At 68.4% G+C, this 55880-nt stretch carries 54 protein-coding genes (1 of these 54 running past the window's edge); 39 read left to right on the top strand and 15 right to left on the bottom strand.

What is annotated here, in order from left to right; all coding sequences use genetic code 11:
• From F3H32_RS07105 to ggt, 5 genes are all read left to right on the top strand, one after another.
• A protein-coding gene (locus F3H32_RS07105) for a phosphoadenylyl-sulfate reductase (protein WP_149765233.1) crosses the window boundary here: on the top strand, positions 1 to 359 show its end. The gene continues 373 nt to the left of window position 1, outside the view; only the last 359 of its 732 coding nucleotides appear in the window; the start codon falls outside the window, past its left edge; the stop codon is at positions 357 to 359.
• The gene (locus F3H32_RS07100; RefSeq protein WP_149765232.1) at positions 356 to 727 is read left to right on the top strand and encodes a DUF934 domain-containing protein; all 372 of its coding nucleotides are present in this window, start codon (positions 356 to 358) and stop codon (positions 725 to 727) included. The genes F3H32_RS07105 and F3H32_RS07100 overlap by 4 nt, the downstream gene beginning before the upstream one ends.
• Before the next feature lie 55 nt (positions 728 to 782).
• Positions 783 to 1619 (top strand): ferredoxin--NADP reductase, encoded by an 837-nt coding sequence (locus F3H32_RS07095; RefSeq protein WP_149765231.1) that lies wholly within the window; start codon positions 783 to 785, stop codon positions 1617 to 1619.
• Between the two features lie 122 nt (positions 1620 to 1741).
• Positions 1742 to 4411, top strand: a complete 2670-nt coding sequence (topA, locus tag F3H32_RS07090) for a type I DNA topoisomerase (RefSeq protein ID WP_149765230.1) — start codon at positions 1742 to 1744, stop codon at positions 4409 to 4411.
• Between the two features lie 207 nt (positions 4412 to 4618).
• Positions 4619 to 6355 (top strand): gamma-glutamyltransferase, encoded by a 1737-nt coding sequence (gene ggt / locus F3H32_RS07085; RefSeq protein ID WP_223191365.1) that lies wholly within the window; start codon positions 4619 to 4621, stop codon positions 6353 to 6355.
• Here the strand turns inward: ggt and F3H32_RS07080 are convergent.
• Positions 6349 to 6696, bottom strand: coding sequence for a DUF488 domain-containing protein (locus F3H32_RS07080; protein ID WP_149765229.1), 348 nt, complete (start codon positions 6694 to 6696; stop codon positions 6349 to 6351). The genes ggt and F3H32_RS07080 overlap by 7 nt on opposite strands.
• Before the next feature lie 177 nt (positions 6697 to 6873).
• On the opposite strand from F3H32_RS07080, the gene F3H32_RS07075 reads away from it, so the two are divergent.
• From F3H32_RS07075 to F3H32_RS07025, 11 genes are all read left to right on the top strand, one after another.
• A complete protein-coding gene (locus tag F3H32_RS07075; RefSeq protein WP_149765328.1) occupies positions 6874 to 7449 on the top strand; it encodes a hypothetical protein in 576 nt (191 codons plus the stop codon).
• Between the two features lie 98 nt (positions 7450 to 7547).
• Positions 7548 to 7952, top strand: a complete 405-nt coding sequence (gene ybgC, locus F3H32_RS07070; protein WP_149765228.1) for a tol-pal system-associated acyl-CoA thioesterase — start codon at positions 7548 to 7550, stop codon at positions 7950 to 7952.
• A 101-nt stretch (positions 7953 to 8053) separates the two neighbouring features.
• Complete coding sequence (gene tolQ / locus F3H32_RS07065; RefSeq protein ID WP_115754772.1) at positions 8054 to 8749, top strand: protein TolQ; 696 nt, start codon at positions 8054 to 8056, stop codon at positions 8747 to 8749.
• Position 8750: 1 nt separating this feature from the next.
• A complete protein-coding gene (locus F3H32_RS07060; protein WP_115754773.1) occupies positions 8751 to 9215 on the top strand; it encodes an ExbD/TolR family protein in 465 nt (154 codons plus the stop codon).
• A 3-nt stretch (positions 9216 to 9218) separates the two neighbouring features.
• Positions 9219 to 10562 carry a cell envelope integrity protein TolA gene (gene tolA, locus F3H32_RS07055; protein WP_149765227.1) on the top strand — a complete coding sequence of 448 codons (1344 nt, stop codon included), beginning with the start codon at positions 9219 to 9221 and terminating at the stop codon, positions 10560 to 10562.
• 88 nt (positions 10563 to 10650) lie between these two features.
• On the top strand, positions 10651 to 11961 hold the full coding sequence (gene tolB, locus F3H32_RS07050; RefSeq protein WP_394349612.1) for a Tol-Pal system beta propeller repeat protein TolB: 1311 nt from the start codon (positions 10651 to 10653) through the stop codon (positions 11959 to 11961).
• Between the two features lie 22 nt (positions 11962 to 11983).
• Positions 11984 to 12493 (top strand): peptidoglycan-associated lipoprotein Pal, encoded by a 510-nt coding sequence (gene pal, locus F3H32_RS07045; protein WP_188128612.1) that lies wholly within the window; start codon positions 11984 to 11986, stop codon positions 12491 to 12493.
• Positions 12493 to 13407 (top strand): tetratricopeptide repeat protein, encoded by a 915-nt coding sequence (locus F3H32_RS07040; RefSeq protein WP_149765224.1) that lies wholly within the window; start codon positions 12493 to 12495, stop codon positions 13405 to 13407. Before pal ends, F3H32_RS07040 begins: the two co-directional genes overlap by 1 nt.
• The gene (tilS, locus tag F3H32_RS07035; protein WP_149765223.1) at positions 13400 to 14626 is read left to right on the top strand and encodes a tRNA lysidine(34) synthetase TilS; all 1227 of its coding nucleotides are present in this window, start codon (positions 13400 to 13402) and stop codon (positions 14624 to 14626) included. Before F3H32_RS07040 ends, tilS begins: the two co-directional genes overlap by 8 nt.
• A 60-nt stretch (positions 14627 to 14686) precedes the next feature.
• Positions 14687 to 16585 (top strand): ATP-dependent zinc metalloprotease FtsH, encoded by a 1899-nt coding sequence (gene ftsH, locus F3H32_RS07030; RefSeq protein WP_115756064.1) that lies wholly within the window; start codon positions 14687 to 14689, stop codon positions 16583 to 16585.
• Between the two features lie 317 nt (positions 16586 to 16902).
• The gene (locus F3H32_RS07025; RefSeq protein WP_149765222.1) at positions 16903 to 17220 is read left to right on the top strand and encodes a chorismate mutase; all 318 of its coding nucleotides are present in this window, start codon (positions 16903 to 16905) and stop codon (positions 17218 to 17220) included.
• A gap of 176 nt (positions 17221 to 17396) precedes the next feature.
• Here the strand turns inward: F3H32_RS07025 and F3H32_RS07020 are convergent, their stop codons facing one another.
• From F3H32_RS07020 to ruvC, 5 genes are read right to left on the bottom strand one after another with little or no spacing between them, the layout of a single operon-like run.
• Positions 17397 to 17807, bottom strand: a complete 411-nt coding sequence (locus F3H32_RS07020; RefSeq protein ID WP_149765221.1) for a PaaI family thioesterase — start codon at positions 17805 to 17807, stop codon at positions 17397 to 17399.
• Positions 17800 to 18825, bottom strand: coding sequence for a Holliday junction branch migration DNA helicase RuvB (gene ruvB / locus F3H32_RS07015; protein WP_149765220.1), 1026 nt, complete (start codon positions 18823 to 18825; stop codon positions 17800 to 17802). The genes F3H32_RS07020 and ruvB overlap by 8 nt, the downstream gene beginning before the upstream one ends.
• Positions 18822 to 19697: a zinc metalloprotease HtpX gene (gene htpX, locus F3H32_RS07010; protein WP_149765219.1), complete on the bottom strand. Its 876-nt coding sequence runs from the start codon at positions 19695 to 19697 to the stop codon at positions 18822 to 18824. Before htpX ends, ruvB begins: the two co-directional genes overlap by 4 nt.
• A 5-nt stretch (positions 19698 to 19702) precedes the next feature.
• The gene (gene ruvA, locus F3H32_RS07005) at positions 19703 to 20374 is read right to left on the bottom strand and encodes a Holliday junction branch migration protein RuvA (RefSeq protein WP_149765218.1); all 672 of its coding nucleotides are present in this window, start codon (positions 20372 to 20374) and stop codon (positions 19703 to 19705) included.
• A gap of 10 nt (positions 20375 to 20384) precedes the next feature.
• Positions 20385 to 20879, bottom strand: coding sequence for a crossover junction endodeoxyribonuclease RuvC (ruvC, locus tag F3H32_RS07000; protein ID WP_149765217.1), 495 nt, complete (start codon positions 20877 to 20879; stop codon positions 20385 to 20387).
• A gap of 124 nt (positions 20880 to 21003) precedes the next feature.
• Here ruvC and F3H32_RS06995 point away from each other — a divergent pair, with 124 nt between their 5' ends.
• Genes F3H32_RS06995 through F3H32_RS06970 form a run of 6 tightly spaced genes read left to right on the top strand, consistent with a single transcriptional unit; the run spans position 21004 to position 26945 of the window.
• Complete coding sequence (locus F3H32_RS06995) at positions 21004 to 23844, top strand: monovalent cation/H+ antiporter subunit A (RefSeq protein WP_149765216.1); 2841 nt, start codon at positions 21004 to 21006, stop codon at positions 23842 to 23844.
• On the top strand, positions 23844 to 24227 hold the full coding sequence (locus F3H32_RS06990; RefSeq protein ID WP_149765215.1) for a Na+/H+ antiporter subunit C: 384 nt from the start codon (positions 23844 to 23846) through the stop codon (positions 24225 to 24227). The genes F3H32_RS06995 and F3H32_RS06990 overlap by 1 nt, the downstream gene beginning before the upstream one ends.
• Complete coding sequence (locus F3H32_RS06985) at positions 24224 to 25798, top strand: monovalent cation/H+ antiporter subunit D (RefSeq protein ID WP_149765214.1); 1575 nt, start codon at positions 24224 to 24226, stop codon at positions 25796 to 25798. The genes F3H32_RS06990 and F3H32_RS06985 overlap by 4 nt, the downstream gene beginning before the upstream one ends.
• Complete coding sequence (locus F3H32_RS06980) at positions 25795 to 26286, top strand: Na+/H+ antiporter subunit E (RefSeq protein ID WP_149765213.1); 492 nt, start codon at positions 25795 to 25797, stop codon at positions 26284 to 26286. Before F3H32_RS06985 ends, F3H32_RS06980 begins: the two co-directional genes overlap by 4 nt.
• Positions 26283 to 26552, top strand: coding sequence for a K+/H+ antiporter subunit F (locus tag F3H32_RS06975; RefSeq protein ID WP_147427671.1), 270 nt, complete (start codon positions 26283 to 26285; stop codon positions 26550 to 26552). The genes F3H32_RS06980 and F3H32_RS06975 overlap by 4 nt, the downstream gene beginning before the upstream one ends.
• A 9-nt stretch (positions 26553 to 26561) precedes the next feature.
• A complete protein-coding gene (locus tag F3H32_RS06970; RefSeq protein ID WP_115756062.1) occupies positions 26562 to 26945 on the top strand; it encodes a Na+/H+ antiporter subunit G in 384 nt (127 codons plus the stop codon).
• Between the two features lie 233 nt (positions 26946 to 27178).
• On the opposite strand, the gene dapA is transcribed toward F3H32_RS06970, so the two are convergent.
• Positions 27179 to 28054, bottom strand: coding sequence for a 4-hydroxy-tetrahydrodipicolinate synthase (gene dapA / locus F3H32_RS06965; RefSeq protein WP_149765212.1), 876 nt, complete (start codon positions 28052 to 28054; stop codon positions 27179 to 27181).
• A 102-nt stretch (positions 28055 to 28156) separates the two neighbouring features.
• Here dapA and F3H32_RS06960 point away from each other — a divergent pair, with 102 nt between their 5' ends.
• A complete protein-coding gene (locus tag F3H32_RS06960; RefSeq protein ID WP_223191363.1) occupies positions 28157 to 30310 on the top strand; it encodes a lytic transglycosylase domain-containing protein in 2154 nt (717 codons plus the stop codon).
• Here the strand turns inward: F3H32_RS06960 and F3H32_RS06955 are convergent.
• The 4 genes from F3H32_RS06955 to F3H32_RS06940 all read right to left on the bottom strand — a co-directional run bounded on the left by F3H32_RS06955 (position 30264) and on the right by F3H32_RS06940 (position 34202).
• On the bottom strand, positions 30264 to 31223 hold the full coding sequence (locus tag F3H32_RS06955; protein ID WP_149765211.1) for a DMT family transporter: 960 nt from the start codon (positions 31221 to 31223) through the stop codon (positions 30264 to 30266). The two genes, F3H32_RS06960 and F3H32_RS06955, sit on opposite strands and share 47 nt — an antisense overlap.
• A gap of 62 nt (positions 31224 to 31285) precedes the next feature.
• Positions 31286 to 32074 carry an inositol monophosphatase family protein gene (locus F3H32_RS06950; RefSeq protein WP_149765210.1) on the bottom strand — a complete coding sequence of 263 codons (789 nt, stop codon included), beginning with the start codon at positions 32072 to 32074 and terminating at the stop codon, positions 31286 to 31288.
• A 68-nt stretch (positions 32075 to 32142) separates the two neighbouring features.
• Complete coding sequence (locus F3H32_RS06945) at positions 32143 to 32844, bottom strand: GntR family transcriptional regulator (RefSeq protein ID WP_149765209.1); 702 nt, start codon at positions 32842 to 32844, stop codon at positions 32143 to 32145.
• Entirely contained in the window at positions 32841 to 34202 is a 1362-nt protein-coding gene (locus F3H32_RS06940; protein WP_149765208.1) for a formimidoylglutamate deiminase, read from the bottom strand. The genes F3H32_RS06945 and F3H32_RS06940 overlap by 4 nt, the downstream gene beginning before the upstream one ends.
• Positions 34203 to 34298: 96 nt before the next feature.
• Between F3H32_RS06940 and hutI the strand changes: the two genes are divergently transcribed.
• The 12 genes from hutI to F3H32_RS06880 all read left to right on the top strand — a co-directional run bounded on the left by hutI (position 34299) and on the right by F3H32_RS06880 (position 47592).
• Complete coding sequence (gene hutI, locus F3H32_RS06935) at positions 34299 to 35501, top strand: imidazolonepropionase (RefSeq protein WP_149765207.1); 1203 nt, start codon at positions 34299 to 34301, stop codon at positions 35499 to 35501.
• 7 nt (positions 35502 to 35508) lie between these two features.
• On the top strand, positions 35509 to 37050 hold the full coding sequence (gene hutH, locus F3H32_RS06930; protein ID WP_149765326.1) for a histidine ammonia-lyase: 1542 nt from the start codon (positions 35509 to 35511) through the stop codon (positions 37048 to 37050).
• The gene (hutG, locus tag F3H32_RS06925; RefSeq protein ID WP_149765206.1) at positions 37047 to 37838 is read left to right on the top strand and encodes an N-formylglutamate deformylase; all 792 of its coding nucleotides are present in this window, start codon (positions 37047 to 37049) and stop codon (positions 37836 to 37838) included. The genes hutH and hutG overlap by 4 nt, the downstream gene beginning before the upstream one ends.
• A complete protein-coding gene (locus F3H32_RS06920; RefSeq protein WP_149765205.1) occupies positions 37835 to 38983 on the top strand; it encodes a CaiB/BaiF CoA transferase family protein in 1149 nt (382 codons plus the stop codon). Before hutG ends, F3H32_RS06920 begins: the two co-directional genes overlap by 4 nt.
• The gene (locus F3H32_RS06915) at positions 38980 to 40134 is read left to right on the top strand and encodes an acyl-CoA dehydrogenase family protein (protein WP_149765204.1); all 1155 of its coding nucleotides are present in this window, start codon (positions 38980 to 38982) and stop codon (positions 40132 to 40134) included. The genes F3H32_RS06920 and F3H32_RS06915 overlap by 4 nt, the downstream gene beginning before the upstream one ends.
• A 12-nt stretch (positions 40135 to 40146) precedes the next feature.
• Positions 40147 to 41811 (top strand): urocanate hydratase, encoded by a 1665-nt coding sequence (gene hutU / locus F3H32_RS06910; protein ID WP_149765203.1) that lies wholly within the window; start codon positions 40147 to 40149, stop codon positions 41809 to 41811.
• Positions 41812 to 41901: 90 nt separating this feature from the next.
• The gene (locus F3H32_RS06905) at positions 41902 to 42717 is read left to right on the top strand and encodes a transporter substrate-binding domain-containing protein (RefSeq protein ID WP_115756237.1); all 816 of its coding nucleotides are present in this window, start codon (positions 41902 to 41904) and stop codon (positions 42715 to 42717) included.
• A gap of 66 nt (positions 42718 to 42783) precedes the next feature.
• On the top strand, positions 42784 to 43431 hold the full coding sequence (locus tag F3H32_RS06900) for an amino acid ABC transporter permease (RefSeq protein WP_149765202.1): 648 nt from the start codon (positions 42784 to 42786) through the stop codon (positions 43429 to 43431).
• Positions 43431 to 44093, top strand: coding sequence for an amino acid ABC transporter permease (locus tag F3H32_RS06895; RefSeq protein WP_149765201.1), 663 nt, complete (start codon positions 43431 to 43433; stop codon positions 44091 to 44093). The genes F3H32_RS06900 and F3H32_RS06895 overlap by 1 nt, the downstream gene beginning before the upstream one ends.
• Before the next feature lies 1 nt (position 44094).
• On the top strand, positions 44095 to 44868 hold the full coding sequence (locus tag F3H32_RS06890; protein ID WP_149765200.1) for an amino acid ABC transporter ATP-binding protein: 774 nt from the start codon (positions 44095 to 44097) through the stop codon (positions 44866 to 44868).
• Positions 44869 to 45260: 392 nt separating this feature from the next.
• The gene (locus F3H32_RS06885) at positions 45261 to 46538 is read left to right on the top strand and encodes a hemolysin family protein (RefSeq protein WP_149765199.1); all 1278 of its coding nucleotides are present in this window, start codon (positions 45261 to 45263) and stop codon (positions 46536 to 46538) included.
• 70 nt (positions 46539 to 46608) lie between these two features.
• Entirely contained in the window at positions 46609 to 47592 is a 984-nt protein-coding gene (locus F3H32_RS06880) for a hydrogen peroxide-inducible genes activator (RefSeq protein ID WP_149765198.1), read from the top strand.
• Here F3H32_RS06880 and F3H32_RS06875 read toward each other — a convergent pair.
• Genes F3H32_RS06875 through exbB form a run of 3 tightly spaced genes read right to left on the bottom strand, consistent with a single transcriptional unit; the run spans position 47573 to position 50157 of the window.
• Positions 47573 to 48439 carry a TonB family protein gene (locus F3H32_RS06875; protein ID WP_149765197.1) on the bottom strand — a complete coding sequence of 289 codons (867 nt, stop codon included), beginning with the start codon at positions 48437 to 48439 and terminating at the stop codon, positions 47573 to 47575. The genes F3H32_RS06880 and F3H32_RS06875 overlap by 20 nt on opposite strands.
• Entirely contained in the window at positions 48436 to 48972 is a 537-nt protein-coding gene (gene exbD / locus F3H32_RS06870; RefSeq protein ID WP_149765196.1) for a TonB system transport protein ExbD, read from the bottom strand. The genes F3H32_RS06875 and exbD overlap by 4 nt, the downstream gene beginning before the upstream one ends.
• Before the next feature lie 3 nt (positions 48973 to 48975).
• The gene (exbB, locus tag F3H32_RS06865; RefSeq protein WP_149765195.1) at positions 48976 to 50157 is read right to left on the bottom strand and encodes a tonB-system energizer ExbB; all 1182 of its coding nucleotides are present in this window, start codon (positions 50155 to 50157) and stop codon (positions 48976 to 48978) included.
• Positions 50158 to 50461: 304 nt separating this feature from the next.
• Here exbB and F3H32_RS06860 point away from each other — a divergent pair, with 304 nt between their 5' ends.
• Genes F3H32_RS06860 through dinB form a run of 3 tightly spaced genes read left to right on the top strand, consistent with a single transcriptional unit; the run spans position 50462 to position 54005 of the window.
• A complete protein-coding gene (locus F3H32_RS06860; RefSeq protein WP_149765194.1) occupies positions 50462 to 52201 on the top strand; it encodes an ABC transporter ATP-binding protein in 1740 nt (579 codons plus the stop codon).
• Complete coding sequence (gene ygfZ, locus F3H32_RS06855; protein WP_149765193.1) at positions 52201 to 52917, top strand: CAF17-like 4Fe-4S cluster assembly/insertion protein YgfZ; 717 nt, start codon at positions 52201 to 52203, stop codon at positions 52915 to 52917. The genes F3H32_RS06860 and ygfZ overlap by 1 nt, the downstream gene beginning before the upstream one ends.
• Positions 52914 to 54005 carry a DNA polymerase IV gene (dinB, locus tag F3H32_RS06850; RefSeq protein ID WP_149765192.1) on the top strand — a complete coding sequence of 364 codons (1092 nt, stop codon included), beginning with the start codon at positions 52914 to 52916 and terminating at the stop codon, positions 54003 to 54005. Before ygfZ ends, dinB begins: the two co-directional genes overlap by 4 nt.
• On the opposite strand, the gene F3H32_RS06845 is transcribed toward dinB, so the two are convergent.
• Positions 53996 to 54937 (bottom strand): DUF533 domain-containing protein, encoded by a 942-nt coding sequence (locus F3H32_RS06845; protein WP_149765191.1) that lies wholly within the window; start codon positions 54935 to 54937, stop codon positions 53996 to 53998. The two genes, dinB and F3H32_RS06845, sit on opposite strands and share 10 nt — an antisense overlap.
• 210 nt (positions 54938 to 55147) lie before the next feature.
• Here F3H32_RS06845 and F3H32_RS06840 point away from each other — a divergent pair.
• Positions 55148 to 55880: elongation factor Tu (locus F3H32_RS06840; protein WP_149765190.1), on the top strand; the 733-nt coding region annotated here is incomplete at its 3' end.

Raw genomic sequence — 55880 nt, 5'->3', positions numbered from 1 at the left:
CCGTGCCGCTGGAACGCGAACTGGCAAGGTTCGATGCCTGGATCACCGGCCGCAAGCGCTTCCAGGGTGGCGAGCGCCAGCGGCTGGATTTCTTCGAATCCGAGCCGCCGTCGCGGCTGCGCATCAACCCGCTGGCCCATTGGCGTCCGCAAGACGTCCAGGACTACATGGCCGAGAACAACCTGCCGCGCCATCCGCTGGTCGCCAGGGGCTATGCCTCGATCGGCTGCGCCCCCTGCACCTCGCCCATCAAGCCGGGCGAGGATCCGCGCGCCGGCCGCTGGCGCGGCAGCGGCAAGACCGAATGCGGCATCCATTTCATCGGCGGCAAGATGGTCCGCGCAGGAGCGAACACATGAGCGATTTCTTTCTGGTCCGCGACGACGGCTTCCACTCCCATGACGGGGCCGAGCCGGTCACGCTGACGGCCGACACCGATCCGGCCGGCCTTGGGGCCTGGCTGGAGCATGACCTGATCGCCATCGACTTCCCGGCCATGACCGACGGGCGCGGCTTTTCACTGGCCCGGCTGCTGCGCCAAAAGGGCTACAAGGGCCGGCTGCGCGCCGTGGGCAAGCTGATCTCGGACCAATATGCCATGGCCCGCCGCGTCGGCTTCGACGAGGTGCAGATCCCCGCAGCGCTGGCCGAGCGCCAGCCGCAGGAACAATGGCTCTATCGTGCCGATTGGCGCGACTGGGACCATCGGTCGCGGCTCGCCGGCTGAAACCTGGGGTTTCGCCCCGCCCTCCCATGCATTAGATAGACCGGGAATCCCGACCATGACACTGGATCTTTCCGTGGACCTCGCCGCCAAACCCGCCAAGACGCTGCCCGACGCCCAGACCGTGACCGCGGTCCGGCACTGGACCGACCGGCTGTTCTCGTTCCGGGTGACGCGGCCGGCCAGCCTACGCTTCCGTTCGGGCGAATTCGTGATGATCGGCCTGCCGGACGACAACGGCAAGCCGATCCTGCGCGCCTATTCCATCGCCTCGCCCAATTGGGACGAGGAGCTGGAATTCTATTCGATCAAGGTGCCGGACGGGCCGCTGACCTCGCGCTTGCAGAACATCCAGCCGGGCGACCAGATCATCCTGCGGCCCAAGCCCGTGGGCACGCTGGTGCTGGACGCGCTTTTGCCCGGCAAGCGGCTGTGGTTCCTGGCCACCGGCACCGGCATCGCCCCCTTTGCGTCGCTGATGCGCGACCCCGAAACCTATGAGCGCTACGAGCAGGTGGTGATGATGCATACCTGCCGCACCGCCGACGAGCTGGCTTACGGCCGCGACCTGGTCGAGAACCTGAAGCACGACCCGCTGCTGGGCGAGCTTTACGGCGAGGAATTCGCCGGCCGCCTGCGGTATTACCCGACGACGACGCGGGAAGAATCGCCCCATATGGGCCGGATTACCGACAACCTGGCTTCGGGCAAGGTGTTCGCGGACCTGAACCTGCCGGCCATGGATGCGGCGAATGATCGCGCCATGATCTGCGGCAGCCTGGCCTTCAACACCGATGTGAAGGCGGTGCTGGAAGGGTTCGGCCTGCGCGAGGGCGCCAATAGCGATCCCAAGGAATTCGTGGTCGAAAAAGCCTTTGTCGGCGACGGAATCTGACCAAACCGGGGGCTTTGCGCCCCCGGACCCCCGCAGGATATTTGGACACGAAAGAAGCCCGGCGTTGACAGTTCGCCGGGCGATGGCCATGTTCCGGCGCCGAATCAAGCGAAGGAATTTTCATGCCCGTCGTCGTCGTTGAATCTCCGGCCAAGGCCAAAACGATCAACAAATACCTGGGCGACGACTATACGGTTCTGGCCTCGTTCGGGCATGTGCGCGACCTGCCGCCCAAGGATGGCAGCGTCGATCCCGAGACGGATTTCACCATGAAATGGGAAGTCGCGGCGGAATCGAAAAAGCATGTCAAGGCGATCCGCGATGCGCTGGCCTCGGATCCGAACCTGATCCTGGCCACCGACCCCGACCGCGAGGGCGAGGCGATTTCCTGGCACCTGCTGGAAACCCTGGCGCCGGCCCTGAAGAAGGGCGCCGAGGTCAGCCGCGTCACCTTCAACGCCATCACCAAATCCGCCGTGACCGAGGCGATGGCCAATCCGCGCCGGATCGACCAGCCGCTGGTCGATGCCTATCTGGCGCGGCGGGCGCTGGACTACCTGGTCGGCTTCAACCTGTCGCCGGTCCTGTGGCGCAAGCTGCCGGGCGCCAAGTCGGCGGGCCGGGTGCAATCGGTCGCCCTGCGCATCATCGTCGATCGCGAGATGGAGATCGAGGCGTTCAAGGCCCGCGAATACTGGTCGGTCCATGCCCGGCTGGCGACGCCGCGCGGCGACGAATACGACGCGGCGATGACCGTCTTCGGCGGCAAGAAGCTGGACCGCTTCGACCTTGCGACCGAGGAGCAGGCCAAGCTGGCCGTGGCCGCCATCGCCTCGCGCGACCTGTCGGTGGCCAGTGTCGCGTCGAAGCCGGCAAGCCGCAATCCCTGGCCGCCCTTCATGACCTCGACCCTGCAACAGGAGGCCAGCCGCAAGCTGGGCCTGGGCGCGCGGGCCTGCATGTCGGCGGCGCAGCGGCTTTATGAGGCGGGCCATATCACCTATATGCGGACCGACGGCATCGACATGGCGCCCGAGGCGGTGATGGCCGCGCGCGATTCGATCAAGGCGCGCTTCGGGGCGGAATACCTGCCCAAAAGCCCGCGCATGTACAAGAACAAGGCCAAGAACGCGCAGGAAGCGCATGAATGCATCCGGCCGACCGACATGTGGCTGTCGCCCGACAAGCTGCCGGTCGCCGACAAGGACCAGAAGGCGCTTTACGACCTGATCTGGAAGCGCACCCTGGCCAGCCAGATGGAATCGGCGCGCATGGAACGCAGCACGGTCGAGATCGGTTCGGCCGACGGCCAGGTCGGGCTGCGCGCAACCGGCCAGGTCATGCTTTTTGACGGCTTCCTGCGGGTCTATGACCAAGGTCGCGACGACGAGGAGGACGAGGACGGCCGCCGCCTGCCCCAGATCGAGCAGGGCGAGGCGGCGCGCAAGGTCGGCGGCGCCTTTGCCGCGGAATATGAAAAGGCCCTGGGCACCGGGGATGCGCTGATCGAAAGCGCGGCTTCGGGGCAATTGTCGGCGCCGGGCCTGGTCGCCGACGAGGCCGCCGCCATCGCCGCGCGGCGGCATTTCACCCAGCCGCCGCCGCGCTATACCGAGGCGACGCTGGTCAAGCGCATGGAAGAGCTGGGGATCGGCCGGCCTTCGACCTACGCCTCGATCATCGGCACGATCCAGGATCGCGATTATGTCCGCAAGGAACAGAACCGCCTGATCCCCGAGGACAAGGGCCGGCTGGTCACGATCTTTCTGCTGAAATATTTTCCGCGCTATGTCAGCTACGATTTCACTGCCGACCTAGAGGGGGAACTCGACGACATTTCTTCGGGCGAGCGCGCCTATCGCGAGGTGCTGCGCCGGTTCTGGCGGGACTTCAGCGCCGCGCTGGAAGGCACCAGCGAGCTGCGCATCAGCGAGGTGCTGGATGCCATCGACGAAGCGCTTGCGCCGCAGCTTTATCCGCCTCGGCCAGACGGATCGGACCCGCGCGAATGCCCGCTGTGCCACAAGGGGCGGCTGCACCTGAAAACCGCGCGCTCGGGCGGGGCCTTCATCGGCTGCACCAACTATCCCGAATGCCGCTTTACCCGGCCGATCAGTTCGCCCGATGCCGAGGTGGTGGGCGATACCGTCCTGGGCCTGGACAATGGCGACGAGATCAGCCTGAAGAACGGCCGCTTCGGCCCCTATGTCCAACGCGGCGAGGCGACCGAGGAACAGCCGAAGCCGCCGCGGGCCTCGGTGCCCAAGGGCTGGGACCTGGCCTCGGTCGACCTGGAACGGGCGCTGGCGCTTCTGGCCCTGCCGCGAGAGATCGGCCCGCATCCCGAGGACGGCGTGCCGGTCGAGGCCGGGATCGGCCGCTACGGCCCCTATGTGAAGCATGGCGCGAAATACGCCAACCTGCCCGATGTGGACGAGGTCTTTACCATCGGCATGAACCGCGCGGTCGAGGTGCTGGCCTCGAAACAGGTGCGGGGCAGGGCGGCCGCGGCGGCGCCGCTGGCCGATCTGGGCGAGCATCCCGAAGGCGGGCCGGTGCAGGTGATGAGCGGGCGCTACGGGCCCTATGTCAAATGGGCCAAGGTGAACGCGACGCTGCCCCGCGACCTGGAACCCGGCGCGGTCACGCTGGAGCGGGCACTGGAGCTGATCGCCGAGAAGGCCGCGAAATCGGGCAAGAAGCCGGCAAGGAAGGCGGCGGCAAAGAAGCCGGCCGCAAAGAAGGCCGCCGCGAAGAAGCCGGCTGCGGCCAAGGCGAAAAAGACCGGGTGAAGCGCCCGGCTTCGCCGCCGGATTCCGGGTATTTGGAAAACGGTGAAACAAGCGGTTGCGCCGGACGTCGGGCGCTGCATGGCGTTTCACCGTTTCACAAATACTCATGACGCGGCCGGGACGCCGGCGCAGCATCGCGGCTTTCGCATGTTGATCCGGGCCGTTCTGCTGCTAGGCTCGGTCCCGCAACGGTAAGCGGAGGCCGAGATGAAGGATCGAATCGTCGCAATGGGTTGTGCTGCGGGATTGGCGCTGGGCTGGACCGGGGGGCCGGCCACGGCCCAGGACGCCGCGATATTCGACCCGATGGACCGCATCCATCCGGTCTGGGCGGAAAGCGGCATGGTTTCGGCGCAAGAACGCCTGGCGGCCGAAATCGGCCGGGACATCCTGGCCCAGGGCGGCAATGCGGTCGACGCCGGCGTGGCGGTCGCATTCGCGCTGGCCGTCACCCTGCCGCGGGCCGGCAATATCGGCGGCGGCGGCTTCATGCTGGTCCATGACGCCGAAACCGGGCAGACCCATGCCATCGACTATCGCGAGATGGCGCCGCAGGGCGCCTCGCGCGACATGTTCCTGGACGCGGCGGGCGAGGCCGACAGCGAGAAGTCGCTTTACAGCGGCGCCGCCTCGGGCGTGCCGGGCACCGTGGCGGGAATGAAGCTGGCCTTGGACAAATATGGCAGCATGGACTGGGCCGAGGTGATCGCCCCGGCGATCCGGCTGGCCGAGGAGGGCATCGCCGTCACCCCCGAGCTTGCCGACAGCATCGAGGCCGAGCGCGAGCATCTGGAGAAATTCCCGTCCAGCGCGAAGATCTTCTTCCAGGACGGCGGCGCGGCCTATCGCCCCGGCGACCGGCTGGTGCAGGCCGACCTGGCAGCAACGCTGAAGAAGATCGCCGCCGAGGGGCCGGACGGGTTTTACAAGGGCGAGGTGGCCCAGGCCATTGCCAAGGCGGTGCAAGAGGCCGGCGGGCTGATCACCGTCGAGGACATGGCCGCCTATCAGCCCGTCGAACGCGAGCCGGTGCGCGGCAGCTATCGCGGCCACGAGGTGGTGTCGATGCCGCCGCCCTCGTCCGGCGGCGTGCATCTGATCCAGATCCTGAATGCGCTCGAGGGCTATCCGATCGGCGCGCTGGGGCAGAATGCCGGCGAGACCATCCACCTGATGGCCGAGGCGATGAAGCTGGCCTATGCCGACCGCTCGGAATACCTGGGCGACCCGGATTTCGTGGATGTGCCGGTCGCGGCCCTGACCAGCAAGGATTACGCCGTCGAGATGCGCCAAAGGATCAGCGCCGATTTCGCCACGCCTTCGGTCCTGATCAAGCCGGCCGATCTTGCGCCCTACGAATCCGACCAGACCACGCATTTCTCGGTGGTGGACAAGGACGGCAACGCGGTCTCGAACACCTATACCATCAATCTTAGCTATGGTTCTGGCCTGGTGGCCGAAGGCACCGGCGTGCTGATGAACAACGAAATGGACGATTTCTCGGCCAAGCCGGGCGTGCCCAACGCCTTTGGCCTGGTGGGCGGCGATGCCAATGCAGTCGAGCCGGGCAAGCGGCCGCTGTCCTCGATGACGCCGACCATGGTGCTCAAGGACGGCAAGGTCTGGCTGGTCACCGGCTCGCCCGGCGGCGCGCGGATCATCACCACGGTGTTGCAGGTGGTCATGAACATGATCGACCACGGCATGAACGTGGCCGAGGCCTCGACCGCGCCGCGCGTCCATCACCAATGGCTGCCGGACGAGCTGCGGGTGGAAGAAGGCGTCAGCCTGGACACCATCCGCATCCTGCAAGGCAAGGGCCACAGCGTCGCGGTCAAGGAGGCCATGGGCTCGACCCAGTCGATCATGCGCGACCCCCAGACGGGGACGCTTTACGGCGCCTCGGACCCGCGCCGGCCGGATGCGGCGACGCTGGGCTACTGATCCAGATAGTCCCGCAGGGCCACGGCATTGTTGTGCCTTGTGTCCTTGGCACCGTAAAGCAGCGTGACCGGACCCTTGCGCATCAGCGCGCGCAACTCGCGCAGGGGGCCGGGATTGGCATCCAGCTCGGCGCGGTAGCGGCGGCGGAACTCGGCCCATCTCTCGGGGTCATGGTCGAACCAGTGCCGCAATTCGTCCGAAGGCGCGATCTCCTTCAGCCAGAGATCGGCCCCCAGGGTCTCGCGGCTTATGCCGCGGGGCCAGATACGGTCGACCAGCACCCTGCGGCCCTCGTGCGGGCCGGGCGGATCATAGGCGCGTCGGATGGCGAGATCTGTCATCGCATCTCCTCTTCCTTGGGAAAATTCGGACGGGGCGCATCAGGTTCCCCCGGCGTTGACATGATTTCCCAAAGCCGCGAGAACGAGGCGGACGGGACAGAAAAGGGGGCTGTCTGCCCCCTCTTGCGGCTGGCGCCGCAATTCACCCCCGAGGATATTTGGGCACGAAAGAACGACATGGCCTTCGACCAGGCGGAAATCCAGGCGCTGTTCACCCGCGACGGGCGCTATCTTTGCGCGCGCTGGGGGCGGCCGGTGGCGCCGGTGATCTTTGGCCTGGCCGATGAAAGCCTGGCGGTGTTTCGCGATGCCATCCGCGCGACGCTGGCCGATGCGCGCCATCCTCTTGCCCAGACCGATCCCGAGATGGGGGCGAACATGCTGACTTTTTTCCTGCGCGGCTGGCAGGAATTGCGGGATCTGCCGGATCTCGACGGGCTGACCGGCCAGCCCGGCCTGGCCGAGCGGCTGACCGGCAGCGATGCCGAGCAGTATAGGCTGTTCCGCTTTGACCCGGATGGCACCATCCGGGCCTGCATCGGCTTCGTGAACATGGGCGGGCGGCTGGCCGACGCCCATCCGGGCCTTTTGGCCGAGACCCTGGCCATGCGCGCCATGCTCAGCTTTGCGCGCGACGTTCTTCCGACGCCGGAACTTGCGGCGCTGATTCGCGCCGCCTACGATCCCGTCCTGCCAGGTGCTGCAACCGATCCTTCGCATGCCCTGCGCCTGGCCGCGCGCCTGCAAGCCTGAGCCCTTGCATGTCTTGCGTGTCCAAATATCCTCCGGGGGAGTCGCCGCAGGCGACGGGGGTGGAAAACCCCCTTTCTTCGCCGCCATCCGGGACTGCCATGCATCGTTTTGCCATTCGCGTCTATTACGAGGATACCGACCTTGCCGGGATCGTCTATTATGCGAACTATCTGAAGTTCATCGAGCGCGCCCGTTCGGAATGGCTGCGCGAGCTTGGGGTGGACCAGGGCGCCTTGCAGCGTGCGGGTCTGGTCTTTGCCGTGCGCCGGGTCGAGGCCGATTACCTGTCGCCGGCCCGGTTCGACGATCTGCTGACGGTCGATTCCCGGCTGCATGCGCTTAGCCCGGCGCGGATCGTGCTGGACCAGGCGGTCAGCCGCGATGGCCGGCTGCTGTTCCAGGCCCGCGTCACCCTGGCTTGCCTGGCCGCGTCGGGTCGGCCGGCCCGCATTCCGGCCGAGGTGGCAGCGCGGCTTCAACGGGCCGGTCTCGCGGGTAATTGACGCAGATTTGACGCGCCCCGGCTTTGCTCGCCGGGGGGCTTCTGCTAACTGCGCCTTAGCAGAAGCCGCATCCCAGCGGCCCAAAGGACAGGCCGAATTCCATGGAACAACTCGCCGGAGCCGGGCAGCCGGTCGATTTCTCGCTTATCGCGCTGTTCGTGCGCGCCTCGCTAACGGTCCAGGTCGTGATGGTGATCCTGGTCCTGGCCTCGTTCTGGGCCTGGGCGATCATCATCCAGAAGTTCATCGCCTATAACGCCGCCCGGCGCGAGGCAGAGCGTTTCGACCGCGCCTTCTGGTCGGGCCAGCCGCTGGACGATCTTTACGACCGCATCGGCGAGACGCCCTCGGGCCCGGCCGAACGCATCTTTTCCGCCGGCATGGCCGAATGGCGGCGCAGCCATCGCGACGACGGCAACCTGATCGCCGGCGTCACCGCGCGCATCGACCGCGCCATGAACGTCGCCATCAACCGCGAGAACGACCGGCTGACCCGCGGGCTGCCATTCCTGGCCACGGTGGGTTCGACCGCGCCCTTCATCGGGCTGTTCGGCACGGTCTGGGGCATCAAGACCGCCTTCGAGGAAATCGCGATCTCGCAGAACACCTCGCTTGCCGTGGTGGCGCCGGGCATTGCCGAGGCGCTGGTGGCGACGGCGCTTGGCCTGCTTGCGGCGATTCCGGCGGTGATCTTCTACAACAAGCTCAGCTCGGATGCCGACCGCATCACCGGCGGCTATGAAGGGTTCGCCGACGAATTCTCGACCATCCTGTCGCGCCAGTTGGACGACGAATAAGATGGGCGCGGGGATCGTCAAGCGTGGGCGCCAGGGCAGGGGCCGCACCCGCAGCCAGCCGATGGCGGAAATCAACGTCACCCCCTTCGTGGACGTGATGCTGGTCTTGCTGATCATCTTCATGGTGGCGGCGCCGCTTCTGACCGTGGGGGTGCCCTTGGAACTGCCCAAGACCGCAGCCCAGGCCGTGCCCGCCGAGCCAGAGGAGCCGCTGAGCGTCTCGGTCACGCCCGAGGGGCCGATCCTGGTCATGACCAGCGAAGTCCCGGAAGACGAGCTTGTCACCCGGCTGCGCGCCGTCGCGGCCGAACGGCAGAGCGACAAGATCTATCTGCGCGCCGACGGGGCGATCCCCTATGCCCGGATCATGCAGGTCATGGGGGCGCTGAACGCGGCCGGCTTCAACAACATCGTCCTGGTGACCGAGGCCGGTGGGCCGCGGATGGACGCGGGCGCGGACGGCTAGGCCATGGACCGGGCGGAACGCATCGGCTTTTGGATTTCGGGCGCGGCCCATGCCGGGCTGCTGGGCGCGGCGCTGGTCGGCGGCGCGCTGTTCCGGCCGCAGCCGCTGGAGGCCGTGCGCATGGCCGAGGTCGCGACCATGTCCGAGGCCGAGTTCCAGTCGCTGGCCGCCGCCGCGGCCGGGCGCGGCCCGGTTTCCGACGCCGCCGCGACCATCCCGGCGCAGCCGCGCGCGCCTGCCGACGAAAACCGCCCCGGCGAGGTCGAGGCGGTCAGCCCGCCCGCCCCCGATGCCCAGGCGGCGGAACTGTCCACGCCCCCGTCCCGGCCCGAAGCGCGGCCGGACCTGTCGGATTTCCAGACGCCGAACCGGCCCGTCGCCGTGGCGACCGATGCGCCGCGCCCGGCCGAGCCGGAAAACAGCGTGGATCTGGCGGCGCTGCCGCAGGCATCGGACCGCCCCGACCCGGTCCGCAGCCCGGCGCAGGCGCAATCTCCGGCGCCGATCCCGCCGCGTTCGGCATTGGCCCCGGCCGAATCCTCGCGTCCTCGCGGCCGCCCCGAAGGGCTGGCCGAGGCCGTGCAGGCCCGCCGCGAGGCCGCGGCGGCCGCCCGCCAGCGCGAGGAATTGCTGGCCCGTGAGCAGGCCGAGGCCGCAGCCGAGCGCGCCGCCGCCGCCAAGGCCGAGCAGGCTGCCGCCCGCCGCGCCGCCGAGGAACGCGCCGAGGAAGAACGCCGCGAGGCCCAGGCCCAGGCCGAGGCGGAAACCGCCCGCAAGGCCGAGGAGGCCGAGGCCCGCGCCCGCCGGCTTGCCGCAGCCGAAGCGGCCGAGAAGGCCGCCGCCGAGGAAGCCGCCGCCGAGAAGAAGGCGGCCGAGAAAGCCGCGGCCGAAGCCAAGGCCCGCGAACAGGCCGAGGCCGAGCGCAAGGCCGCCGAGGCCGCCAAGCAGGCCGCGCTGGCCGAGGCGATGCAGGACCAGGGCTCGGGCGGGTCGGGCGGCGGCGGGGCAGCCGCCAGCGGACCCCCGCTGTCGCAGGGCGAAAAGGACGGCTTCCGCGTCGCGGTCGAACAGTGCTGGAACCGCGGCTCGCTTTCGACCGAGGCCAGCCGGACCACGGTTTCGGTGCAGTTCGCGATGGCGCCGGACGGGACGGTGGAAAAGGGCTCGCTGCGGATGATCGGCCATGACGGCGGCTCGGACGCGGCGGCGAAACAGGCTTACGAGGCCGCGCGCCGGGCGATCCTGATGTGCGAAAAGGGCGGCTACAAGCTGCCGCCGGAAAAATACAACCGCTGGAAGGACGTCATCATCGACTTCAACGCCAGCGGCGGCGCGCGGGTCAAGTGACATGGCATCCCGCATGGCATCTCTCGGTGCGACGCTCTATCCTGCAACCAAGACCTCACGAGGGCGAAACATGTTGCGAAAATTTCTGCTGACCTCTGTCATGGCCCTTGCGGGCCTTGGGCTTGCCGCGCCGGTGCTGGCGCAGGACGGGCCGCTGCGGATCGAAATCACCGACGGCGTGATCGAGCCGATGCCGTTTGCCATCGCGCGCTTCCATGACGAAGGCGGCGCGGGCGAATACCTGGCGCAGGTGCAGAACCTGATCGCCGCCGACCTGACCGGCACCGGCCTGTTCCGGGAAATCCCGGCCAGCGCCCATATCGCGCGCCCCGAAAGCTTTGACGCGCCGGTCAGCTACGAGGACTGGAAGGCGATCAACGCCCAGGCGCTGATCACCGGCTCGGTCAAGGTCGAGGGCGGCAAGGTCGTCGTCAAGTTCCGCCTGTTCGACGTCTTTGCCGGCCAGCCGCTGGGCGACGGGATGCAGTTCGACGCCGCGACCGGCAACTGGCGCCGCGCCGCGCATAAAGCGGCCGACCAGGTCTATTCGCGGCTGACCGGCGAGGGGCCCTATTTCGACAGCCGCGTCGCCTTTGTCCAGGAAACCGGACCCAAGGACGCGCGCCGCAAGCGCATCGGCATCATGGATTACGACGGCGCCAACGTGAAATGGCTGACCGACGATGCGACGCTGGTGCTGAAGCCGCGCTTCTCGCCCGACGGCTCGCGGCTGCTTTACACCAGCTATGCCACCGGCTTTCCGCAGGCGATGGTGATGGACGTGAATTCGCTGGCCGTGCGCCAGCTTGGCGCGGGCCAGCAGGGCACGATGAGCTTTTCGCCGCGCTTTTCACCCGACGGGCGCTGGATCGTCTATTCGCTGGAGAAAAGCGGCAATTCCGACATCTATCAGATGGACGCGGCGACCGGGGCGCAGCGGGCGCTGACCAATGCGCCTTCAATCGAAACCTCGCCCAGCTACAGCCCGGACGGCAAGCAGATCGTCTTTGAAAGCGACCGTTCCGGCACGCCGCAGCTTTACGTCATGGGCGCGAATGGTGGCGAGCCACGGCGGATCAGCTTTGGCGAGGGGCGCTATGGCACCCCGGTCTGGTCGCCGCGCGGCGACATGATCGCCTTTACCCGGCAGGTCGGCGGCAAGTTCCATATCGGGGTGATGCGCACCGACGGGTCGGAAGAGAAAATGCTGACGGAATCGTTCCTTGACGAGGGCCCGAGTTGGGCCCCCAATGGGCGAGTCGTGATGTTCACGCGGGTGACGCCGGGCGGCGACGGCCAGCCGCGCCTGCATTCGGTGGACATCACGGGGCGCAACATGCGCCCGGTCAAGATGAATGGCGCGGCTTCGGACCCCGACTGGGGTCCGTTGCTGCCCTGAAGCGCGTGAGATGGACAGGATAATGAAAGCTTTGATGAAAATTGCCGCGATCGGTGCCATTCTCGCGATGGCGGCCTGCGCCCGGCCGGCGCAGGACATGCGGATCCAGGACCCCTATGCCGGGGCAGGCGGTCTGGGCGGGGTCGGCGCCAGCGCGCTGCCGGGCACGGCGGAATATTTCAAGGCCAGCGTCGGCGATACCGTCCTGTTTTCGCTGGACCAGTCCACCCTGACGCCCGAGGCGCGGGTGATTCTGGCCAACCAGGCCGGCTGGCTGAACCAGAACCAGGGCTTCGCCGCCGTGGTCGAAGGCCATGCCGATGAGCAGGGAACCCGCGAATACAACCTTGCCCTGGGCGCGCGCCGGGCCAATTCGGTGCAGGAATACCTGATCTCGCAAGGCATCGCGCCCGGCCGGCTGCGCACCGTCAGCTATGGCAAGGAACGCCCGCTGGCGATCTGCTCGACCGAGGAATGCTTTACCAAGAACCGCCGCGCCGTGACGGTGGTCAGCCCTGGGGCGGGCATGTGATGGCCGGCTGGCGTCCAAGGGGGCTGCTTCTTGCCGCCGGCTTCGCGCTGGCGGCCTGGCCTGCGACGGCGCAGGACGCGCAGACCCTGGCCGATATCCGCACCGAACTGAGCCAGCTTTCCGCCGATCTGCAAAGCCTGCGCGCGCAGCTTGTCGCATCGGGGCCGGCCGGTTTCGCGGCGGCGGGCGGCGACAGCGCCATCGACCGGATGAACGCCATGGAGGCGCGGCTGGCGCAGCTGACCGGCCAGACCGAGCAGTTGCAAAACCGCATCGACCGTATCGTCAAGGACGGCACCACCCGCATCGGCGACATCGAGTTCCGCCTTTGCGAGATGGAAGAGGGCTGCGACCTGGGCAGCTTGACCACGCCGGCGCTGGGTCAGCAGGGCGGCGCAAGCCCGCTGCCTTCGGACGATCAGCAAGGCGCCCTGGCGCAACCCGCGGCCCCGGCCGGAACGGCGGCCACCGCGGCGGAAAAAGCGGATTTCGACCGGGCCCAGGAGGTGCTCGGTCAAGGTGACTTTCGTCGTGCTGCGGAGCTCTTCGCGGCCATTGCCGAAACCCATGCTGGCGGCCCGCTGACCGCCCAAGCCCTGTTCCTGCGCGGCCAGGCGCTGGATTCCGCCGGCGACCTGGACGGGGCGGGCGTGGCCTGGCTGGAAAGCTTTGCCGCCAACCCGAACGGGCCGCAAGCGGCGGATGCGCTGCTGGGCCTGTCGCGGGCCATGTCGGCCAAGGCCGGCCCGCAGGAAGGCTGCTTCTATCTTCAGGAAATCCTGGCCCGCTTTCCCGCCGCGCCCCAGGCCGCCGAGGCCGAGCGGCGCATCGCCGACAGCGGCTGCGACGCCTCGTCCGCCGCCCCGGCAGAGGGCATGGACCCCGAGGCCGCGGCGGATATGGCGGATGGCTGACCCGGTTGCGGCGCGGGTTCATGCCGCGCTGGACCGGCTGGCCGGCGACCAACCCGTTCTGGGCATCGCCCTGTCGGGGGGTGGCGATTCCACCGCCTTGATGCATCTGGCCCATGGCTGGGGCCGCGCCCGGCTGCTGGCGGCGACGGTCGATCACGGATTGCGCCCCGGCTCGGCCGACGAGGCGCGGCAGGCCGGGCTGGCCGCCGCCGCCCTGGATATTCCCCATGAAACCCTGTGCTGGACGCGACAGGGGGGCGGCAACCTGATGGCCGCGGCGCGTTCGGCCCGATTGCGGTTGCTGGGCGATTGGGCGCGGCGGCACGGGCTGTCCGCCGTGCTTCTGGGCCATACGCTGGACGATCAGGCCGAAACGCTGCTGATGCGGCTGGGCCGCGGCGCCGGGGTGGACGGGCTTTCCGCCATGGCCCCCGCGCGCGCGGCCCTTGGCGTGACATGGCTGCGTCCGCTGCTGGAGGTCGGCCGCGCCGAATTGCGCCAATGGCTGGCCGCGCGCGATCTGCGCTGGAGCGATGACCCCTCGAACGACAACGCGGATTTCCAGCGGGTCCGGCTGCGCCAGGCCCTTTCGACCCTGGACCTGCCGATGCAGCAACTGGCGCAATCGGCGGCGAATCTGGCCATGGCGCGGGATGCGCTATGCGAATTCGCCATCCTGCTGGCCCAGGGGGCGCAATGCCGCGCGGGTTCGCTGGCCCTGCCGCTCGACGCCTTTCGCACCGCCCCGCCCGAGATCCGGCGGCGGCTTCTTGTCGCAGGGCTGCGCTTTGTCGGCGGCGGCGACTATCCGCCCCGCCGCCAGCCGGTCATGCATGCCCTGGCGGTGCTGCAAGGCGGCGGGCGGCTGACGCTGGACGGGGTGATTGCCGAAACGCGGGCGGACCGGCTTTGGCTGATCCGCGAACCCGCGGCCGCGGCCAGAAGCCAGGCGGGCATGGGGGGCGATGCGCATTGGGACCGGCGCTGGCAGATCCGCGGCTTGCAACCCGGCCAACAGGTGCGCGCCCTTGGCCATGCGCCCTTGGCGGGCCTGGACTGGCGCCTGGCGGGGCTGACGCGGGACGAAGCGGCGGCCAGCCCCGGCATCTGGGCGGGCGAGCGGCTGATCGCCGCGCCCGTGCTGCAACCCACCTGCGGCTACGGCGCAAAGCCGCTGCGCGGAGCGGCTGAATTCCGGGCTTTGCTCTATATGCATTGAACCTGACGCCGGAATCCCTATTTTCAGTCGGAAGCCTGTTTACCCGCGGAGGACATGCCTTTGGGCAACGCGCGCAATATCGCCTTCTGGGTCGTGCTGTTTCTGATGATCCTGGCGCTGTTCAATCTGTTCAGCGACGGATCGGCCCAGATGAACAGCCGCCAGATCAGCTATTCCGATTTCATCCAGCGGGTGGAAAAGGACGAAATCACCGCCGTCACCATCGACGGCGAAAACGTCGGCATCACCGACAAGGACGGCAAGCAACTCGCCACCGTCCGGCCGCAGGGCGAGGAGCTGGCAAGCCGCCTGGTCGACCGCGGCATCGACGTCCGGGTCGAACGCCAGCAGCAATCGGGCTTCATGTCGCTGCTGGGGGTGTGGCTGCCCTTCATCCTGCTGATCGGCGTCTGGATCTTCTTCATGAATCGCATGCAGGGCGGCGGCAAGGGCGGGGCCATGGGCTTTGGCAAAAGCCGCGCCAAGCTCTTGACCGAAAAGCACGGCCGCGTGACCTTTGACGACGTGGCCGGCATCGACGAGGCCAAGGAAGAGCTGGAAGAGATCGTCGAATTCCTGCGCAACCCGCAGAAATTCAGCCGCCTGGGCGGCAAGATCCCGAAAGGCGCGCTGCTGGTCGGCCCGCCCGGCACGGGTAAAACCCTGCTCGCCCGCGCGATTGCCGGTGAGGCGGGGGTGCCCTTCTTTACCATCTCGGGTTCCGACTTCGTGGAAATGTTCGTCGGCGTCGGCGCCAGCCGCGTCCGCGACATGTTCGAACAGGCCAAGAAATCCGCGCCTTGCATCGTCTTCATCGACGAAATCGACGCGGTCGGCCGCGCCCGCGGCGTCGGCATCGGCGGCGGCAATGACGAGCGCGAGCAGACCCTGAATCAGCTTCTGGTGGAAATGGACGGCTTTGATGCCAACGAAGGCGTCATCATCATCGCCGCCACCAACCGCAAGGACGTGCTGGACCCGGCGCTGCTGCGTCCCGGCCGCTTCGACCGCCAGATCTATGTGCCCAATCCCGACATCAAGGGCCGCGAAAAGATCCTGGGCGTGCATTCGCGCAAGGTGCCGGTCGGTCCCGACGTGGACCTGCGGATCATCGCCCGCGGCACGCCCGGCTTTTCCGGGGCCGACCTGATGAACCTGGTGAACGAGGCGGCGCTGATGGCCGCGCGCATCGGCCGGCGCTTCGTCACCATGGAGGATTTCGAAAACGCCAAGGACAAGGTCATGCTGGGCGTCGAGCGCCGCAGCATGGTCCTGACCCCCGAGCAAAAGGAAAAGACCGCCTATCACGAGGCCGGCCACGCCATCGTCGGGTTGTCGCTGCCGAAATGCGATCCGGTCTACAAGGCGACGATCATCCCGCGCGGCGGCGCGCTTGGCATGGTGGTCAGCCTGCCCGAAATGGACCGGCTGAACTACCACAAGGATGAAGCCAAGCAGAAACTGGCCATGACCATGGCCGGCAAGGCCGCCGAAATCATCAAATACGGCGCGGAAGGGGTCTCGAACGGCCCGGCCGGCGACATCCAGCAGGCCAGCCAACTGGCCCGCGCCATGGTCATGCGCTGGGGCATGTCCGACAAGGTCGGCAATATCGACTATGCCGAAGCGCATGAGGGCTATTCCGGCAATACCGGCGGCTTCTCGGTCTCGGCGGCCACCAAGGAGCTGATCGAGCAGGAGGTTCACGGCCTGATCGAAGAGGGCTACCAGGAAGCCTATCGGATCCTGACCGAGAAGACCGAGGAGTTCGAGCGCCTGGCCAAGGGCCTGCTGGAATACGAAACCCTGACCGGCGAGGATATCGGCCGCGTGATCCGGGGCGAGACCCTGGGCGGCGACGATGACACGCCCGGATCCTCGATCCCGGCGGTCACGGCGATCCCCCGCGCCGGCGCGACGAAGCCGGCGCCCGACGCAGCGCCCCAGCCCCAGGGCTGAACCCTGGCGGAAACAGGAAAACTCCGGGATGCGTCTCGGAGTTTTTTTGTTTTGGGAAGGAAAAGACGCGGCTGCGGCTCACAGCAGCGCAAGCACCGCCGCACCCAGCGCCAGGCCCAACCCAAAGCCCAGATTGATCACCAGGCTGGCCGTCTGCATCTCGCTCCCCCTCTTTCCCCGGACTGCGTTATTCACCAAGTTGAAACGCCAATTCGGGCTAGCCGTTCCGCTTTTCGGTGAAATGGCAGCCGCCCTTCGCGGCGCATCTGTCCTGGCCGGGGCTTGCACCCGGTGACCGGGTAGGGCATGGGACGGGCATGAGCCGCGATGATCCCGAACTGCCGCCGAACTCGGCCATGCCCGAATTGCGCGCCCGCATCGATGCGCTGGATGCGCGGCTGGTGGCGCTTTTGGCCGAGCGCTCGGCGCTGATCGACGAGGCGGCGCAGATCAAGCTGCGCGAAAACCTGCCCGCCCGCATCGACGGCCGGGTCGAGGAAGTCGCCGCCAATGCCCGCCGCCTGGCTTGCCGGCACCGGCTGGACCCCGATCTGGCAGAAAGCCTGTGGCGGCTGATGGTCGAGCATTTCATCGCCCAGGAAGACCGGCTGCTTTCCACCCCGCCGCGGGATTAGGCGGCGGCGATAAAGGGGGCTTTGCCCCCGCGCGTTCCGCGCTCCCCCAGGATATTTGGACACGAAAGAAGGCGGCGCGGGACGGCCTGCTTCTTTCGTGTGGAAATATCCTGCGGGGGTCCGGGGGCGCAAAGCCCCCGGCCGCGACCGCGATCGCGCTGCGCAAGGCCGCAGGATCAGACGGGGATCATCGTGCCCTGAAGCATGGCGACGTGCTTGCGCGTGTCCCCGGTCTCGGCCCAGACATCGGCGGCGACCACCATGACGCGGCGGCCGGGGCGGATGACCCTGCCCTGGGCCAGCAGGCGGTCGCCGGTGGCGGGGGACATCAGGTTGATCTTCATCTCGACCGTCATCACCTCGGCATCTCCGGGCATCAAGGTCAGCGCCGCATAGCCGGCCGCCGAATCGCCGATGCTGAATGCCAGGCCGGCATGGCCCGCGCCATGCTGTTGCAGCACCGTGGGCAGGATCGGGGCGGTAATGGTGATCCGCCCCGGCTCGACCTGGGCCAGCACCGCCCCAAGGGTGCGCATCATGCTTTGGCGGTCGAAGCTCGTGCGGATGCGGCTTTCCAGGTCATTCATCGAACAGGCTTTCCTGCGTGCGGGGGGCGTCAAGGCCCAGATGCCGCCAGCCCAGCCGCGCCAGCATGCGGCCGCGCGGCGTGCGGGCGACCAGCCCCTGCTGCATCAGGTAGGGCTCGATCACCTCTTCGATCGAATCGCGGCTTTCCGACAGCGCGGCTGAAAGCGTTTCGACCCCGACCGGGCCGCCGCCGTAATGTTCGGCCATCAGCGTCAGGTAGCGGCGATCGGCCATGTCGAGGCCCAGGTGATCGACGCCAAGCCGGGTCAGGGCCGAATCGGCGATCTGGCGGGTCAGCCGACCATCGCCCTCGACCAGGGCGAAGTCGATGACCCGGCGCAGCAGGCGGCCGGCGATGCGGGGCGTGCCGCGGGCGCGGCGGGCGATTTCGCGCGTGCCCTCGGGTTCGCTGGGGATGTTCATCAACCGGGCACCGCGGGTCACGATCAGGTCCAGTTCTTCGATCGTGTAGAATTGCAGCCGGGTCGGGATGCCGAAACGGTCGCGCAAGGGCGTAGTCAGCAGACCCAGCCGCGTCGTGGCGCCGACCAGGGTAAAGGGTTGCAGCTCGATCCGCACCGTCCGCGCCGCTGGGCCTTCGCCGATCACCAGGTCCAGTTCGAAATCCTCCATCGCCGGATAGAGGATTTCCTCGACCGCCGGGTTCATGCGGTGGATCTCGTCGATGAAGAGCACGTCGCGGGCTTCCAGGTTGGTCAGGATCGCGGCGAGATCGCCCGCCCGCGCCAGCACCGGGCCGGAGGTCATCTTGAAATTCACCCCCAGCTCGCGCGCCATGATCTGCGCCAGCGTGGTCTTGCCCAGGCCGGGGGGGCCGTGGAACAGCGTGTGATCCATGGCCTTGCCGCGCATCCGCGCGCTTTCGATGAAGACGCGCAGGTTCGCCCGCGCCTCGGCCTGGCCGACGAAATCGGCCAGCATCTGCGGGCGCAGCGCGCGGTCCTCGCCGTCGCTTTCCAGCGGTTCGGGGCGCAGCATCGGGTCGGGCTGGCTCATCGCGCGCCCCAGGGGCCGGCGCTCGCGCCTGCGGCCATGGCTTGCAGCCGGGCGATGCGTTCCTCGGTCGGGGGATGGGTGATGAAAAGCCGGTCCATGCGCAAGGCGTGCAGCGGGTTCACGATGAACAGGCTGGCGGCGGCCGGGTTCCTTTCGGCCGGGATGTTCACCACCTGGCCCGCCGCGCGCGAGATCTTGGCCAGGGCGCCGGCCAGCGCCATCGGCCGGCCGCAGATCTCGGCGCCGATGCGGTCGGCCTCGTACTCGCGGGCGCGCGAGATCGCCATCTGCACCATGCCCGCGGCCACGGGCGCAAGCACCATGGCCAGGATGGCCGCCAGCCCGCCGCCGCGATTGTCGTCGCGCCCGCCGAACAGGCTGGAGAACATCAGCATGTTGCCCAGCATGGCGATGGCGCCGGCCATGGTGGCCGTCACCGTCATGATCAGCGTGTCGCGATGCTTGATATGCGCCAGTTCATGCGCGATCACCCCTGCCAGCTCGTCGCGGTTCAGCACCCGCATGATGCCCTGCGTCACCGCTACGGCGGCGTTTTCCGGGTTGCGGCCAGTGGCGAAGGCATTGGGCTGTTCGGTTTCCAGCACATAGACCCTGGGCATCGGCAGGCCGGCGCGCTGCGCCAATGCCGCCACCATATCGACCAGTTCGGGCGCCTGCTGGCGGGTGACGGGATGCGCGCCCTGCTGGCGCAGCACCATCTTGTCGCTGTTCCACCAGGCATAGACATTGCCCGCCCCGGCGACCAGCAGCGCGATCACCGCGCCGCCCTGGCCGCCGATCAGCCAGCCCATGCCCATGACCAGCGCGGTCAGCGCGGCCATCAGGACAAAGGTGCGCAGGTTTCCGGTCATCGTCCTTACTCCTTGGGGGCCAAAAGCCGCAGGGCCGCGCGGATCAACGCGGCGGTCGGCGCGGCGGGTTCCCGTGCCGCGGCCTCGGCCACGGCCGAGGCGGCCTCGGACGGAGCATAGCCCAGATTGCCAAGCGCCGAGAGCGCATCCGCCGTCGCCTGCGCCGATGAAGGCGCCGGACGCGTCGGGGCCGGCGCGTGGGCGGCGGTATCGACCAGTTCGGCATCGGGCAGCGGGCCGGGATCGACGGTCAGCGCGCCCCCCAGCGCCATGACCGCCGGGGCCTTGTCCTTCAGCTCCATCACCACGCGCTGCGCCAGTTTCGGGCCGACGCCGGGGGCCTTTCGCAGGGCCGACCAGTCGCCAAGCGCCAGCGCGCGCGACAGCCCGTCCGGCCCCAGCGTGCCCAGGATCGCCAGCGCCACCTTGGCCCCCACCCCCTGCACCGAGATGAGCAGCCGGTGCCATTCCTTTTCCAGCAGCGTCGGAAAGCCGAAAAGCTGCAACAGATCCTCGCGCACCAGCAATTCGGTATAAAGCGCCACCGCCTGGCCGGCGGCGGGCAGGCTGGCGGCGGTGCGTTCGCTGACATGGACGATATAGCCCACGCCGCGCACGTCGATCAGCACATGGTCCTGCGCCCGATGCAGGATCACCCCGGCGATGCGTCCGATCATTTCCCGCCCCTCATGCGCTGGCCTTGATGCGCAGGGCGCGGCCCTGCAAGTGATGAGCGTGACAAATTGCCACAGCCAGCGCATCGGCGGCGTCGGCCCCGGCGAATTCGACGCCGGGCAGCATGAAGCGGACCATGTGCTGGATCTGTTCCTTGGCGGCATGGCCGACGCCGACCACGGCCTTCTTGACGGCGTTGGGGGCATATTCGCCGATTTCCAGCCCCGCTTCGGCCGGGGCCAGCATGGCGATGCCGCGCGCCTGGCCCAGTTTCAGGGTGCCAAGCGCGTCCTTGTTGACAAAAGTCTGCTCGACGGCGGCGGCATCGGGGGCATGGCGGGCGATGACCGCGCAAAGCCCGCGATAAAGCACGGCAAGGCGCGGCCCCAGATCGCCTGCGTCGGAATGGACGATGCCGTTGTCCAGGTGCCGCAGGCGCGGCCCCTCGACCGCGATCACGCCCCAGCCCATGTTGCGCAGGCCAGGGTCTATGCCGATGATCTTCATGCCTGTTCCCTTGTTTTGGCCAAGGGTTAGCACGAAAGGCGAACATCGCCTAGTTGCTTTGTCATTTGCTTGACATCGCCGCCCCCCCTCGCGAACAGGGGGGAACGAAGAAGGACGAGGGACAATGTCGCCAGCACTGATCGCCGCGCTTCCGTTCATCGGCGCGCTGCTGCCCGGATTGCTGATCCGCTCGGGCCGCGATGTCGCGGCCCTGGCCTGCGCGGCGGCCACGGCGGTCGCGCTTTTGGGGCTTGGCCTGCACATCCCCGCGATCATGGCCGGCGAGGTGATCACCGCGCGCTTCGCCTGGTTGCCCTCGCTGGGGCTGAACGTGCATTTCCGCATCGACGGGCTGGCGCTGCTGTTCGGCATCCTGATCCTGGGGATCGGGCTGCTGATCATCGCCTATGCGCGCCATTACCTGTCCAGACGCGATCCGGCGGGGGTGTTCTATACCTATCTGATGCTGTTCCAGGGTGCGATGCTGGGCATCGTTCTGTCCGACAACATCCTGCTTTTGCTGGTGTTCTGGGAACTCACCTCGCTGTCCTCGTTCCTGCTGATCGGCTATTGGAAGCACCTGCCCGAGGGGCGGCAGGGCGCGCGCATGGCGCTGACCGTGACCGGCATGGGCGGGCTGGCGATGATCGCGGGCATGCTGATCCTGGGCAATATCGCCGGCAGCTTCGACATCAGCGACATCCTGGCGTCGCGGGACGCGGTGCAGGCCAGCCCGTATTACCTGCCGGCCTTGCTGCTGATCCTGCTGGGGGCATTCACCAAATCGGCGCAGTTCCCGTTCCATTTCTGGCTGCCGCATGCGATGGCGGCGCCGACGCCGGTTTCGGCCTATCTGCATTCCGCGACCATGGTCAAGGCGGGGCTGTTCTTGATGGCGCGGCTGTGGCCGGTGCTGTCGGGCACGCCGGAATGGTTCTATATCGTCGCCACGACCGGGCTTGTGACCATGGTGCTGGCGGCCTGGATCGCGCTGTTCCGCGACGACCTGAAATCGCTGCTGGCCTTTTCGACCGTCTCGCATCTGGGGCTGATCACCATGCTCCTGGGCTTTGGCACCAAGGCGGCGGCGGTGGCGGCGGTGTTTCACATCATCAACCACGCCACCTTCAAGGCGGCGCTGTTCATGACCGCCGGCATCATCGACCACGAGGCCGGCACCCGCTCTATCGCCCGGCTGGGCGGGCTGCGGCGGCTGATGCCGGTGACATTCGTCATCGGCACCATCGCCGCGCTGTCCATGGCCGGCATCCCGCCGCTGAACGGCTTTCTGTCCAAGGAACTCATGCTGGAGCAGGCGGGCCAGACCGATTGGCAGGGCCATCCCGGCCTGGTCTTCGCCATGGCGACGCTGGGGGCGGTGTTCTCGGTCGGCTATTCGCTGCGCTTCGTCTGGCAGGTGTTCTTTGGCCCCGCGCGCGAAGACTATCCGCAGCGGCCGCATGATCCGGGCTTCGGCCTGTGGTTTGCGCCGGGGGTCCTTGCGGTGCTGGTGGTGCTGATCGGGCTGTTTCCCAACGCCATGGCGGGCTGGCTGGTCGCGGCCGCGGCCAGCGCCGTCACCGGGACCGCCCAGCATCCGCATCTGGCGCTGTGGCACGGGGTGACGCCGGCGCTGATCGCCTCGGTCGTGGCGCTGGCCGGCGGGGCGGCGCTGCTGGCATTGAACCGGCGCCTGCTGGCGGCGCGCGCCGCCATCGCCTGGCCCGAGGCCAAGGCCCTTTTCGACGCCACTACCCGCGCGGCGACCTGCGCGGCGGGCTTCCTGACCGACCGGCTGACGAACGGGTCCATGTCGCGCGCCTTTGCCGCCTTGACGCTGACCGTGGTGCTGTGCGGCTTCTGGGCGTTCTCGACCGGGGGCTGGCAGGGCGCGGCCCGGCCGATGCTGCCCATCCAGCCGGTGCCGCTGGTCGGCTGGGTGCTGCTGATGGTGGCGACCTGCTGCATGGTGGCCTTTCACCGCCAGCGCATCCTGGCGCTGGTGCTGGTCGGCATCATCGGGCTGATGGTGTCGGTCAGCTTCATCTACCTGTCCGCCCCCGACCTGGCGCTGACCCAGATCTCGGTCGAGGTGGTCACGGTGATCCTGCTGCTGCTGGCGCTGAACTTCCTGCCCAAGTTCACCACGATCGAAAGCCGCGACCGCCAGCGCGCGGCCGATGCCTTTATCGCCACGCTGGCGGGGCTGGGCTTCGCGGCGCTGGCCTATGTCGTCATGCGCAGCGATTTCGCCTTTCCGTCCATTTCGCAATACATGCTGGCCAACAGCTACAGGCTGGGCGGCGGCGACAACGTGGTCAACGTGATCCTGGTGGATTTCCGCGGCTATGACACCTTTGGCGAGATCACCGTGCTGGGCATCGCCGCGCTGACCATATTCGCCCTGACCGAGACGCTGCTGGCCGGCACCAGCGGGCGGCGGCTGCGCAACTGGGTGCATGGCAGCCGCCGCGCCGGCGACCGCCATCCGCTGATGCTGGTGGTGGTGACGCGGCTGGTCCTGCCCATCGCGCTGGTGGTCGGGCTTTACATCTTCCTGCGCGGCCACAACATGCCGGGCGGCGGCTTCGTCGCCGGGCTGGTGGTTTCGGTGGCGCTGGTGTCGCAATACATGGCCTCGGGCTTTGCCTGGGCGCAAGAGCGGCAAAAGATCAACTATCATGCCCTGATCGGCGCCGGCGTCATCGCCGCCGGGCTGACCGGCATCGGCGCCTGGTTCGCGGGACTGCCCTTCCTGAGTTCGGCCTATGGCTATGTCAAGCTGCCGGGGCTCGAAGAGTTCGAGCTGGCCTCGGCCATGGGCTTTGACCTGGGGGTGTTCCTGTGCGTGCTGGGGGCGGTGATGCTGGCGCTCAATTCGCTGTCGCGCATCGCCAGGGCGGCAGGCGGGACCACCAATCTTGACCCGATGGACATCGACCCCAGCAAGGAGGCGCGGCGCTGATGGAACTGCTGCTGTCAAGCGCGATCGGGATGCTGACCGCGGCGGGGGTCTATCTGATCCTGCGCCGGCGCAGCTTTGCCGTGGTCCTGGGCATGACCATGCTCAGCTATGCCATCAACCTGTTCCTGTTCTCGACCGGGCGGCTGGTGGTGAATGCGCCGCCGGTCCTGCGCGAAGGCGCGGCGGCCTATACCGACCCGCTGCCGCAGGCGCTGGTGCTGACCGCCATCGTGATCAGCTTCGGCATGACCGCGGTGGTGGCGATGATGGCGCTCGGCGCCTTTATCGAGGGCGGCGACGACCGCGTGGACATGCCCGCGGCCGACCGCCTGCCTGGCGGCAGCCGTTCGGCCAAGCGCATCTCCGGGGATGGCGACGCATGAGCCACCTGATCATCGCCCCCGTCGTCCTGCCCGCGGTCATCGGACCGCTGATCATCCTGTGGATGCGCCACGACCTGCTGTTGCAAAGGGTGTTTTCGACCGCGGCGACCGCAGCCCTGGCCGGGGTGGCGCTATACCTCAACCTGCTGGCGGCAGGCGGAGAGGTCCAGGTCTATCGCCTGGGCAACTGGGCCGCGCCCTTTGGCATCGTCTTGATGCTGGACCGGCTGGCGGCGCTGCTGCTGCTTTTGACCGCGCTGCTGGCCCTGGCGGTGCAGCTTTACGCCATCGGCTCGGGCTGGGACCGCAAGGGCCGGCATTTCCACGCGCTGTGGCAGTTCCAGCTTATGGGGATCTGCGGCGCCTTCCTGACCGGCGACGCCTTCAACCTGTTCGTATTCTTCGAAATCCTGCTGATCGCCAGCTACGGCTTGATGATCCATGGCGGCGGCGAAATGCGGCTGCGGGCAGGCGTGCAATACATCGCCTACAACCTGGCCGGTTCGACCCTGTTCCTGGCGGCGCTGGGGGTGCTTTACGCGGTCACCGGCACGCTGAACATGGCTGATATGGCGCAACGCGTGGCGCAGATGCCGGCCGAGGACACCGCGCTTTTGCGCGCCGGCGCGGTGCTTTTGATGCTGGTCTTCGCGATCAAGGCGGCGCTGGTGCCGCTGCATTTCTGGCTGCCCTCGACCTATGCCAATGCGCCGGGTCCGGTGGCGGCGCTGTTTGCCATCATGACCAAGGTGGGGGTCTATGGCATCATCCGCTTCTTCACCCTGGTCTTTCCGCAGGATGCGGTGACGCAAAGCGTGGTGGCGGACCTGCTGCTGCCGGCGGCGCTGTTCACCCTGGCCATCGGCCAGGCCGGCATCCTGGGCACCCGCCACCTGGGCCGGCTGGCGGCTTTCGCCGCAATCGGCTCGGTCGGGACGCTGATGATCGCGGTGGCGCAGTTCACGCCGCAGGGTACCTCGGCCGCCGTCTATTACCTGGTCCATTCGACGCTGGCGGCCGGGGCGCTGTTTCTGATCATGGACATGATCGGCGCGCGCCGCGGCGACCTGTGGCTGCGGTCGGACCGGGCCATGCCGGACCACGGGCTGATCGCGGCGCTTTATTTCGTCGCGGCCATCGCCATTGTCGGCATGCCGCCGTTTTCCGGTTTCATCGGCAAGCTTCTGGTGATGCAAGCCAGCGGGACGGCGCCGGCGATGGTCTGGATCTGGGCCACCATCCTGATCACCTCGCTGGTGGCGATCTATGCCATGTCGCGCGCCGGCTCGATCGTGCTGTGGAAAGGCGCGGCGCTTGGGCCCGCTTCCACGCCGGCGCCGCCGGCTGCGGGCGGCCCCAAGCTGGAGCCTGACGAGCCGATCCAGGATCTGGGCGATGCGCCGGCGAATTGGCTGGCCGTGGCCTCGGTGATGCTGCTCTTGTCGGGCATCGTCGCGCTGACCGCCTGGGCTGGTCCCGCCATGCGCCTGGCCGAGGCGACGGCCGCGCAGCTCCACGACCCCGCCGCCTATGTCGCGGCGGTGCTGGACGGGCAGGAGGGCACGAAATGATCCGCCGCCTGTTTCCCCACCCCTGGCTGTCGCTGGCGCTGGTCCTGGTCTGGATGGGCCTGGTCAATCGCTGGGCCGTGGGCTCGCTGGTCTTTGCCGCGATCATCGGCCTGGTGGTGCCGCTGGTCACCGCGCCCTATTGGCCCGGCGCGAACGGCTATCGCGCAGCGCACCGGATCCCGGCCTATTTCATGATGGTGCTGTGGGACATCGCCAGGGCGAATTTCACCGTGGCGCGGATCGTGCTGTTCATGCCGCGCCGCGCGCTTCAGCCGGCCTGGATCACCGTGCCGCTGGACCTGCGCCACCCCGAGGCGATCACCGCCCTGGCCGCCACCATCACCCTGACCCCCGGCACGGTCAGCTGCGACCTGTCCGAGGACGGCCGCGCCCTGCTGGTCCATGCCATGCACGCCCCCGACCCCGATGCGGTGCTGGACGAGATCAAGACCCGCTACGAGGCCCGGCTGAAGGAGATCTTCGAATGATCGGATATGCGCTTTACTTCGCCTATGGCTGCTTTGGGCTGGCGCTGCTGTTCTGCCTTTACCGTGTGGTCTTCGCGCCGGGCCTGTCGGACCGGGTGCTGGCGCTGGACACCATGGCGATCAACATGATCGCGCTTCTGACGCTGTTCGGCATCGACAAGGGCACGACGATGTATTTCGAGGCGTCGCTGATGTTCGCCATGGTCGGCTTCATCTCGACCGTGGCTTATGCGAAATTCGTCCTGCGCGGCGACATCATCGAATAGGAGGCGGGCATGATCGCGGAAATCATCGTCTCGGTCCTGCTGGTGCTGGGCGGGTTCTTCGGCCTCGTCGGCTCCTACGGGCTGGTCAAGCTGCCCGACCCGATGACCCGGCTGCACGCGCCGACGAAATCGGCGACCCTGGGGGTTGGGGCGGTGCTGATCGCCTCGCTGATCTGGTTTCCGGCGCGGCACGGGGTGCTGACCTGGCACGAACTGCTGATCACGCTGTTCCTGTTCCTGACCGCGCCCGTCACCGGCTATTTCATCGCCAAGGCGCATATGCACCTGGGCTGGAGCCGCGACGAACTGCCCCGCCCGGCGCCCGGCAAGGATTGGGCGACCTTTTGCGACCCGGACAAGGAAAGTTTCGTCGACCGGCAGGCCAGGGATTAGCAGGCGGCGCGCTTGCAGGGGGCTTTGCCCCCGCGCGTTCCGCGCTCCCCCAGGATATTTGGACACGAAAGAAGCCGCGAGGGCGGGCCTCGGCGCGGGCTTTCGCTTCTTTCGTGCTTAAATATCCTGCGGGGGTCCGGGGGCGCAAAGCCCCCGGCCGCGGCAGCCCCGCCTGGCCAGCCATGAAAAAGGGGCGGAAAGCCGCCCCCTCTCGTTCCGGCCTGATGCGCGGTTCAGATCAGCCCGGCATGGGCCATGGCGGCGTCGATGCGGGCCATGGTGGGGTCGGTCAGCCCGACCAGCGGCAGCCGCACCCTGTCGCTGCAAAGCCCCAGCCGCGACATGGCGTATTTCGCGCCCGCCACGCCCGGTTCCAGGAAAATGGCCTCGTGCAGGGGCATCAGCCGGTCCTGATAGTCCAGCGCCGTGGCATAGTCGCCGGCCAGCGTCGCCTCCTGGAACTCGGCGCAGAGCCGGGGCGCGACATTGGCCGTGACCGAGATGCAGCCGACCCCGCCATGGGCGTTGAACCCCAGCGCCGTCGCGTCCTCGCCCGAGAGCTGGACGAAATCCCTGCCGCAGGCGGCGCGCTGCATCGAGACGCGTTCCAGCTTGCCGGTCGCGTCCTTGACGCCGATGATGCGCGGCAGCCGGGCCAGTTCGCCCATGGTGTGGGGCGTCATGTCGATGACCGAGCGGCCGGGGATGTTGTAGATGATGATCGGCAGGTCGCTGGCGTCGTGAATGGCGGTGTAATGCGAGATCAGCCCGGCCTGGGTCGGCTTGTTGTAATAGGGCGTCACCACCAGCGCCGCATCGGCGCCCGCGGCCTGGGCGTGCTGCACCAGCCCGATGCCTTCGCGCGTCGAGTTCGAGCCGGCGCCGGCGATGACCGGCACGCGGCCGGCGGCCAGGCGCACCACCTGTTCGATGACCTGGCGGTGTTCCTCATGGCTCAGCGTCGGGCTTTCGCCGGTGGTGCCGACGGGCACCAGCCCGTGGCTACCCTGTTCGACATGCCACTCGACAAGCTTTTCCAGCGCGGGAAGATCCAGTTCCCCATCGGGGGTGAAGGGCGTGACCAGCGCGGGCATCGAGCCTTTGAACATGGGGGTATCCTGATTTGCCTATGCGGGCGGCTTACATCCGGGCGCGGGGATTGCCAAGGATGTGAGTTGCGTCATACGGCGGAACCTCGCAGAAAGGCGGCCATGATGTATCCTTTGCGCGACAGGCTGATGGCAAGGCTTCTGGGGCCGGTGCTGGGCCTGGCCCTGGGCCTTGGCCAGATGGCGGCGGCCGAGGATGCGGGGCATCTGTCCCGCGCGCTGGCTGCGGCCGGGATGCGCGACTGGACCGCCGCCACGGTCGAGGCCGAAGCCTCGGGGCCCATCGCCCGCGACCTGATCGCCTGGCAGCGGCTGCGGGCGGGACAGGGCGACTGGCCGGAATATCGCGATTTTGCCCGGCGCCACGCGGACTGGCCGGGCATGGCGCTGTTGTGGAAGCGCGGCGATGCGGTGCTGCGCCGCGACCTGCCGCCGGCCGAGGTGATCGAATGGTTCGGCCCCCGCCGCCCCGACACGCTGAAGGGCGCCATGGCGCTGATCGCGGCCTTGCAGGCGACCGACCCCCAGGCCGCCGGGGCCGAGATCGCGCGGTTCTGGACCAAGCAGGCGCTGACCAAGCCCGAGGCCGAAGCCTTTCTGGCCGTCCATGGCGCCCAGGTTACGGGGCTGCATGATGCGCGGCTGATGCGGCTTCTGGACCGGGGCGAATGGCAGGCGGCGCAGGTCGCGCTGCCCATGGCCACGGCGCCGGCGCAGGCATTGGGGCGGGCGCGGCTGGCGCTGCAATCGGGCCAGGCGGGGGTGGATGCGCTGATCCTGGCCCTGCCCGAGGCGCAGCGCGGCGATGCCGGCCTGGCGCTGGACAGGTTCCGCTGGCGGGTCTGGGCCAAGATGCCGGATCTGGCGCGCGAACTGATGCTGGAGCGCTCGACCAGCGCCGAGGCGTTGCGCGACCCTGCCGCCTGGGCCGGCATGCGCGCCGATTATGCGCGCCTGGCGCTGCGCCAGGGCGATTGGGCGCTGGCCGAAAAACTGGCGGCGGGGCATTTCCTGCCGCCGGAAGGGAATGCCTTTTCCGACCTGGAATGGCTGGCCGGCTATGGCGCCTTGCGTGGCGGCGCGCCGGATCGGGCGCTGCGGCATTTCCGGGCGCTGGAACAGGCGGTGGCAAGCCCGATTTCGCTGTCGCGCGCCCATTACTGGCAGGGCCGGGCGCTGGAGGCCGCCGGCGACGGGACCGGCGCCCGCGCCGCCTATGAACGCGCCGCGGAACACCAGACAGCCTGGTATGGCCAGCTTGCCGCCGAAAGGCTGGGCCTGCCCATGCAGCCGGGGCTGGCGCTGTCGGGGCCGGGCGCGGACAGCCTGCCCGACTGGCGCGGCAGCGCGCTGCGCGCCGATCCGGTCTGGCAGGCCGGCACCTGGCTGGTCGCTGCGGGCGAGCCCGACCAGGGCGCGCGCTTTTTCCTGCACCTGGCCGAGACCGCCGCGCCCGAGGATATCGGCCGCATGGCGCGGATGATGCTGGAAATGCGGCTGCCCTGGCACGCGCTGCGGCTGGCCAAGGCGGCGGCGGCCAAGGGGGTCGTCTATCCGGCCGCCTATTTCCCGCTGACAGGGCTGGAAACCACGGCGCTTGGCCTGCCGCCCGAACTGGTCATGGCCATCGCTCGGCGGGAAAGCGAGTTCAACCATACGGTTTCCTCGCATGCCGGGGCGCTGGGGCTGATGCAGGTCATGCCCGACACCGCGCGATCCATGGCGCGCAAGGTCGGCGAGCCCTTCGAACAGGCGCGGCTGACCCGCGACGCCGCCTATAACGCGCGGCTGGGCGCGGCCTATCTTGCGGGGCTGTGCGACCGCTTCGGGCCTTCGGTCGCGCTGGTCGCTGCGGGCTATAATGCCGGGCCGGGGCGGCCGGCGCGCTGGCTGGGCGATTTCGGCGACTTGCGCGGCGGGGTCGATCCGGTCGATTGGGTCGAGATGATCCCCTTTGACGAGACGCGCAACTATGTCATGCGCGTGGCCGAGGCGCTGCCGATCTATCGTGCCCGCATCAAGGGCGCGCCGGTGCCGCTGGTGCCAAGCTGGGACCTGACGGGGGGCGGGATGAAGCCTGCGCCCGCGCCGCCGCCGATCCGGCTGGCCAGCTCTGCCCGGCCGCTGATGCCGGCGCGCAGGCTGGCGCATTATGCCGCGGGCGGCGTGCTGGCCGAGGTGCTGGGGCCGACCCCGGCCCACGCCCCGCTTAGTTCGGCCCGGCCCGTTCGCGCTGGCGCGCGCGCCACCAGGTAAACAGGCCCGCGCCGATCACGATGGCGCCGCCGGCCGCGACGTTCGGGGCCAATGTCTCGCCAAAGATCAGGACGCCGAAGATGCTGACCCAGACAAGCTGCGTATAGGAAAATGGTTGCAGCGCCGAGGCTTCGGCCAGTTCATAAGCCTTGATCAGCATGAAATGCGCCGCCACCGCGGTCAGGCACAGCACCAAGAGCCAGGGGATGTCGCGTCCCGCGATGGGTTCCCAATGCCAGATGCCGATCAGGGTGATGGCGCCGGCGCCGGCGACGCCGGTCCAGAAAAAGCTGGTCATGGCGGGGTCGTCGCGTCCCACCAGCCGGGTCAGCAGCCCATAGACGGCAAACATGGCGGCGCCGACAAAGGGCAGCACCGCCTCGGCGGTAAAGACGCCGCTGCCCGGCTTCAGCACGATCAGGATGCCGGCAAAGCCCACCGCGACCGCGGCCCAGCGGCGCCAGCCGACCTTCTCGCCCAGGAACGGGCCCGAAAGCGCCGAGATCAGCAGCGGATAGCAGGCAAAGATCGCATGGGTGTTGATCAGCCCCAGCCGCACGAAAGCTTCGACCGTGACCACGACCTCGGCCACCAGCAGCACGCCGCGAAAGGCCTGCGTCCAGGGCCGTTTCGAGCGGATGGCGCGGCGCAGACCGCCCGGCGCGCGGGCGCAAAGCAGGATCACGAAGACCGCGAAGAACCAGTATCGCAGCATGACCACGAAGATCGGCGGATAGGCGCTGCCCAGGTGGCGCGAGACGCCGTCCTGCGCCGCAAAGATCAGCGCCGAGGCGCAGATCAGCAAGATCGCCGTCCCCTGCCGTTCGCTGCGGGGCCGGGCAAGGGGCGGCGGGACGGCGGGCGAAGCGGTTGCCGGGGCCATCAGCGGACCCGTCTGGCGATTGTTGGGCATGGCGCGGTTCCCCGGCTGGAACTCCGGCCATGCGCCCGCCCGCGGCAAAGGTCAAGCCGGGCTTAGTCGCGCTGTCGCACCAATCCAGCCAATTCTTCGAAAAGCTGCGTGTTTGCGGCGACGATCGAACCCGATTCGATCACGCTTTCGCCGGGGCGGATCGATTCGACGAAGCCGCCGGCCTCTTTCACCAGCAGGATGCCGGCGGCCACGTCCCAGGACTTGATGCCGCGTTCCCAATAGCCCTCGTAACGGCCGGTCGCGACATAGGCCAGGTCCAGCGCCGCCGCGCCCCAGCGCCGGACGCCGGCGGTCAGCGGCATCAGCCGCGCCAGGTCGCGCAGCGTCGCGGGCAGGGTGCCGCGCCCGGCAAAGGGCACGCCGGTGGCAAAGATCGATTCGATCATCTGCCGGCGGCCCGACACGCGGATGCGGCGGTCGTTCAGAAAGGCGCCGTCGCCGCGCTCGGCGGTGAACAGCTCGTCCTTGGCCGGGTCGAAGACCACGGCGGCGACGATTTCGCCCTTGTGCTCCAGCGCGATCGAGACCGCCCAATGCGGCAACCCGTGCAGGAAGTTCGTCGTGCCGTCCAGCGGATCGACGATCCAGCGCCGGGTCGGGTCCTCGCCCGCCTCTTCGCCGGTTTCCTCGCCGATCCAGCCATAGTTCGGGCGGGCGCTGCGCAGTTCTTCCTTGATGATGCGCTCGGCCTCGCGGTCGGCGCGGCTGACGAAGTCGCCCGCGCCCTTGACCGAGACCTGAAGGTTTTCGACCTCGCGGAAGTCCTTGACGAGGCTGCGGCCCGCCTTGCGCGCGGCCTTGATCATGATGTTGAGATTGGCGCTGGCCATGGCTTTTCCTTTGTGGATTGCCCAGCCTATTAGGCGAAGAGCCGCGCAAAGTGAAGCGGCGGCGGCGGTCAGGGCGTCGCGATCATCGCATAGCCGGGATGAAACGCCACCCGGACCGAGGTTATGGCGCCCAGGTCGTTGAAGGTGGTGCGTTGCAGGATCAAAAGCGCCGCGCCCTGCCGGGTTTCCAGCAGGCGGGCGTCGCGGGCGCTGGCGTTCTCGGCCGAAAAGGCCATGTCGGCGCGCAGCCAGGGAAAGTTCCTGACCAGCCATTCATTGGCGGTGATGCGCTGGAAATCCACCGCCTCGGCACCCGGCGCGGCGGCGGGGTTGATCCAGCGATCCTCGGCCTGGAACGGCTTGTCGTCGCCGTAATGCACGCTGCGCAGATGGATCAGCGCGCAGCCCTCGGGCAGGGACATGCGGGCGGCGACTTCGGCCGGCAGCGGGCTGCGGCGCTGCGCGACGACGCGGTGGCTGTATTCCATCCCCGCCTGCTCGATCTGTTCGCGCACGATGGGGATGGTCAGCGTGGCCTTGCGCGCCGGGTTCACCTTGACATGCGTGCCGGCGCGGCGCTTGCGGTCCAAAAGCCCCTCTTCGGCCAGCAATTGCAGCGCCTTGTTCACCGTGGCGCGGGCGACGCCGAATTCGACGGCCAGTTCCGCCTCGTCCGGGATGCGGTCGCCCTGCCGCCATTCGCGGTCCACGATGCGGCGGCGCACTTCGCTGGTGATGGCTTGCGCCTTGGAGGCGGTTCTTTCGGTCACATGCGATCCTGAAGCCGGGCGATGGTCGCCAGATAATCGGCGATGATGCGGTCGCGGTCCATATGCCTGCCGTCCCGCACGACATGGCGGCCCGCCGACCAGACATCGCGCACCAGCCCGTCATGGCCGGCAAAGACCAGGCTGTCGAGCATCTGGTCGCCCTTGCGCCCCGCCATGACCGGATTGTCGAGCCCGACCGCGACCAGGTCGGCCCATAGCCCGGCCTTGATCGCCCCGGTCTCGCGCCCCGCCGCCGTGGCGCCGCCGTCCAGCCCCGCCTGATAGATCACCCGCCCGGTCGAGCGTTCCGGGCTGGCCAGGATCGCCCGGCCGCGGTCGCGCAGGCGCTGGCTGTATTCCAGCGTCCGCAGTTCCTCGACCAGCGAGATGCGGATATTGCTGTCCGAACCGAAGCCGTAGCGCCCGCCGGCCCCGGCCCAGGTCGTGCCGTTGAAGATGCCGTCGCCCAAGGACGATTCGGTGATCGGGCAAAGGCCCGCCACGGCGCCGGTGGCGGCCAGCCGGCGGGTCTCGTCCTGGGTCATGTGGGTCAGGTGGATCAGCGTCCAGCGCCGGTCGGGCTGGTGGTTCTCCAGCAGCCATTCGACCGGGCGGCACCCATAGGCGGCGCTGATTTCCTCGATCTCGGGCAGTTGCTCGGCCAGGTGCATGTGCAGCGGCCGGCCGGGGCGCAGCGCCACGCATTCCGCCAACCCCTCGGGGCTGACCGCGCGCAGCGAATGCGGGGCGACGCCGATGTCGGCATCGGCGGGCAGGGCGCGCAGGGCGTCTTCGCAGCCTTCCAGCAGGCGCTGGAATTCCTCGGGCGTGGTGCCGAAGCGGTTCTGGCCGGGGGCGAGCGGCCGGCGGTCCACGCCGCCGAACTGGTAATGCACCGGCAAGAGCGTCAGGCCGATGCCGGTGCGCCCGGCCGCGGCGGCGATACGTTCGCCCATCTCGGCGATGTTGTCGTAGTGACCGCCGCCGGGGCGGTGGTGCAGGTAATGGAATTCGACATTGGTGGCATAGCCGGCCTCCAGCATCTCCATCTGCACGAGCGCGGCGATGGCTTCGACATCCTCGGGCGTCAGGTGGTCGAGAAAGCGATACATGATCTGCCGCCAGGTCCAGAAAGTATCGCGCGGCTCGGGGCCCTTGGCCTCGCTGAGCCCGGCCATGGCGCGCTGGAAAGCGTGGCTGTGCAGGTTCGCCAGCGCCGGCAACAGCAGGCCGGCGCGCTGGCCCTGCGGCGCTGCGTCCTTCTCTACCGCGGCGATTCGGCCCTGATCGACCGTCACCCGGACGTTTTCTGCCCATCCATCGGGCAGCAAGGCCCGTTCCGCCCAGATAACCGTCATCCCGCCACCCTTGTTTGCGCCAAAATAAGTTTAGACATAGAGATAAATTAAGTTTAGACATAGAGTGACCGAGAAATCAATCCGGGATGCGATCCGATGCAGCTTCTCAGCCATGCGCAGCTTGTCACGATGGACCAGGAATCAGGCGGTTATGGCCTGATCGAACCGGGGGCGCTGGTGATTGATGCCGGACGAATCGCCTGGATCGGGGCGGAATCGGACCTGCCCGCGCAATATGCCGATGCGACGCGCCACGACCTGGGCGGGCGGCTGGTGACGCCGGGGTTGATCGACTGCCACACCCATATCGTCTTTGGCGGCGACCGCGCCCGCGAATTCGAGATGCGGCTGGAAGGTGCTGCCTATGAAGAAATCGCCCGCGCCGGCGGCGGTATCCTGTCCAGCGTCCGCGCCACCCGCGCGGCGGATGAAGAGGCGTTGCTGGCATCCGCCCTGCCGCGCGTCGATACGCTGCTGGCCGAGGGCGTGACCACGCTGGAGATCAAGTCGGGCTATGGGCTGGACGTGGACAGCGAGTTGAAGATGCTGCGCGTCGCCCGCCGCATCGGCCAGTTGCGCAAGGTGACGGTGCGCACGACCTGGCTGGCCGCCCATGCCGTGGCGCCGGAATACAAGGACGACCGCGCCGGCTATATCCGCGATGTGGTGATCGCCGGCATGCAGCGCGGCCATGCCGAGGGGCTGATCGATGCGGTGGACGGGTTCTGCGAAGGCATCGCCTTCACGCGCGAGGAAATGGCCGGCATCTTCGATCATGCGGCAACGCTGGGCCTGCCGGTCAAGCTGCATGCCGAGCAGCTTTCCGACCTGGGCGGCGCGGCCATGGCGGCGCGGCACGGGGCGCTGTCGGCCGATCACCTGGAATATCTGGGGCAGGACGGGATCGCGGCCATGGCGGCCCATGGCACCGTGGCCGTCTTGCTGCCCGGCGCCTTTTATACACTGCGCGAGACGCAATATCCGCCGATAGACGCCCTGCGCGATGCCGGCGTGCCGATCGCGCTGGCCACGGATTGCAACCCCGGCACCTCGCCGCTGACTTCGCTGCTGTTGACCATGAACATGGGCGCGACGCTGTTTCGGATGACGCCCGCCGAATGCCTGGCCGGCGTCACCCGCCACGCCGCCCGCGCCCTGGGCCTGGCGGATCGCGGCCGGCTGGCACCCGGCATGCGCGCCGACCTGGCGGTCTGGGACATCGGCCATCCAGCCGAACTGACCTATCGCATCGGCTTCAACCCCCTTCATGCCCGCATCGTCGGAGGCGAATTTGTCTGAACTGATCCTGACCCCCCTGATCCTGACCCCCAGTGAAACCACCCTGGCCGAGCTTGAGCAGGTCTGGCGCGAAGGGCTGGCGGTGCGCCTGGCCGACAGCGCCCGCCCCGGCATCGCGCAATCGGCCGCCCGCATCGAGGCGGCCGCGAATGGCGAAGAGCCGGTCTATGGCGTGAATACCGGCTTCGGCAAGCTCGCCTCGATCAAGATCGCGGCGCGGGACACGGCGACGCTGCAAAGGAACCTGATCCTGTCGCATTGCTGCGGCGTGGGCGAGCCGGTCGAGCCGGAAACCGTGCGGCTGATCCTGGTGCTGAAGCTTCTGTCGCTGGGCCGCGGCGCCTCGGGCGTGCGGCCGCTGGTGATCCAGCTGATCGAGGACATGCTGGCGCGCGGCGTTCTGCCGGTGATTCCGTCGCAGGGTTCGGTCGGCGCGTCGGGCGACCTGGCGCCCCTGGCGCATATGGCCGCGACCATGCTGGGCGAGGGGCGGGCGGTTTACCAGGGCCGCGAGATGCCTTCGGCCGAGGCGCTGGCGGCGGCGGGGCTTTCGCCGGTGGTGCTGGCGGCGAAAGAGGGGCTGGCGCTGATCAACGGCACCCAGGTTTCGACCGCATTCGCCTTGGCGGGGCTCTTCGAGGCTTTCGCCAGCGCCCGCGCGGCGCTGGTCACGTCGTCGCTTTCGACCGATGCCATCATGGGCTCGACCGCGCCGTTCCTGGACGAGATCCACACCCTGCGCGGCCATCGCGGCCAGATCGCCGCCGCCCGCGCCATCCGGGCGCTGATGGACGGCAGCGAGATCCGCGAAAGCCATCGCGAGGGCGACACCCGCGTCCAGGATCCCTATTGCATCCGCTGCCAGCCGCAGGTCACGGGCGCCTGCATCGACCTGCTGTGGCAGGTGGCCCGGACGCTGGAGATCGAAGCGAATGCCGCCACCGACAACCCGCTGGTGCTGGTGGGCGCCGACCGCATCGTCTCGGGCGGGAATTTCCATGCCGAGCCGGTGGCCTTTGCCGCCGACCAGATCGCGCTGGCCATCGCCGAGATCGGCGCCATTTCCCAGCGCCGCATCGCGCTGATGGTGGACCCCGCGCTTTCGCATGACCTGCCGCCCTTCCTGACCCCCGATCCGGGGCTGAATTCGGGGCTGATGATTGCCGAAGTGACCAGCGCCGCGCTGATGAGCGAGAACAAGCACCTGGCGACGCCTTGCTCGACCGATTCGACCCCGACCTCGGCCAACCAGGAAGATCACGTCAGCATGGCCGCGCATGGCGCACGGCGGCTGAAGCGCATGAACGCGAACCTGGCGCAGATCCTGGGCATCGAGGCGCTTTGCGCCAGCGCGGGCGTCGAGTTCCGCGCGCCGCTGGCGACCTCGGCCCCCTTGCAGGCGGTGATCGCCGCGCTGCGCCAGACGGTGCCGGCGCTGGAACAGGACCGCTACCTTGCCCCCGACCTGACCGAATCGGCCCGGCTGGTGCGCGAGGGCGTGCTGGTCGGCGCCGTCCCCGCCCATCTGCTGGACGAGGTGCGGCCGTGATCCCCGTCGAAGTCACGCAGGGCGACAGCCCGGTCATCCTGGGCCTGCCGCATACCGGGACATGGCTGCCCGATGGCATCCGCGCCCGGCTGAACCCGCGCGGGCAGGTGCTGGCCGATACCGACTGGCATATCCATCGGCTCTATGACGGGCTTCTGCCCGGCGCGACGACGGTGCGCGCGACCTTCCACCGCTATATCATCGACGCCAATCGCGGGCCGGACGATGCGAGCCTTTATCCCGGCCAGAACACCACCGGGCTGGTGCCGCTGACCGATTTCGACGGCGAGCCGATCTGGGAAACCGAACCCACCGCCGAGGATATCGCCGAGCGCAAGGCCCGCTTCCACGCCCCCTATCACGCGGCGCTGGCGGCCGAGATCGAGCGGGTGCGGGCGCGTCACGGCGTGGCGATCCTTTATGACTGCCACTCGATCCGCTCGGTGATCCCGTTCCTGTTCGATGGCGTGCTGCCGGATTTCAACATCGGCACCAATAGCGGCGCCGCTTGCGACCCGCGCATCGAGGCGGCAGTGCTTCAGGCTTGCGCCGCCACCGGCCGCAGCCATGTTCTGAACGGCCGCTTCAAGGGCGGCTGGACGACGCGGCATTACGGCCAGCCGGGGCAGGGCGTCCACGCCATCCAGATGGAACTGGCGCAGGCGACGCATCTGGAGACCGAGGCCCCGCCCTTTGCCTATGACGCGGCCAAGGCCGAAACCCTGCGGGTCACGCTGGGGGCGATCCTGGAGCGTCTTGCCGCGCTGGCGCCGGAGGTGCGGGCATGAAGCCGCTGCAAGGCATCAAGGTGCTGGACCTGACCCGTGTGCTGGCGGGGCCCTATTGCACCGCGCTTCTGGCCGACCTGGGGGCCGAGGTCATCAAGCTGGAACCGCCCGCCGGCGACGACTACCGTCATATCGGCCCGTTCAAGGACGGCGAAAGCGCGCTTTTCACCCTGAACAACCGCGGCAAGCAAAGCCTGGTCCTGGACCTGAAAGATCCGGGCGACCTGGCGCTGGCCAGGGCCATCGCGGCGCGCGTCGACGTGGTGGTGGAAAACTTCCGCCCCGGCGTCGCCGCCCGGCTGGGTCTGGGGGCCGAGGCGCTGCGGGCGGAAAACCCGCGGCTGGTCTATTGCTCGATCTCGGGCTTCGGCCAGCAGGGGCCGTTCCGCGACCTGCCGGCCTATGACCTGGTGGTGCAGGCCATGTCCGGGCTGATGGCCGGCACCGGCGAGGAAGGCGGCGCGCCGCTGAAGACCGGCGAAAGCATGGCCGACCTGATCGCCGGCCTGTTCGGAAGCTGGGCGATCATGGCGGCGCTGGTTAACCGCAACGCCAGCGGGCAGGGCGCGACGCTGGACGTCGCCATGTATGACGCGCTGTTTTCCATGCTGACCACCAGCCACGCGCTGCATCTTTATGCCGGGGTGCTGCCGCAGCGGGTGGGCAACCGCCATCCCCTGTCCACCCCCTTCGGCTGCTTTGCGACCCAGGACGGGCAGGTGGTGATCGCGGTGCTGAACCCGCGCCAGTTCGCCGCGCTGGCCACGCTGATCGGCGCGCCGGATGCCGCGGACGATCCGCGCTTTGCCAGCGACGAAAGCCGCACCGCGCATGAGCCGGACCTCAAGCGCCTGATCGAGAACTGGTCGCGCGGGCTGACCACCGAGCAGGCGGTGGCCGCCCTGGCCGGCGCCGGCCTGCCCGCCGCGCCGATCTGGGACATCGCCCAGGCGGCGGGCAACGAGCATGCCCAGACGCGCGGGCTGGTCAGCCGCCTGCCGCATCCGGTGCTGGGGCTGGCGCCGACCATCGGCCAGCCGGTGCGCTTCGATGCAGAGAAACCCGTGGCCGAAACCTCGGCCCCGCGCCTGGGCGGCGACCGCGCCGCCATCCTGCGCGCATTCGGATTGGAGGAAACCGCATGAGCGACGACTGGCACATGCTGGCCGAAGAGGAGCGGCTGTTCTGCGACGTGCTGACCCGCATCTGCGCCGAGCGGATCGCGCCCAAGGCCGCCGAGACCGACGAGACCTCGGCCTTCGTCCACGACCAGCTTGCCGTTCTGGGCGAGGCGGGGATGATGGGCGCGAACCTGCCCGAAGCCTACGGCGGCAGCGGCATTTCGGCCCCGGCGCTGCTGCGGGCGGTGGCGATCGTGGCGGGGGCCTGCGGCTCGACCGCCTCGGCGCTGACGGCGCATTACCTGGCGAGTGATTCGATCCTGCTGGGCGGGACGGAGGCGCAAAAACAGGAATGGCTGCCGAAAGCCGCCGAGGGCCGGGCGCTGGGGGCATTCGCCCTGACCGAGCCGACCGCCGGTTCCGACCCCGCCGACATGAAGACCCGCGCCCGCCGGACCGGGGACGGCTGGCATCTGAAGGGCACGAAATGCTTCATCTCGAACGGCGGCGTGGCGGATTTCATCGTCGTCTATGCCGTGACCGACCCCGACAAGGCGCATCGCGGCATTTCCGCCTTCATCCTGCCCAAGGGCACGCCGGGGCTGGAGCCGGGCGCGGCCGAGCGCACCATGGGGCTGAAGGGCGGGCATGTGTTCACCCTGAACCTGGACTGCCACCTGCCCGAAGACGCGCTTTTGGGCGAGGAGGGCCGGGGTTTTCGCACCGCCATGCAGGTCTTGGACAATGGCCGCATCGAGGTCGCCGCGCAATGCCTGGGCCTGGCCGAAGCGGCGATGACAGCCGCCGTCGCCTATGCCAAGGACCGCGTGATCGGCGGTGAGCGGCTTTCCGACCGGCAGGGCATCCGCTGGATGATCGCCGACATGGGCCTGGCCTATCGCCAGGCGCTGCTTTTGTCGCAGGATGCGGCGCGGCAGCGGCAGGAGGCGCATGACAAGGGCGGCCGCTTCTCGCTGGCCTCCAGCATGGCCAAGCTTGCCGCCAGCGAGGCGGCGGGCCGTATCGCCGACACCGCGCTGCAACTGCATGGCGGCTATGGCTATACCCGCGATTTTCCCATCGAAAGGATCGCCCGCGACCTGCGCATCATGCGCATCTACGAGGGCTCCAGCGAAATCCAACGCATCATCATTTCCGGCCATCTGCTGGCCTGAACGGAGAGAGACATGGACAATCCCCGTCTGAACACCCGCGACATCTTCCCGCCCACCGGCACCGAGATCACCGCGAAAAGCTGGCTGACCGAGGCGCCGATGCGGATGCTGATGAACAACCTGCATCCCGACGTGGCCGAGAACCCGCATGAGCTGGTGGTCTATGGCGGCATCGGCCGCGCCGCCCGCACCTGGAAGGATTTCGACCTGATCGTGGACGCGCTGCGCAAGCTGGAAACCGACGAGACTCTGCTGGTGCAATCGGGCAAGCCGGTCGGCGTGTTCAAGACCCACAAGGACGCGCCGCGGGTGCTGATCGCCAACTCGAACCTGGTGCCGCATTGGGCGAACTGGGACCATTTCAACGAGCTGGATAAAAAGGGCCTGGCCATGTATGGCCAGATGACCGCCGGTTCCTGGATCTATATCGGCAGCCAAGGCATCGTGCAGGGCACCTATGAAACCTTTGTCGAGGCCGGGCGGCAGCATTACGGCGGCGACCTCAAGGGCAAGTGGATCCTGACCGCGGGCCTTGGCGGCATGGGCGGCGCGCAGCCCCTGGCCGCCGTCATGGCCGGGGCCTGCTGCCTGGCCGTCGAATGCGACGAGACCCGCGCCGATTTCCGCCTGCGCACCCGCTATGTCGATGAAAAGACCCACAGCCTGGACGAGGCGCTGGCGATGATCGACCGCTGGACCAAGGCCGGCGAGGCGAAATCCGTGGCGCTGATCGGCAATGCCGCCGATGTGTTCCCGGAACTGGTCAAGCGTGGCGTGCGTCCCGATATCGTGACCGACCAGACCAGCGCGCATGACCCGGTGCATGGCTATCTGCCGCAGGGCTGGACCGTCGCCGAATGGCGTGCCCGGCAGGAGGCCGAGCCGAAGGCCGTCGAACGCGCCGCCCGCGCCAGCATGCGCCAGCAGGTCGAGGCGATGGTGGCCTTTCACGACCAGGGCATTCCGACCGTCGATTACGGCAACAACATCCGCCAAATGGCGCTGGAAGAGGGGTTCGAGCGCGCCTTTGCCTTTCCCGGCTTCGTGCCCGCCTATATCCGGCCGCTGTTCTGCAAGGGCATCGGCCCGTTCCGCTGGGCGGCGCTGTCGGGCGACCCCGAGGACATCTATCGCACCGATGCCAAGGTCAAGGAACTGGTCGACGACCCGCATCTGCACAACTGGCTGGACATGGCGCGCGAGCGCATCGCCTTTCAGGGCCTGCCGGCGCGGATCTGCTGGGTCGGCCTTGGCATCCGCCACAAGCTGGGCCTTGCCTTCAACGAGATGGTCCGCAACGGCGAGTTGAAGGCGCCCATCGTCATTGGCCGCGACCATCTCGATTCGGGCTCGGTCGCCAGTCCCAACCGGGAAACCGAGGCGATGCAGGACGGTTCGGACGCGGTTTCCGACTGGCCGCTGCTGAATGCGCTGCTGAATACCGCCTCGGGGGCGACCTGGGTGTCGCTGCACCATGGCGGCGGCGTCGGCATGGGCTTTTCGCAGCATTCGGGCATGGTGATCTGCTGCGACGGCACGGAAGATGCCGACCGTCGCCTTGCCCGCGTGCTGTGGAACGACCCCGCAACCGGCGTGATGCGTCACGCTGACGCGGGCTATCAGATCGCCCAGGACTGCGCCCGCGAACACGGGCTGAACCTGCCCGCGATCCTGTAACATATGCCCGCGCCGCTGTTTACCGGCGGCGCGGCTTGCGCCAGACTGCGCCGGCGTTCATAGCCGGTTCTCACACAGGGAGAGGAACACATGACACTGACCAATTCGATCAAGGCCGCGCTGCTGGGCCTGGGCGCGCTGACGCTTGGCCTCCCGGCGATGGCCGACCAACTGGCCGACGTAAAGGCCGCGGGCAAGATCGTCACCGCCACCGACATGCATTATGCGCCCTTCGACATGATCGTGAACGGCGAATACCAGGGCATGACCAAGGACCTGTTCGACGGCGTGACCGCCGAGCTGGGGGTCGAGCCGGTCTATCAGGACATCCCCTGGACGGCCGAGCTGCCGGGGCTTGAGGTCGGCAAGTTCGACATCGTCATCGCGCCGGTGACCATCACCTCGGAACGGCTGGAGCGTTACACCTTCACCATCCCGATCGCCGACGCCACCGTGTCGCTGATCAAGCCGGCCGGGTCGGATCTGGTCAAGCCCGAGGACATCGCCGGCAAGACCGTCGGCGTCCAGCAGGGCACCGCGCAGTTCAAGCAGTTGCAGGCGTTCGGCGACAGCCTTGGCGGCGTGACCGTCAAGGAATACGGCACTAACGACGAAGCCTTTGCCGATCTGGCCGCCGGGCGGCTGGACGCGGTCGCGGCCTCGATGCCCAACGCCTCCACGCTGGTCAAGGCGCGCCCCGAGCAGTTCGCGCTGTTCGAGCCGGCGCAATTCGGCGAGCCGACCTATTTCGCCTGGGTGCTGCGCCCCGGTGACGACAGCGCCAGCCTGGCCGAGGCGATCAACGCCGCCCTGCTGAAGATGACCGACGACGGTCGCGTCAAGGACATCCAGGAAAAATGGCTGGGCGCCTATACGGAACTGCCCCGCGAAGTGCCGAAGAACTGATCGGCCCACGGACCAGCCGCGGGCGGGGCCACCCCCGCCCGCAACCCCCAACCGCGGGGAGGAACGATGTTTTCCCTATCGACCTTTCTTGACGCCTTCTGGCCGCTGACGATGGCCGCGCGCTATACGCTGCTGGTGTCGGGCCTTGGCATCGCGCTGGGGCTGGTGATCGGCGCCTTTGTCTGTGTGCTGGCGCTGTCGAAATCGCGCGCGGCCCGCATCGCTGCCGCCGTCTGGGTCAGCTATCTGCGCGGCGTGCCGATGCTGGTGCAACTGCTGGTGGTGTTCTTCCTGCTGCCGGTGATCGGGATCGACGTGCCCGCCATCGTGGCGGCGGTGGTGACGACCGCCATCGTCGCCTCGGCCTATATCTCGGAAATCTGGCGCGGCGCGATCACGGCGCTGCCCAGGGGCCAGGCCGAGGCCGCCATCGCCATCGGGATGCGCCCCCGCGATAGCTGGATCCGCATCATCCTGCCGCAGGCCGTGGCCCTGTCGATCCCGCAGTTGATCAACGAGCTGATCCTGCTGGTCAAGGCGTCCTCGCTGGTCTCGGTCGTGGGGGTGATGGAGATCACCCGCGCCAGCCAGGCGCAGGCCGGCGTGACCTTTCGCCCGCTAGAGGCATATCTGGCCGCGGCTTGCCTTTATCTGGCGATCAACCTTTGCCTGGCGGCGCTGGGGCGCTGGCTTGAACACAGGATGGCCGTGTGATGGACCTGTCGATCTTCACCGAATACGGGCCCCGATTGCTGGCGGGGTTCCGCCTGACCATCATCTGCTGGCTGCTGGGCACGGTCTTCGGCGCCGCGCTGGGGCTGCTGATCGCGGTGGCGCAGCGCTATGGCGGCCGCACGGTCCGCTGGGCCTTGCAAACCTATATCGAACTGATCCGCGGCACGCCTTTCCTGGTGCAGCTGTTCCTGCTGTATTACGGCGGCCCGATGATCGGGCTGCGGCTGGACCCGATGCCGGCCGGGCTTTTGGGCCTGACCATCTATGGCAGCCCCTATTTCGCGGAAATCTTCCGTTCCGCCTTTCGCGCCGTACCGCTGGGGCTGATCGAGGCCGGCCGCGCCATCGGCATGACCGAACTGGCCATCGTGCGCCGCATCCTGCTGCCGGTCGGGCTGGTGTCGGCGGTGCCGGCGCTGGTCAATTTCTCGATCATCCTGACCAAGGAAACCGTGATCCTGTCGATCATCACCGTGCCCGAGGTGATGTATCAGACCCAATACATGGCCACGATGACCTTCACCTTCCTTGAGGGGTATTTCACGCTGGCGCTGTTCTTCTGGGCCTTCGTCGAAGTCATTTCGCGCCTGGGCCGCCGGCTGGAACGGCGCATCACCCGCCACCTGATCGAAAGGACCTGAGATGGTCGAGGCTTCCTCTGTCGAGATCCGCAAGGTCAACAAGTATTACGGCCCCTTTCAAGCGCTGAAGGACGTGGACCTGACGATCCCGCCGGGCAAGGTGACCTGCCTGATCGGGCCATCCGGCTCGGGCAAGTCCACGCTGCTGCGCTGCATCAACTTCCTGGAGGAATACGATTCGGGCGAAATCCGCATCGACGGCCAGTTGATCGGCTATGAGGCGCCGGGGCGGAAGATGTCGGGGCGCAAGCTGCGCGCGATGCGGCGTTCCATCGGGATGGTGTTCCAGCAGTTCAACCTGTGGCCGCATATGACGGCGCTGGGCAACGTGGCCGAGGGGCTGGTCCGGGTGCGCGGCCTGCGCAAGGCCGAGGCCGAGACCCGCGCCGCCGAGGCGCTGGCCAAGGTCGGGCTGGCCGACAAGATGGGCAACCACCCTTCGCGCCTGTCGGGCGGCCAGCAGCAACGCGTCGCCATCGCCCGCGCCATCGCCATGGAGCCGCGGCTGATGCTGTTCGACGAGCCGACATCCGCGCTGGACCCGGAACTGGTGGGCGAGGTGCTGAACGTGATGAAGACCCTGGCGGCCGAGGGCATGACCATGGTGGTGGTCACGCATGAGATGGGGTTTGCCGCCCATGTCGCCGATCAGGTGGCCTTCATGGAAAAGGGCGAACTGGTGGGGGTCGACAGTCCGGCGGGCATTCTGCACCATCCCGAGGACATCCGCATCCAGGGCTTTCTGCGCACCTATCACGAGCGCAACAGCTTTTGACGAAAGGGGGCTCTGCCCCCGTCGCGTTCCGCGACTCCCCCGGGATATTTGGACACGAAAGAACCGGGCTGCGGGACGGCGCCGGGTGCGGCCAAGTGGCTCACGTAGGGGCGGCGCGCCGTCCGGCATCGGCGCGGCGGCGGCCTGTTTTGCCGCGTCCAAGGCGGTATTCGGCGCGGAATCGTTGCTGCGATAAGGGGTCTCGCGGGCGGGTCGGGTTCCGGCGCGATGTCGCTTGGGCGATTGCCAGCACGCCTCCAGCCGATATAGTGAGGCATGACACAGCCGGAGCCAGCCGCCGACACGCGCATGATTGACGATCTTTCCGACCGGCGCCGCCCGCCGCGCCAAGCCGTTATCCGGTTTCTTCCCGTCGCCAGCGAGCCGCTTTGATGTGGATCGAGATTCTTGTCGTGCTGGTCCTGACCCTGCTTAACGGGTTGCTGGCCATGTCCGAACTGGCCATCGTCTCGGCCCGCCCGGCGCGGCTGAAGGTGCTGGCCGAGCGGGGCGACCGCGGCGCCGCCACCGCGATCGCGCTGGCCGAGGAGCCGGGGCGGTTCCTGTCCTCGGTCCAGATCGGGATCACCCTGGTGGGCGTGCTGTCGGGCGCCTTTTCCGGCGCCACCCTGGGCGCGCGGCTGGCGGCGGCGCTGCCGGGCTGGGGGGTGCCTGCATCGCTGGCCCAGCCGCTGGGCATGGGCGGCGTGGTTGTGGCCATCACCTATCTGTCGCTGATCGTGGGCGAGTTGGTGCCCAAGCAATTGGCGCTGCGCGCGCCCGAGCGGGTGGCCGCCCGCGTGGCGCCGCTGATGCGGGCGATCTCGCGCGGGGCGGCGCCGCTGGTCTGGCTGCTGGACCGTTCGGGCAAGCTGGTGCTGGCCGCCTTGGGGCAGTCGGGCAGCGACCGGCAGGGCATCAGCGACGAAGAGATCAAGCTGGTGATTTCCGAGGCCGAGACGGCCGGGGTCATGCACCGTGCCGAGACCGAGATGATCGCCGGCGTCATGCGCATTGCCGACCGCAGCGCCCGCGGGCTGATGACGCCGCGGCGCGAGATCGAGGCGGTCGATGTCGCCGATAGCTGGGACGAGATGGCGCGCAAGTTCCGCGACGGCCGACGCACCCGCCTGCCGGTCAGCGACGGCGACCCGAACAACCTGATCGGCGTGATCGCCAGCGTGGACCTGATGTCGCAAAGCCGGGCCGAGGCGGTGGACCTGCGCCAGGTGATGCAGCCCGCGCCGATCATCCCGGAAACCATGGATGCGCCCGAGGTCATCGCGCGGCTGCGCGCCGCGCCGGGCCAGATGCTGCTGGTCTATGACGAATACGGCCATTTCGAGGGCGTGGTGACGCCCATGGACGTGCTGGAGGCGATCACCGGCGAGTTTGCCGGGCTCGACGACGACGAGCCGAAGCTGGTCGAGCGCGAGGATGGCAGCCTGCTGGTCGCCGGCTGGATGCCGGTGGATGAATTTGCCGACCGGCTGTCGGTATCGCTTGACGATGACGGTGATTTTTCCACCGTCGCCGGGCTGGTGCTGGACCTGGCCGGCCGGCTGCCGCAGGCGGGCGACCGGGTGGATTGGCAGGGCTGGCGCATCGAGGTGGTGGACATGGACCATCGCCGCATCGACAAGCTGCTGGTCCAGCGCCTGCCGCTCTGATCCCGCCGGCCCGTGCTGGCAGGCCGGAAAGAACGCTTGTGATTTCCAGCAATATTGATAACCCTTGGTTATGAATTTCACCCTGCGCCAGATTACCTATTTTCTTGCCGTCGCCAGGCTTGGGCATTTCGGCCGGGCGGCGGAAACGGTCCATGTCTCGCAACCGGGGCTGTCGAGCCAGATCGCCCAGCTTGAAGCCCGCCTGGGCGGGGCGCTGTTCGAGCGTGGCGCCGGCACCGGCCCGGTGCGGCTGACCGCGCTTGGCGAGCGGCTGTTGCCGGTGGCGCAGGAATTGCTGGACACCGCCAAGCGGCTGGACGCCCTGGCGCGGGCCGGGCGGGGGCCGCTGTCGGGGCGATTGCGGCTGGCGATCATCCCGACGGTTGCGCCCTACCTGATCCCGCATCTGGTGCCGGCCTTGCGCGCCCAACATCCGGCGCTGGACCTGGAACTGCACGAAATCGCCACGGACGAGGTGGTCTCGGGCGTGCTGAGCCACCGTTTCGACGCGGGCATCATGGCGCTGCCGGTCGGCGAGCCGGGGATCGAGGCCGAGCCGGTCTTGCGCGACGCGTTCCTGGTCGCGCTGTCTGGCGAGGACGATACCACCTTCCTGTCCGGTCCCGCCCGTCCCGAAAGCATCGAATCCGAGCGGCTGTTGCTATTGGCCGACGGGCATTGCCTGCGCGACCAGGCGCTGGAGGTGTGCAGCATGCGCAGCCCGCGCCGCAAGCTGAACCTTGAGGCGGCCTCGATGGCGACGCTGATGCGGATGGTCGCGACCGGCATGGGCATGACGCTGATCCCGCGGCTGGCGCTGGCGGATGAAAATCGCGACGGCCGGCTGCGCATCGTGCCCTTTACCGAACCGGCGCCGTCGCGCGATCTGGCGGTGGTCTGGCGGCGCAATGCCGAAGCCGGGGCGGATGCGCGCGCGCTTGGCGCGGTGGTGCGGATGCTGGCGCCGGCCCTGGGAGTGACGGCGATTCCCGCCCCGCCCGATGCGCCTTTGGAGCCGCCCGCCCGGCGGCGGATCAGCGCAGCACGATCTTGACCGGCAGCACCAGCGATGTCGTCCGGCCGGTGGGCGGGGCGGGCAGGCGGGGCAGGCGCGACGCCTGACGGCTAAGCGCCGCATCAATCCCGGCATCGCCGGTCGAACTGGCAAGCGAGGCCCCGGCCACCCTTCCGCCCGGATCGACGCTGAAACGCACCGTCACAGTGACCGAGCCGCCGCGGCCGCTGAAGCGGGTGCGCTGCATGTGCCGGGCCACCGCCGACTGCACCTTGGACTGCCAACTGGCCACCTGCCGCGGGCTGGGCGTGCCGGCCTGGGCCTGGGGGGCGGCGGTGCGGTCGGATTGCGGCGCCCGCAGCCGGGTGGTGGCCTGGCGGGCGGGCTGTTCTTCGGGGGCCGTTTCCTTTTTCTCGCGCTTCTGCGGCTCGGGCTGCTTTTCAGCGAGCTTCGGTTCCGGCTCGGGCTTGGTTTCGCGCTTGGGACGGTCGGGGGGGCGCTGGGATTTTTGCAGGACCACCGCATCGGGGGGCGGCGGGAAAAGCGTCTTCATCTCGGCCAGCGGCTCCAGTTCCTCTAGCGGAGGCATGGCGAGTTCGGGTTCAGGTTCGGGTTCCGGTTCCGGCTCGGGCTCTGGCTCGGGTTCAGGTTCAGGTTCCGGCGCGGCCTCGGCCATGTCGGGCGCTTCCGCCTCGTCGGGCGGGGCGGCGGCCTGGGGCAGCGGTGCCAGTTCGACGAAAACCGGATCGGGCAGGCCGGGCGGTGCCGCGGCCTCGGCGCGTTGCAGGATCCACAGCGCCCCGCCCATATGCGCGGCCAGCGCCACCGCTGCGGCGGTGCCCCATAATGCGCTTTCGCGCAGCGCCGGGGAAAGCTTCCAACTCATGGCGTGGGTGCTCCTCCGCTTGCCGGGGCCGGGGCCGGGGACGATGTTGGGGCGGCGGGTGCGCCTGCATCCGGCGCGGTGCCTGGGGCGGCGGCGGCCGGGGCCGCGCCCGGCCCGGTGGTTTCCAGCCCGACCAGGGCGATTTTCAGATAGCCGGTCTCGCGCAGCGTGTTCATGACCCCCATCAGGTCGCCATAGGACACCTCGCGGTCGGCGCGCAGGAAGATGCGCTGTTCGCGGTCATTGCCGGTGGCCGTTCCCAGCGCCGCGGCCAACCCGCCTGCGGCCACGTCCTCGTTGCCGATGGCCAGTGACAGGTCGGGCTTGACGGTGACATAGACCGGCTGGTCGGGCCGCTGTGCGGGCGTCGCGTTTGACACCGGCAGGTCCACGTTCACATCCACCGTGGCCAAGGGCGCCGCGACCATGAAGATGATCAGCAGCACAAGCATCACGTCGATAAATGGGGTGACGTTGATCTCGTGGTTTTCGACCAGATCGTCGCCTTGGGTGTCGCGAATGCTGCCGGCCATGGCTTAGACCTCCGTGCGCAGGACGGTGCCGCGAAAGTCGAGATCGCGGCTGACAAGGCGCTTGACCCCGGCGCTGGCATTGGCCAGCCGCAGGCGATAGCCGGTGATGGCGCGGGCGAAGACGTTGTAGATCACCACCGCCGGAATCGCGGCGACCAGGCCGATGGCGGTGGCCAGCAGCGCCTCGGCGATGCCGGGGGCGACGACGGCCAGGTTGGTCGTCTGCGCCTCGGAAATGCCGATGAAGCTGTTCATGATGCCCCAGACGGTGCCGAACAGCCCGACGAAAGGCGCGGTCGAGCCGATGGTGGCCAGCACGCCGGTGCCGCGGCCCATGCGGCGGCCGGCGATCGCCTCGATGCGGTCCAGGTGGGAATCGACGCGTTCCTTAAGGCCGGCATCGCCCGCCTGGTCCAGCGCCGGGGCCGAGCGGTCGTATTCCGCGGCTGCGGCGCGGATCATGCGCGAGACCGGGTCGCGACGGCGGCCGGCCGCGGCCAGCGCGGCGGGCAGGCTGGTGGCGGTTTCGACGCGGCGGATGCCGGACTGGGCGCGGTTCATGGCGCCCATCAGTTCCAGCACCTTGGCGACCAGCACCGTCCAGGTCACGACCGAGGCGAAGGCCAGGCCGATCATCACCGCCTTGACCACCCAGTCGGCGGCCCAGAACATGCCCACCGGCGAAAGGTCATGCGGCAGGTTCGGATCGCGCCCGGCCGGGGGCAGGACCGGGGCCAGCGCATCCTGGACCGATTGCGGCAGGAACTCGACGCCGGTCGGCTCGGCGGGCTGCGCCTGGGCTGGGACGGGTGTTGACGCTGCCGGGGCCGGGGCCGGGGCCGTAGCGGGCGGGGTCCCGACGGATTCGGGCGCAACGGCGGGCTCTGCTGGGACGGCGGCGGGGTCGGTCGGCCCGGCCGCTGCCTGGGGTGCGGGCGCCGCGGCTGGCGGGATGGCCGCATCGGGCGATGCGGGTTCCGGGACCGCCTGCGCCGGCGCGGGCGCTGCCGGCTGGGGGTCGGTTGCGCCTGCCGGCTGGTCCGGGACCTGGACCTGGACCTGGGGCGCGGGGCCGGGCTGTCCGCCCGTGCCGCTTTCCTGCGCCGAAAGCGGCGCGGCCAGCAGCAGGCAGCTCAATGCGACGGCGGTCCCCGCGCCTGTGCGCGGCAGTGGCATATGGGTCATGGCGATCCTTGTAGTTCCGGCATTCGGTCCGTCCGTATCTTGCTGGGCGCGGCACATGCCGCATGGCATGGTGCCGGCCTTTGGCGATCTGGCCTCGTATCAATCACCAAGGTAAAATTGTCAACTATTCGGCGACCCCGCTGCGGGGCTTTCTGCCACGAAAGACGATGCAGGGCGCGGTTGTGACGCGCGCCATTTTCCCGACAAGGCCACGGCCTGCCGCCGCTGATCGGCGGATGCGCCGGGTTGCCCCCGGCCGGCTTGCGGCTTATCCCTTGGGGCCGAACCGATTTCCGGGGATGCGATGGCGGACAGACTTCACAGGACGGCCAATCTGTTCGCCCGCATGTGGGGCGACTATCTGCGTCCCTATTCCGGGCGCATCCTGTTGGCATTGCTGTTCCTGATCGTCGAGGGCTCGACGCTGGGCCTGCTTAGCTGGATGCTGAAGCCGCTGTTCGACAGGGTCTTCGTCGGCGGCGATACCGATGCGATCTGGTGGGTCGGCGGCGTGATCTTTGCGCTGTTCCTGATCCGCGCGACGACCTTCGTCATCAACCGCAGCCTGATGACCTCGGTCTCGCTGGCGGTTTCGACCTCGATGCAGACCGATCTTTTGCGCCATGTCATGACGCTGGACGGGCGGTTTTTCCAGGACAACCCGCCCGGCGCGCTGATCGAGCGGGTGCAGGGCGATTCCATTGCCGTCCAGGGGGTGTGGTCCACCTTTATCGCCGGCGCGGGGCGGGACGTGGTTTCGCTTTTGTCGCTGTTCGGCGTGGCGCTGGCGGTCGATCCCTGGTGGACCATGGCGGCGCTGGTGGGCGCGCCGCTGCTGATTCTGCCGACCCTGGTCGTCCAGCGCTATATCCGGCGCAAGATGCGGCAGAACCGCGTCAATGCCAGCCAGCGCGCCACGCGATTGGACGAGGTGCTGCACGGCATCAACGCCGTCAAGCTGAACCGGATGGAGGATTACCAGGCCAGCCGCTTTGCCCAGATCGTCAGCCGCATCCGCCAGGCCGAGGTCAAGATGTCGGGCATCGGCGCCACCGTGCCGGCGCTGGTCGATGTCGTGACCGGCCTGGGCTTCATCGGCGTGCTGGCGCTTGGCGGGGCCGAGGTGACGCGGGGCGAACGCACGGTGGGCGATTTCATGTCGTTCTTTACCGCCATGGCGCTGGCCTTTCAGCCGCTGCGCCGGCTGGGGGCGCTGACCGGCACCTGGCAGATCGCCGCCGCCAGCCTGGAGCGGATCTATGCGGTGCTGGACCTGCGGCCCGCCATCACTTCGGGGCCGCGCCGCGCGCCGCCGCCCGACACCAGCATCCGCTTTCAGGACGTGCGGCTGGCCTATGACGGCCACCCGGTCCTGAACGGGCTGAGCTTTACCGCACAGGCGGGCCGGACCACGGCTCTGGTCGGGCCTTCGGGGGCGGGGAAATCCACGGTTTTCAATTTGTTGACGCGTCTTGTTGATCCTGAATCGGGGCAGATCACCCTGGGCGGCGTTGCCTTGCGCGACTATGACCTGGGCGTGCTGCGCGACCAGTTCTCGACCGTCAGCCAGGATGCGGCGCTGTTCGACGAGACGCTGCGCGAGAATATCCTGCTGGGCCGCGACCAGGATGACGAGGCGCTGCGCCGGGCCATCGTTGCCGCCCATGTCGCCGATTTCACCGACGCCTTGCCGCTGGGGCTGGACACCCCCGCCGGGCCGCGCGGCTCGGCCCTGTCGGGGGGACAGCGCCAGCGCGTGGCCATCGCCCGCGCCGTGCTGCGCAATGCGCCGGTGTTGCTGCTGGACGAGGCGACCAGCGCATTGGACGCGCAAAGCGAACGGGTGGTGCAGCAGGCGCTGGACCAGCTTTCGGCCGGGCGCACCACCCTGGTCATCGCCCACCGGCTTTCGACGGTGCGCCGGGCCGACAAGATCGTGGTGATCGAGGCCGGACGGGTTGTCGAAGAGGGCGATCACGACCAGCTTATGGCCCAGGGCGGCGCCTATGCCGCGCTGGTAAGGTTGCAATTCGGAGAAGAGTGATGCGGCGCATTCTGGCGGTCCTGGGCGCGGATCGGGTCGAGTTCCTGCAAGGGCTGGTGACGAACAAGGTCGGCCCGGCGCCGTGCTGGGCGGCGCTGCTGACGCCGCAGGGCAAGTATCTGGCCGATTTCCTGGTCGTGCCCGAAGGCGAGCGGCTGCTGATCGACGTCGATGCGCGGCTGGCGGAGGACCTGATGCGGCGGCTGTCGATGTACAAGCTGCGCTCGCAGATCGCGATCGAGCCCACGGATCTGGCCGTCGCCCGCGGCACCGGGCCGGCGCCGGCGGGGGCGATCGCCGACCCGCGGCATCCGGCGCTTGGCTGGCGGCTTTACGGCGCCGAGGGGGATGACGGGACCGGCTGGGACGCGATCCGGGTCGCGCATTGCATTCCCGAAACCCTGGTCGAGCTGATCCCGAACGAGACCTTCATCCTGGAAGCCGGGTTCGAGCGTCTGCACGGCGTCGATTTCCGCAAGGGCTGCTATGTCGGCCAGGAGGTCACGGCGCGGATGAAGCACAAGACCGAATTGCGCAAGGGGCTGGTCACGGTCGGGATCGAGGGCGCGGCCGCCGTCGGCAGCCCGATCCTGATGGCGGACGGGCGCGAAGCCGGCACGCTTTTCACCCAGTCCGGCGGACGCGCCATCGCCCATATGCGCTTTGACCGCATGGGCCAGGGATTGACGGCGGGGGATGCCCGCATCCTCCCATGACCGGCCCGGCCGAGGAGCGCGTCCGCCGCATCGTGCATGTGGACATGGACGCCTTCTTCGCCTCGGTCGAACAGCGCGACGACCCGGCGCTGCGCGGGCGTCCGGTGGCCGTGGGCGGCATCCAGCGCGGCGTGGTCGCCGCGGCCAGCTATGAGGCGCGGCGCTATGGCGTGCGCTCGGCCATGCCGTCGATGCGGGCGATGCGGCTTTGCCCCGACCTGGTCTTCGTCAAGCCCCGCTTCGACGTCTATCGCGCGGTCAGCCAGCAGGTGCGCGCGATCTTTGCCGACTATACCCCCCTGGTCGAGCCGCTGTCCCTGGACGAGGCCTATCTGGACCTGACCGATCATCTGGACGGCCGCACCGCCACCCGCATCGCCCAGGAAATCCGGGCACGCATCCGCGCGGCGACCGGGCTGACCGCCTCGGCCGGGGTCAGCTACAACAAGTTCCTGGCCAAGCTGGCCTCGGACCAGCGCAAGCCAGACGGGCTGTTCGTGATCCCGCCCGAGGCGGGGGCGCAATTCGTGCAAAGCCTGCCCATCGGCCGCTTCCACGGCATCGGCCCGGCCACCGCGGCACGGATGCAGGCGCATGGCATCCAGACCGGCGCCGACCTGGCCCGGCAAAGCCCAGAGTTCCTGACCGCGCGCTTCGGCAAGTCGGGCGGCTATTACTGGAACATCGCCCGCGGCGTCGACACGCGTGAGGTCAAGCCGAACCGCATCCGCAAAAGCATCGGCGCCGAGAACACCTATTTCGAAGACCTGCGCCAGATCGCCGCCGCGCATGAGGCGCTGGCGGTGCTGGCCGACAAGGTGTGGCGCCACGCGTCATCCGCCGCGCGGCAGGGCCGCACGGTCACGTTAAAGGTCAAATACGGGGATTTCCGCCAGATCACCCGCGCGCGCTCGCTGCCGCGCCCGGTCGAAAGCCGCGACGAGATGCTGGAGATGGCCTGCGATCTGCTTGGGCCGGTCTTTGCCGATGCGCATGGGGTGCGGCTGCTGGGCATCACCCTGTCGGGGCTGGAAGAGGCGCGGCAGGACCGGCCGCCGCGCCAGCTTGGCCTGTTCGATCAGGCATAAAGATTGATCACGCCCAGCTTCTGGTGGATGTCGTTCACCGCCTGCTTGTCAAGACCCAAGCCCTGGGCCAGCGCGTGCAGGTATTCGGCCTCTTTGCGGTTGTCGAGCTCGATGGCCATCAGCGACATCAGATAGACCTGCGGGCCGAAGCCCTGCGGCACCTCGCGCGCCAGGGCGGCGGCATCGACCGGGGCGGCCATCTGCTCGCGGATAAAGGCGCGCTCTTCGTCGTCAAGCTCGCCGAACTCGGCCATCAGCTTGGCCTTTTCCGCCTCGTCGATCTCTCCGTCGGATTTCGCGGCCTGGATCATCGCCTTCAGCATCAGGCCCGCCAGCGCATTCTGTTCCGGGGTGGGCGCGGTCGAGGGTTCGTCACCGCTGACCAGCGCCTCGTTGAACAGTTCGCCGAAACTGGCGTCGTTCTGGGGCTGCGCGTCCTTTTGCGCCAACCCGCGTGAGGCCGGCTGAGCCTGTGCGCCGCTACGCCCTAAAAGATCGCCCAGCACACCGCCCAAGCCCCCGGCCGCCGCGCCGCCCAGCAGGCCGCCCAGACCGCCTGAACCCGTGCCGCCTGAACCCGTGCCGCCCGAACCCGTGCCGCCCGAACCCGCGCGGGATCCGGTCAGCTGGTCCAGCAGCCCGCCCAGCCCGCCCTGGGCCGCGCCGGCGTGGCGCGATGGCGGAACCGAGCCGCCGGCCGCGCCCGCGCGCCCGCCCAGCACCTGGCCCAGCATGTCGCCCAGCCCGCCCGAGCCGTTGCGCCGCTCGCCCGCCTGGGCGGTATTGTTGCCAAACAGCCCGTCCAGCAGCCCGCCCGAGCCGCTTGCGCCGCGACCTTCGGGGCGGTTCTGGGCATTCTTCATCATGGTTCCGATCCCCTTGGCCAGCATGACGCCGGCCGCGACGCGGGCAAGGGATTTCATCAGGCTCATCTCGTTCCTCCGGAAACGTTGCAGGGCTGCCGGGCCGGGCAGCCTTGTCCTTGCGATTTCAACGCATTCGCATGGTTCCGGTTCCGACGCCACAGGATAGCCGCCAAAGGCCCGGCCGCCCTTGATTTTTCCGCGGCGCGATTATAAGTCGCGGCGGATGTTTCACGACGGGGGCTGTCGCGCGGGTGGCCCCCCCGATAGGAGGCCATGATGGCAAAGGCAAAGTTTGAACGGACGAAACCGCACGTCAACATCGGTACGATTGGCCACGTTGACCACGGCAAGACGACGCTGACGGCTGCGATCACGAAATATTTCGGTGATTTCAAGGCCTACGACCAGATTGACGGCGCTCCTGAAGAGCGTGCCCGCGGGATCACGATCTCGACCGCGCATGTGGAATACGAATCGCCCAACCGGCACTACGCGCATGTGGACTGCCCCGGCCACGCCGACTACGTGAAGAACATGATCACCGGCGCGGCGCAGATGGACGGCGCGATCCTGGTGGTGAACGCCGCCGACGGGCCGATGCCGCAGACGCGCGAACACATCCTGCTGGGCCGCCAGGTGGGCATCCCCTACATGGTCGTCTACCTGAACAAGGTCGACCAGGTCGATGACCCGGAACTGCTGGAACTGGTCGAGATGGAGGTGCGCGAGCTTCTGTCCTCCTACGACTATCCCGGCGACGACGTTCCGATCATCAAGGGCTCGGCGCTTGCCGCGCTGGAAGGCCGCGACCAGGAAATTGGCGAGGATTCGATCCGGGCGCTGATCGCCGCGGTTGACGAATACATCCCGACGCCCGAGCGTGCTGTGGACCTGCCGTTCCTGATGCCGATCGAGGACGTGTTCTCGATCTCGGGCCGGGGCACGGTGGTGACGGGCCGGGTCGAGCGCGGCGCGGTGAACGTGGGCGACGAGCTTGAGATCGTGGGCA

It is taken from the genome of Paracoccus thiocyanatus, from assembly GCF_900156255.1.
In the GTDB taxonomy this organism is placed as follows: Bacteria; Pseudomonadota; Alphaproteobacteria; order Rhodobacterales; family Rhodobacteraceae; genus Paracoccus; species Paracoccus thiocyanatus.
This window is presented reverse-complemented; position numbering and strand designations above follow the sequence as displayed.

Coding starts and splice junctions, on each gene's coding strand:
- htpX (WP_149765219.1), bottom strand. CDS start 19,697: ATGACCGGAAACCTGCGCACCTTTGTCCTGATGGCCGCGCTGACCGCG.
- tolA (WP_149765227.1), top strand. CDS start 9,219: ATGGACCGGGCGGAACGCATCGGCTTTTGGATTTCGGGCGCGGCCCAT.
- F3H32_RS06895 (WP_149765201.1), top strand. CDS start 43,431: ATGGACCTGTCGATCTTCACCGAATACGGGCCCCGATTGCTGGCGGGG.
- F3H32_RS06920 (WP_149765205.1), top strand. CDS start 37,835: ATGAAGCCGCTGCAAGGCATCAAGGTGCTGGACCTGACCCGTGTGCTG.
- F3H32_RS06890 (WP_149765200.1), top strand. CDS start 44,095: ATGGTCGAGGCTTCCTCTGTCGAGATCCGCAAGGTCAACAAGTATTAC.
- ggt (WP_223191365.1), top strand. CDS start 4,619: ATGAAGGATCGAATCGTCGCAATGGGTTGTGCTGCGGGATTGGCGCTG.
- F3H32_RS06940 (WP_149765208.1), bottom strand. CDS start 34,202: ATGACGGTTATCTGGGCGGAACGGGCCTTGCTGCCCGATGGATGGGCA.
- F3H32_RS06845 (WP_149765191.1), bottom strand. CDS start 54,937: ATGAGCCTGATGAAATCCCTTGCCCGCGTCGCGGCCGGCGTCATGCTG.
- ruvA (WP_149765218.1), bottom strand. CDS start 20,374: ATGATCGGACGCATCGCCGGGGTGATCCTGCATCGGGCGCAGGACCAT.
- ybgC (WP_149765228.1), top strand. CDS start 7,548: ATGCATCGTTTTGCCATTCGCGTCTATTACGAGGATACCGACCTTGCC.
- F3H32_RS06975 (WP_147427671.1), top strand. CDS start 26,283: ATGATCGGATATGCGCTTTACTTCGCCTATGGCTGCTTTGGGCTGGCG.
- F3H32_RS07040 (WP_149765224.1), top strand. CDS start 12,493: ATGGCCGGCTGGCGTCCAAGGGGGCTGCTTCTTGCCGCCGGCTTCGCG.
- topA (WP_149765230.1), top strand. CDS start 1,742: ATGCCCGTCGTCGTCGTTGAATCTCCGGCCAAGGCCAAAACGATCAAC.
- hutU (WP_149765203.1), top strand. CDS start 40,147: ATGGACAATCCCCGTCTGAACACCCGCGACATCTTCCCGCCCACCGGC.
- F3H32_RS06995 (WP_149765216.1), top strand. CDS start 21,004: ATGTCGCCAGCACTGATCGCCGCGCTTCCGTTCATCGGCGCGCTGCTG.
- F3H32_RS06955 (WP_149765211.1), bottom strand. CDS start 31,223: ATGCCCAACAATCGCCAGACGGGTCCGCTGATGGCCCCGGCAACCGCT.
- F3H32_RS06885 (WP_149765199.1), top strand. CDS start 45,261: ATGTGGATCGAGATTCTTGTCGTGCTGGTCCTGACCCTGCTTAACGGG.
- dapA (WP_149765212.1), bottom strand. CDS start 28,054: ATGTTCAAAGGCTCGATGCCCGCGCTGGTCACGCCCTTCACCCCCGAT.
- F3H32_RS07095 (WP_149765231.1), top strand. CDS start 783: ATGACACTGGATCTTTCCGTGGACCTCGCCGCCAAACCCGCCAAGACG.
- exbB (WP_149765195.1), bottom strand. CDS start 50,157: ATGACCCATATGCCACTGCCGCGCACAGGCGCGGGGACCGCCGTCGCA.
- F3H32_RS06880 (WP_149765198.1), top strand. CDS start 46,609: ATGAATTTCACCCTGCGCCAGATTACCTATTTTCTTGCCGTCGCCAGG.
- F3H32_RS06900 (WP_149765202.1), top strand. CDS start 42,784: ATGTTTTCCCTATCGACCTTTCTTGACGCCTTCTGGCCGCTGACGATG.
- F3H32_RS07025 (WP_149765222.1), top strand. CDS start 16,903: ATGAGCCGCGATGATCCCGAACTGCCGCCGAACTCGGCCATGCCCGAA.
- F3H32_RS07080 (WP_149765229.1), bottom strand. CDS start 6,696: ATGACAGATCTCGCCATCCGACGCGCCTATGATCCGCCCGGCCCGCAC.
- F3H32_RS06980 (WP_149765213.1), top strand. CDS start 25,795: ATGATCCGCCGCCTGTTTCCCCACCCCTGGCTGTCGCTGGCGCTGGTC.
- F3H32_RS06985 (WP_149765214.1), top strand. CDS start 24,224: ATGAGCCACCTGATCATCGCCCCCGTCGTCCTGCCCGCGGTCATCGGA.
- tilS (WP_149765223.1), top strand. CDS start 13,400: ATGGCTGACCCGGTTGCGGCGCGGGTTCATGCCGCGCTGGACCGGCTG.
- F3H32_RS07075 (WP_149765328.1), top strand. CDS start 6,874: ATGGCCTTCGACCAGGCGGAAATCCAGGCGCTGTTCACCCGCGACGGG.
- tolQ (WP_115754772.1), top strand. CDS start 8,054: ATGGAACAACTCGCCGGAGCCGGGCAGCCGGTCGATTTCTCGCTTATC.
- F3H32_RS06905 (WP_115756237.1), top strand. CDS start 41,902: ATGACACTGACCAATTCGATCAAGGCCGCGCTGCTGGGCCTGGGCGCG.
- F3H32_RS07060 (WP_115754773.1), top strand. CDS start 8,751: ATGGGCGCGGGGATCGTCAAGCGTGGGCGCCAGGGCAGGGGCCGCACC.
- dinB (WP_149765192.1), top strand. CDS start 52,914: ATGACCGGCCCGGCCGAGGAGCGCGTCCGCCGCATCGTGCATGTGGAC.
- ruvB (WP_149765220.1), bottom strand. CDS start 18,825: ATGAGCCAGCCCGACCCGATGCTGCGCCCCGAACCGCTGGAAAGCGAC.
- F3H32_RS06960 (WP_223191363.1), top strand. CDS start 28,157: ATGATGTATCCTTTGCGCGACAGGCTGATGGCAAGGCTTCTGGGGCCG.
- hutI (WP_149765207.1), top strand. CDS start 34,299: ATGCAGCTTCTCAGCCATGCGCAGCTTGTCACGATGGACCAGGAATCA.
- ruvC (WP_149765217.1), bottom strand. CDS start 20,879: ATGAAGATCATCGGCATAGACCCTGGCCTGCGCAACATGGGCTGGGGC.
- exbD (WP_149765196.1), bottom strand. CDS start 48,972: ATGGCCGGCAGCATTCGCGACACCCAAGGCGACGATCTGGTCGAAAAC.
- ygfZ (WP_149765193.1), top strand. CDS start 52,201: ATGCGGCGCATTCTGGCGGTCCTGGGCGCGGATCGGGTCGAGTTCCTG.
- F3H32_RS06990 (WP_149765215.1), top strand. CDS start 23,844: ATGGAACTGCTGCTGTCAAGCGCGATCGGGATGCTGACCGCGGCGGGG.
- F3H32_RS06875 (WP_149765197.1), bottom strand. CDS start 48,439: ATGAGTTGGAAGCTTTCCCCGGCGCTGCGCGAAAGCGCATTATGGGGC.
- F3H32_RS06970 (WP_115756062.1), top strand. CDS start 26,562: ATGATCGCGGAAATCATCGTCTCGGTCCTGCTGGTGCTGGGCGGGTTC.
- F3H32_RS06950 (WP_149765210.1), bottom strand. CDS start 32,074: ATGGCCAGCGCCAATCTCAACATCATGATCAAGGCCGCGCGCAAGGCG.
- F3H32_RS06915 (WP_149765204.1), top strand. CDS start 38,980: ATGAGCGACGACTGGCACATGCTGGCCGAAGAGGAGCGGCTGTTCTGC.
- F3H32_RS06860 (WP_149765194.1), top strand. CDS start 50,462: ATGGCGGACAGACTTCACAGGACGGCCAATCTGTTCGCCCGCATGTGG.
- pal (WP_188128612.1), top strand. CDS start 11,984: ATGAAAGCTTTGATGAAAATTGCCGCGATCGGTGCCATTCTCGCGATG.
- F3H32_RS07100 (WP_149765232.1), top strand. CDS start 356: ATGAGCGATTTCTTTCTGGTCCGCGACGACGGCTTCCACTCCCATGAC.
- F3H32_RS07020 (WP_149765221.1), bottom strand. CDS start 17,807: ATGAATGACCTGGAAAGCCGCATCCGCACGAGCTTCGACCGCCAAAGC.